This is a genomic window from Roseovarius sp. MMSF_3281 (assembly GCF_030733685.1).
GTDB lineage: Bacteria > Pseudomonadota > Alphaproteobacteria > Rhodobacterales > Rhodobacteraceae > Roseovarius.
In genome coordinates this window covers 1-56544 of the sequence record NZ_JASHIM010000007.1, presented here as the reverse complement: position 1 = coordinate 56544, position 56544 = coordinate 1, and the positions used below count along the sequence as shown (strand labels likewise).

The window sequence follows — 56544 nt, the reverse complement described above, 5'->3', positions numbered from 1 at the left end:
TTACTGATCGAAAGCATACACACCAACGTGTACGACTTGGAATTTTAAGGGTTTTTCTTGGTTTGGTGGTCATAGCAAGAGCAAAACACCCGGTCCCATCCCGAACCCGGCCGTTAAGTGCCTTAGCGCCGATGGTACTGCGTCTTAAGACGTGGGAGAGTAGGTCGCCGCCAAACCTAGTAAGACCCTTAAAGGTATCTCTCTTACGATGACGCCCTAACCACCTATCTATGCTTAGGGCGACGCAATTGGCGCGGGATGGAGCAGTCCGGTAGCTCGTCAGGCTCATAACCTGAAGGTCGCAGGTTCAAATCCTGCTCCCGCAACCAATAAAAACAACGCCTTAGCTCGAACGAGCCGAGGCATTTTTTTAATGGCACACTCAGCGGCAATGCTGCTCGGATAATGCGGTTTTCTAGCAGGCGTTTCGCGTCGGTTACTTTGACGCAGAAGTGTCCGAGTCGGAGGTAATGGGCCACTCGCTTATCCAAACACGTCTTCATCCACCGTTCGATGCGTTTTTGCTGCGTCGTAAGGGCGCGCGCCGCGCTGAGACCAAGTACTTGGCTGCCCGGGCCGGGCCTTGAAGAGACCGGAAATCTCGGTCCGGAGACACGGCTGGACTGGGACGATATCAGCCTGTTTACTAAGAATTTCGGCGCGCCCGAGCTGATACTTGAGAACTTGAAGGATCGGTTCCTGTTTCGGGAGGAAGATCCGGATACGGGCACCGATGGCCTCCGCCCGCCGCAGCTCGGTGCCTACACGCAATCGTGGCACATTTTTCAGTTGGTAGTGAATTCGAGCCCGCGACAGTCGTGCTACCGATCGATTAACCTGAAGACCATCGAAGATATTGGCGGCGCAGCTTATTTTCTCAGGCCCCGGGCGCGTGCGGCAGAATCAGGAATTCCTTAAGCGACTGACAGACCATGAGGAAGCCAGTGCGCATATCGTCATCTGCGTTGATATGCTGGGAGAGGGCTTCGACCTGACGAACCTGAAAATGGCCGTGCTTTACGAACGCCCACAAATCGTTTGCGACCACGTTGCAGTTTATCGGCTGGTTCACTCGCAAAGGCAACTGGGAACAGGTCGGCTAGGTCACGGTGGTCGCGAACATTGCCGACCCAGAAACCGCGACAAAGCTAGAGGCGCTTTATTCCGAGGGCGCCGACTGGGAAGGTCTGATCCGGCGACCCAGTGGATCGACAGGAGGAGACATACTGTGCCAAGGTTTCAACGTAAGACGAGATCGAGGCCAGTATTACGCGCGATTTCTTGCGCCCTAGGCTGAGAATCCATTAATCGGCTTACGCGGCTACTGCTGGACGGATGCTTGGCCGACATCAATTCCTTGTTCGTAGAGAAAGTCCAAAACATTACGTATTGAAAGCGAAAATCGCATGGACATCATCACCGCCAGAGAATGATCTCAGGGTTGGTTTTGAAGTACTTGAACGGGTCACGTTTTTCCATGCGGGCAGGTTAGGGCAGCGGATAATCGGTCTCAAGTCAGGTTGCTCTGACATTGCCTATGATAGTGTTTTTCCTCTGTAATGTCGTAGTGGACACAATTGTCCAATAGGTTTACCATCGCCGTATAAGTCAAGTCAGGGAGGCATTATGAAATCGCATTATCGCGTCGTGGTTATCGGCGGCGGTGTCGTCGGGGCATCCGTTCTCTATCATCTTGCAAAAATGGGGTGGACGGATGTCTGCCTTGTCGAACGGTCGGTTCTGACCGCTGGGTCAAGCTGGCACGCGGCGGGCGGGTTTCACGCCCTGAACGCGGATCCCAACATCGCATCCCTGCAATCCTATACAATCAATCTGCTGTCCGAGATCGAACAAGAAAGCGGGCAGTCGGTCGGCATGCACATGACGGGTGGCATGACGCTCGCTGGCACGCCGGACCGTTGGGAATGGCTGCAATCGGCTTACCGCACGTTCCAGTCCATCGGGATTGAAGATGTGCATCTGGTCACCCCCGAAGAGGCCGCCGACCTGTGCCCGATCATGTCGCCGCACGGCATCCTGGGCGGTATGTGGGCCGAACGCGAGGGTTACATCGACACGACGGGCACGGTCCATGCCTATGCCGGTGCGGCCAAGAAATACGGTGCCGAGGTTATCGAGCACAACCGTGTGCTGGAAATAAACGAGACCAAAGACGGCTGGGAAGTCGTCACCGAAAAGGGCACGATCCAGGCCGAGCATGTGGTCAATGCCGCGGGCCTGTGGGCCAAGCAGGTCGGTCGCATGGCCGGAATCGAGTTGCCGGTATCCCCGCTCAACCACCATTACCTGATTTCCGACACGATCCCCGAAGTCGCCGAGCTGGACAAGGAACTGCCGCTGGTCGTGGACCTTGAAGGCTTCACCTACATGCGCCAGGACCAGAAAGGTATCCTTCTGGGGATTTACGAGGTCGATCACGAACATTGGATGATGGACGGGGCACCCTGGGAATACGGGTTCGAGTTGCAACAGGAAGACCCGGATCGCATCGAGAAAGAGCTGACCCTCGGGTTCGAGCGGTATCCTGCGTTGCAGCATGTCGGTGTGAAGACCTGGGTCAACGGGGCCTTCACTTTCTCGCCGGATGGCAATCCGCTTGTCGGCCCGGTGCGCGGCAAGCCTGGGTACTGGTGCGCCTGCGCCGTCATGGCCGGGTTCCTGCAAGGCGGTGGCGTCGGCAAAAGCCTGGCGGAATGGATGATCCATGGCGAGCCGGAAGCGGATGTGTTCGGCATGGATGTCGCCCGCTATGGCGATTTTGCCGAGAACAAGCAGTATATCAAGGAAACCACGGGCCAGTTCTACACCCGGCGTTTCGTGATGACCTACCCCAACGAGCAGCTGCCTGCCGGACGCCCGATGAAGGTCTCGCCGAGTTATTCCGACATGTCCGCCGTCGGTGCCCGCTGGGGGGCGAGCTATGGCCTGGAGCTGCCGCTCTACTTCGCTCCGACACCCGAGTTCGAGGAAACGCCGACGCTGAAACGCTCGAACGCGTTCCCGATCATTGCAGAGGAATGCAAGGCCGTGCGCGAGACTGCAGGGCTTCTGGATATCTCCGGCTTCTCGCGGTTCGAAGTGACAGGCCCCGAGGCGGAACGCTGGCTGGACTGGATCATGGCTTCGAAGCTGCCCAAGCCCGGGCGCGCGCGTCTTGCGCCGATGCTGAGTGAGACCGGTAAGCTCAAGGGTGATCTGACGGTCATGAACTGGGGCGATGGCACCTATTGGATCATGGGGTCGTATTACCTGCGGGAATGGCACATGCGCTGGTTCGAGGATCACATGAAGGACGGCGTTGCCATCCGCGACATTTCGGATGCGACCGTGGGCTTTGGCATTGCGGGACCCCGGAGCCTTGAGGTGCTCGAATACCTGACCGACGGGACGATTGGCGAGTTACCCTTCATGGGATGTGGGACGTTCGATTTCGGCCTGATCCGGGCCAAGGTTGGGCGGTTGTCGGTCTCGGGCGAGAGCGGTTATGAAATCCATTGTTCGGCACTGGAGCATATCGTGCTGCGCAAGATGCTGCTTGAGGCCGGGGGCAGGCTGGGCTTGCGCGAAGTGGGCTTCAATGCGCTGCTGTCGCTCCGACTGGAAAAATCGTTCGGGATCTGGTCGGCGGAGTTTACGCAAGGCTATACCCCCGCACAGACGGGGATGGATCGCTGGATTGACTGGGAAAAGGGCGATTTCGTGGGCCGTAAAGCAGCTATGGCCGAACGTGACAGCGGTGGCCCGAACGAGGTGATCGTCACGCTTGAGGTCGATGCCGAGGATGCCGATGCCAGTGGTTTTGAGCCGGTCTGGAAAGATGGCAAACGCGTCGGGTTCATCACATCGGGGGGCTATGGCCACACTATTGGCAAATCGCTGGCGATGGCGATGCTGGGCCGCGACAGCGCCGCCGAGGGGACCGAACTGACCACGCATATCGTCGGCGCGGAACGTGCCGCGCGGGTCATCGCCCCGTCACCTTATGATCCGCAAGGTAAGGCGATGCGCGGATGACTAGCACGATGCGCGAACAAGGCCGTCGCGGCAGGAGGCGGCGCGATGGCGCCGCCAAAAGTCGCGCGGCGCGGGTAGTGAATTACAGCCGATTACGCAATCTACTCTCGCCGCAAACCGTGTTCTCGCAAGACGAGGCCGAAGCAATCCATGCCGAGGTTTTGACGGCGATCACCTTTATCTCGAATGTCGACATGAGGTCGGGCGCGCCCGCGTTTGGAACGCCCGAGCATTTCAAGGCCTCACTCGGGGCGGGGCAGTTGGCCCGGTTTCTTGACCTGCCGTGGAGTTGCGCCAGCGGGTCGGCGGCCAATATCAACGATGCACTGTCCAAGGTGCCATCGGGCGGGCATTTCTTTGGGGCGACCCACACCATGGAGCGATATCAGACCGAGTTTTATCAGTCCCTTGTCGCCGATCTGTCGAATTTTGGAACCTGGAGTGAGCGCGGTGCGTTGAGCGCGCCGGAACGGGCGGTCGGCATCTGGAAAGACATCGTCGATGGGCATCGCGCCCCGGAAACGGCCGAGCCCGGCAGGCTGGACGCGCTCAGGACCTCTGTGGCAAAGCGTAGCGCAGTGGGCGGTGCCCCGCCAGTCAGCTGAGGAAGCCACATGTCAAAACCGATCCAGAGGCTTTCCATGAACGAAGAAACGGCCAGCGCCGGTAACGTCAAGGTCACGCGTGACGACTGGCTGGATGCGGCAATGGACCTGTTGGTGCGTCATGGTGTGTCCGAGGTGAAAATCCTGGCACTTGGCAGCAAGCTGAATGTCTCGCGGTCCAGCTTTTACTGGTATTTCAAAAGCCGAAAGGATCTGCTGAACCAGTTGCTTGAGAAATGGGAGCGCAAGAATACGGATGTTGTCGTGCGCTACAGTGAGATGCCAGCCGCGACGATCACCGAGGCTGTGTGCAATTTCTTTCGCTGCATCATCTCGCGCGACGGGTTCGATTACCGTCTGGATTTCGCCGTGCGGGAATGGGCGCGGCGCGATGCCAGGGTGCGCCAGGTCATCGAGCGCAGTGACGAGACGCGCCATCAGGCGCTGACGCGGATGTTCGAGCGGTTCGGATATCCCCCTGAGGACGCTGACATTCGGGCCCGTGTGCTATATTATCAGCAGATCGGATATTACGCACTAGAGTTGTCCGAGACGCTGGAAACGCGTGTTTCGCGCGTCGAGGGCTACCTGAAATGTTTCACCGGGGTTCGGCCCTCGCAACAAGAGGTCGATTCTTTGATTGAATTTGCCCGAACCGTGGAGCGGCCATGAAACGTTACTCTGCCTTTTCACTGGCTGCCGAGGGGCTGCGCGGGCATCGTGGATGGACCCCGGCCTGGCGCAAGGCCAAGCCGCAACCGGCCTATGATGCGATCATTGTCGGCGGGGGCGGGCATGGTCTGGCCTCGGCCTATTATCTGGCCAAGAATCACGGTTTGCGCCGGGTTGCCGTGCTGGAAAAGGGTTGGGTCGGCGGCGGTAATACGGGTCGGAACACGACTGCGGTGCGCTCGAACTATTTCTACCCGGAGAGCGTGGCGCTCTATGATCTGGCGCTGAGGCTGTACGAAGGGCTTTCGAAAGACTTGAACTTCAACGTCATGCTCAGTCAGCGCGGAATGCTGATTGCGGCGCATACGCCGATGCAGATGGAAATCTGCACACGCATCGCCAACGCGATGCAGATCAACGGTGTCGATGGCGAACTGATGGGCGCCGAAGAGGCTCTGCGCCGGGCGCCGCTGCTGAATCAGACGTCGGACGCTCGTTATAATTGCATGGGCGGCGTCTGGCAGTCACGCGCCGGTGTGGCACGCCATGATGCCGTGGCCTGGGGCTATGCCCGTGGTGCCAGCGACATGGGCGTAGATATCATCGAGGGCTGCACCGTCACCGACTTGTTGATCGAGGGCGGCAGGATCACCGGCGTCGCAACCGACATGGGAACGATCCGGGCCGATCGCGTCGGCCTTGCGGCAGCGGGGGCAACGCCCGGCCTTGCGGCGATGGCCGGGGTGCGATTGCCAATACATACCTACGCCTTGCAGGCTTTCGTTTCCGAACCGGTCAAACCGATGTTGGATATTGTCCTGCTCTATCTGGGAACGGGAACCTATGTATCGCAATCGGATAAGGGCGAGCTGGTGATCGGCGGCGGGCTGGATCGTGTGCCGACCCACGGGCAGCGTGGCAACCTGCCATCTCAGGAAACCGTGCTGTCCGGGCTCTTGGAAATGTTCCCGGCCTTTGCGCAGCTCAAGCTGCTCAGGCAATGGGCCGGCGTGGTCGATGTGGTGCCCGACAGCTCTCCCGTGATCGGCCCGGCTGGCCCCGAAGGGCTGTATCTGAATTGCGGTTGGGGTACCGGCGGGTTCAAGGCCATCCCGGCCGGCGGGTGGCTGCTTGCGCATCTTCTTGCAAAGGGGCAGCATCACGAGATCAGCCGCCCCTTCGATCTTGATCGTTTTGCCCGGGGCCGCCTTATCGACGAAGCGGCGGGATCGGGCATCGCACACTGACAGGAGAGCCGAGATGCAGATTTTCACTTGTCCCTTCTGCGGTCCGCGAGAGGAAACCGAGTTTCACTTTGCCGCTGAGGCGGGCAAGCACCGGCCCGAACCGGCAGAAGAGACCTCGGATACCGACTGGGCGGATTACCTTTACATGAACGACGCGCCGCGCGGCCCCTCCTCCGAGGTCTGGGTTCACATGACATGCGGTGAGTATTTCCTGATGACCCGGGACACGGTCACGCGTGAAGTTCTGGACACCACAGCATTGCCGGGGCGAAACGAATGAGTGGATGGCGTCACGATACCGCCGGGGATGCGATTGATCGAAATTCCCCGCGATCTTTCAGCTTCGATGGCAAACAGTTGATGGGGTTCGCCGGGGATACCCTGGCCTCGGCCCTGCTTGCTTCGGGGACGCAGATATTGGGGCGGAGCTTCAAGTATCACCGTCCGCGCGGGTTGTGGGGTTTGGGCGGCGAAGAGCCGAACGCCATTTTCGATGTCGCCGAGAACGGCCAAACCACCCCGAACACCCGCGCAACCACGCAAACTCTGCGCGACGGGATGGTGTTGCGTTCGGTGAACACGGCGCCGGATGTCCTGCGCGACAGGGGGGCGGTTCTGGATCGGTTCAACCGGTTCCTGCCTGGTGGGTTCTATTACAAGACCTTCATGGCCTTCGGCTGGATGCGGTGGGAGCCGATGATTCGCAGGATGGCCGGGCTTGGGCGGCTCGATAGCGGGCACCGGCCCCCTGCCGATGGTCCTCAGGTCAATGCCCGTTGTGACCTTCTGGTTATCGGTGCGGGCGCCGCAGGGCTGGCGGCCGCGCGGGCCGCCGCGATGGCGGGACGCAAGGTCTGGCTTGTGGATGAGGCCGCCGAACCGGGCGGAAGCCTGCGTTGGCGTGGCGGTGAAATAGACGGAAAGGACTGGCGCGACTTCGTGCGTGAGGCGTGCGATGCGGTTCAAGCTGCCGGGGGGCGTATCCTGACCGATACGACCCTTTGGGGGGCGTTCGATCACAACCTTTTCGCAGCGTGGGAGCGGCGCGTTGGCGCATCGGATCGCCACTGGCGCATCCGTGCAAGCGACATCGTTCTGGCCGCTGGCGCAATCGAGCGCCCGCTGTGGTTTACCAATAACGATCTGCCGGGCGTCATGTCGGCAGAAGCGGCGCTGCATTATCTGGCGCTATACGGCGCGGTCGCGGGCCGGAATATCGTTCTGGCGACGGGCAATGACGCCAGCTACCCGGTGGCCGAGGCCCTGGCGCGTGTGGGCTGTGCGGTAACGCTTGTCGATGCGCGCGAGAAAACGCCACCCCCACCAGAGGGGGTAAAGCATCTGCCCTCGGCGCGGCTGACGCGGGCCGAGGGCAAGCGCACTGTGCGGTCTGTCATCGTGAATGGCCAACGCCACGAGGCCGACACGGTGTTGGTTGCGGGTGGATATACGCCGTCTGTGCATCTGCATTGTCAGGCCGGGGGCAAGCTGGATTGGGAGGCCGGTTCGGATTCGCTCGTGCCGCGCCCCGGAACATCGAAACTGCGCGTTGTCGGGGCCGCCAATGGCACGTTCGGTCTGGCTGAGGCTTTGACGCAAGGCCATGTCGCAGGTGGAGGCGCGGGCACCGCCCCGCAGGCCGTGACCGAAAACTGGCAACTGGCTGCAATGCGGCCCGATCCGGCATTGCCCGGACGGCAATGGATAGACCCGCAGAATGACGTGACCCTGAAGGACGTGAAACTGGCCGGGCAGGAAGGCTATCGTTCGGTTGAACACTTAAAGCGGTACACGACGCTTGGCATGGCGACGGATCAGGGCCGCAATGCCAACTTTGCCGGGCTGGCCGCAATGTCGGAACTGACCGGTCGAAGCATTCCCGAAACCGGCACCACGACATACCGTCCGCCCTTCGCGCCCATTCCCCTTGGGGTGATTGCAGGGCCACGGCGTGGCGCGCTGTTCAATGCGCCCAAGCGCCTGACGCTTGAGGTGGAACACCGGGCAAAATCCGCTGAATTCCGCGAATATGGCGGCTGGCTTCGCCCATCGGCCTACGGTCCGGGCGACGAGGCGGAGCTTGCCCAGGACGAGGCAAGGGCTGCCCGCGAAACCGTCGGGATTTATGATGCCTCACCTTTGGGCAAGATCGAGGTGATCGGCCCCGGCGCGGCGGACCTGTTGGATTACTGCGGCTATGTGCGCCTTTCGACCCTGAAAACGGGGCGGGCGCGGTATGGGTTCATCCTTGGGGAAAGTGGCATCGTGCATGACGACGGTGTGGTTTTTCGTCTAGCCGAGGATCGCTTCATCGTTTCGGCTTCATCCTCTCATGCGGCCAGTGTTCGAATGATCCTTGAAGAAGCGCGGCAGGATGTTTTCGACCCGTCGCGCAGCTATATCCATGACGTTACTGCGGGTTTCGTCACCTTGTCGGTCACCGGACCCAGGGCCCGTGACCTGCTGCGCGCGGCCGAATTGCCGAAAGACATATGTGACGATGAGGTGATGCCGCATATGTCGGTGAGGGAAACTGCATGGAACGGCCATAGCTTGCGGGCCGCGCGGGTGAGCTTTACCGGTGATCGTTCTTATGAGTTGACGGTCCCGGCACGCCACGGTGCCGCGCTACATGGCGCGCTTGATGCGGCTCGGGACACTGTGAGTGGCCGGTGGATCGGCATGGAGGCAGTGATGATCCTGCGGGCCGAAAAGGGCTTTATCCTTGTCGGGAAGGACACCGACGGTCTGACCATGCCCCATGATCTGGGATGGGGCGGCCCGCGCGACAAACGGACAGATGAATATCTCGGTCGCCGGTCGCTTTTCACTCCCGAGGCGAAGGCCAACAACCGGCGGCAGCTTGTCGGGCTTGAGGTCGATGGCGACACACCCTTGCCGACGGGCGCGCATCTGGTGCCCCTGCACGGTGCGCGGCGATCGCTTGGTTTTGTCACATCAAGCTATTTCAGCCCGATATTGAACCGCCCTGTGGCGCTGGCGCTGCTGGAAAACGGGCGCGCGAAGGTCGGGGCCGAGGTCGGCACCTTCCATATGGGCGATACGTGCCGCGCCAGGGTTTGCGAAAGCTGCGCGCTTGATCCGAAATGGGAGAGATTGAATGCGTGAACGTGACTGGAACAATCCCTGCCCGGTTCCCGGCGACAGGATCGAAGCTGACGGTCTTGTCCTGCGCTGCCTGCCTTCTGGTGGGGCGGTTCTTATCTCTGGCGATCTTGAAACGGCGATGGCTGCATTGTCAAAGGATGCACCGATGATCGGGTTGTTGGCAGAGCTTCCCGAAAAAGGGGATTTTGCCCTGCGTATTGCCCGTGACCGGGCGTTACTGTGTACGCCCGAGCCGCTGGCGATCAGAGTAGGGTGGCATGACGGTTACGCCCTGAGTCTGGCCGACGACCTGTATATAGAGATCGACATTTCGGGCGATGATGACGGCACATATCTGGACAGTTGCATGTCGGCTCAAGGGGGGTCGCCTTCGGCCATGGCAGTATTTGCCGAAAAGGCTTGTCTGGTGGCAAGGGCCAGGGATGCGGTGCGTGTCTGGGTGCCGCGCGCGGATGCAGCGGAAGTGTGGATGCGTCTTCGGCTGTTGTCCGGGGCATAACCCCGGACAACAAAGCGGTTTACAGCAGGTCCAGTAGGCGCGGAATTGTCAACGACAGGTCAGGCCAGAAGGTGGTCAGCAACATTACTGGCAGTGCAACGAAGCCCATGAGGCCTAGTGCAGGGCCAACGGCCTGCAGGATCGGAACCCGGCATATTTTGCATGACAGGAACAGCGTGGGCGCCACGGGCGGGCTGTTCGCGCCGATCACGACCGAGCAGGCCACAATCGCGGCGAAATGTACCGGGTCGATCTGATTGGCCACCATCAGTGGCAGGAAAAGCGGGGCGATCACGACAGTGACTGAAACATCGTCCATCAACGCCCCGGCAATGATCAGCACGACATTGACCATGAGGAGCGCCGCAATGGGGCTGGTGATCACCGATTGAATGGCTTCGGTCATCTCCTGCGGGATCCGTTCGAACGACAGGATGCGCGAGATCATGAAGGAAAACAACAGGATCAGAATGATCGACCCGGTGGTCTCGGCGGCCTGCACCACGCTTTTGCCCAGGCTGCGCCAGGTGAATTCGCGGTAAATCAGCCCACCCACGATCAGGGCCGCCACGGCGGCGACGGCGGCGGCCTCGGTCGGGGTGAAGATACCGCCGTATATGCCGCCCAGGATGATTATGGGCAGGGACAGGGCGGGCAGCGCCTTGAGCGTGACACGGCCGAAACTTTCGTCGCTTGTGTCCAACGCCTCGATCTCGTCAAAAGCGCGACCGACAAGAAACCGATTATAAAGGATCAGCCCGATAATAAGGATGATCGCCGGACCAATCGTGGCAGCAAAACAGGCCGCAACCGATTGACGGGTGACCACCGCGAAAAGGATCATGGTGATCGACGGCGGGATCAGAATGCCGAGCAGCGAGGAAATCCCAAGCAGTGCAGCGATCCGCCCGCGCGGGTAACCGCGTTCGGCCAGCGGGTCGGTCATGATTGACCCGATCGACGCGATGGCCGCCGTGGCGGTTCCCGAGATTGCACCGAAGATGCTGGAGGACAGGACCATCGCGGTGCCCATGCCGCCCCGCCCGGTAGCAAGCCGACTGACGAAGGCGATGATCCTTTGCGCGATGCCCCCCGACTGCATCAGGTAGCCGGTCAGGATGAATAGCGGCAGCGCCAGCAGGACGACCGAATTGAGCGAGCGAAACCCCTGCAGCATCAGCGTATTCAGATTGGCGTCATACACCCATGTCAGATAGGCAAGCACACCCGCAAAGGACCAGGCAACAGGAAGTCCCAGCCCCATCAGGATGATAAGCAAAGGAAGGGCAATCAGGGCATACATATGAATCTGTCCGTGGGTCTTAGCGCCGTTTCAGGCGGAAAAGGGCGTCAATCGCATCGCGTAGCGCATAGGAAAAGCACCCGATGGCAGCGATACCGATGGCAAGCTGCGGAAGCCAGAGCGGAATCTGGTAGGCCGGTGTGCTTTGCGGTCGTTTCATGCCCCATGTGAACATGTAGTAGGACCAGACGATGAAAAAGCAGGTAACCACGATTGTCAGGACCGCGATAAGCAGGTCGTGCACGGCCTTTTTTCGCGGGTCGGTTATGCTGCCCGCGATCCAGTCCACCGTCAGGTGTTCGCGCTTGCGCGACGCGATCACAGCGCCGGTCATGTAAAGCGCGACCGCCGCCAGTGTAATGAGTTCGTGTAAACCGACAACCGACAGGCCCAAAAGGTAGCGGGCAATGACCAGGAAGAACATCAACCCGGTCACCGCGATGGACGAAGCCATCGCAATCGCGTTCAAGACGAATGCGATGGCCTCTCCTACGCGCTTGACGGAAGCCACGCTATTATTGCCCGCCGGCATTTTTACGGATCGTATCCATGATCTCGCTGCCGATGCGTTCTTCCATCAGCGGCCAGACCTCGGCACGGACCTTCTTGGCCATTTCTGCAAGCTGTTCGTCGGTCGGCACGATATATTCCATACCCGCTTCCTTGGCCTGGTCGATATAGTACTGATCGCGCTCCTGCGCCTGATCAAAGGCTTCGCCCATGACGGTCATGGCCGCTTCGTGAACAACAGCCTGATGATCTTCCGACAAGCTATCCCAGGATTGGCTGTTCATCGCGATCACGCCAGTGACAAACTGCATCTTTGTCTGGTTGTAGTAATCCAGAACATCGCGGAAATATTCGTAATCCCAATAGATGATGTTTGCGCCGTCGCCATCGACCACGCCGGTCTGGATCGCTGTGAACACCTCGCTCCAGTCGATCGTTGCAGTCTGGTAGCCAAGCGCCTGAACCGACTCGGCCATCGGGAACATGGCGGGTACGCGGATCTTGAGATCGGCGGCGTCTTCTTCGGTCATGGCGTATTTATTGGCGGATGCGATCCCGTTGAAGCCTTCGGGCCAGGGGCCAAAGAACTTGAGCCCGAGATCCTCATAGATGCCCACCAGCATGTCGTTGACCCAACCGCCGGGTTTGTAGGCCTCAAAGGCCTCTTCCCAGCTGGTGACCATGTAGGGGGTGAACAGAACGCCGAGGCGTTCGTCATAGGCAGTGATCGGCCAGTTGATCATCAGGTCGATGTCACCGGCAACGAAAAGGTCGAACACTTCGGCCTGGCTGCCCAGTTCGTTCTGGTAGAAGACGTCGACCTGTACTTCGCCGTCGGTTCCTTCTTCGATCAGTGCCGCCCAACGATCAAGTGCATCGCCCGATGGTGACCCTTTGGCACCGGAATCGGTTGCAAGCTTCAGTTCTGTCTGGGCCCAAGCCGGGGACATGGCCAGCATTGCTGCTGTAGCGCCCAAGATCATGATTTTTTTGAAAAACATTTAATATCCTCCTGTTGGCAGGCGGGCCGACATTCAACCGGCTGCGACTGATTTGAAAACTGTGGACATAAATGTCCATTGTTGTCAATCGACTTCGCGCTGAACATGTAGGTGTTTGATCCCATGGCTTGATGGTGTGATCCATTTCGTTGAAATGGAAGGAAGCATTATGGGACAAGTTCGTCACGTGAGCGCCACGATAACGTACGCTGTCAGAGTCGCAATATAGCGATCGCAAGCTTCGTCCGCAGGGTTGAAGGACTACAGGCTTTTTCTTGAAGCAGTGTTCTGGCGCGTTCGAACTGGATCGGCATGATGCAGACCATTATGTTCGAATGTTCAGAATTCGAACTCAGGTTTTTTAATTTAATCGCGTACTGGTTCGGAAAAGGTCAAATCCTGCTTCCGCAACCAGTTTTAGCAAGTTTGGATCAATACCTTGCATCGTGACAGTTTGTGCGGCCTCCCCTGCGGTTCGATATGTGAGCAAACAACTTACTGTTAAGACGATACTCTGTCATGGCCAACCGCTGCGCTATTTGAGGGCTGTGTGCGTGGTCATACCCCTAAAGCGTTTCGCAACGTGCAGCCCCAAACCCAAGCGTTGCACATGCTGCCATCCGGTCCAAATTATCCGACGATAGACAAATCCAACCTTTTGGGTTGTGAACTTACCACGGATCAGCTCTGCGCCTCCGCCACTGTCGGAGGCGCCGGGTATAAGCATCCGCTTTATGTACAGGCTCTTGCAGCCAGCAAGGCGAGGTTGGTTTCCCCCCGCGCCTGCAAGCTTTTTGCTGCCCGCCAGGCGCGCAATCCGCTTTGGCAACACAAGACAACCCTTTGCCCCGGAACCAGGTCGCGCTTGCGCATATCGCTTTCCGACAAGCGCTTGGCTTGTGGGCAGATCTTTTCGGGGGTTTCGTGTTCGGTTCTCAATTCCACGACCAGGTCCGAGCCTTGCAACATCGTTTTCGCAAGGAAGTGAACCGCGGCTTCGGGCTCGGGGCTGTCCAGAAAGCAGAACCCGCCGAATTGCAGCGCGGAAAGGTCGGCGGTGATCATCTGCCCCAACGCAGGTTGCGCGTCCAGGGCAATTCGGAGGCTTATTTGCGCCTGAAGTGCACCGATGACGCCGACGACCGGCCCCAACACACCCGCCGTTGCACAGGTTGCACCCGTTGCAGGCAGGTCCGGGAAGACCGCACGCAGTGACGGGGCCCCGCCGCAGAAGGCCCCAACATATCCGGTCTGGCCCAGAACGCTTGCGGACACGAGCGGCGTACCTTCGGTCAGACAGGCATCCGACAGGATGTAGGACGCCGCGAAACTGTCCGCCGCATCGATCACGATATCTGCGCTGGCCGCGATCTGTGGGGCTTTACTGGGCCCAAGCACTTCGACATGTGCCAGAACATCGACCTGCGGATTGAGGTCGCGCAGGACATCGCGCGCCGCGATGGCCTTGGGTTTGCCAATATCGCGCATGCCATAAATCGGCTGGCGGTGCAGGTTGCTTTCTTCAACCTCATCCGGGTCAAAGATCGAGATTTTGCCGATGCCCGCACCCGCAAGATACTGCAGGACAGGGCAACCCAAACCACCCGCCCCCACCACCGCGACATGGGTTTGACGCAGTTTGGATTGGCCGGTCTCGCCAACTTCGGGCAATTGCATTTGGCGGGCATACCGGTTCATGCGTTGCACTCCCGTAACCATTCACGCGTGCGGGCCTCGGGGTCGGCGGCCTGTTGAATGTCCGTTACGACCGCAACGCTGTCCGCACCGGCGGCAAACACGCCGGGTGCACGGTCCGGGGTCAGCCCGCCAATCGCGACCAGGGGGGTGGCGCCGGCCAAGGCCTTCCAACGGGTCACACGCTCTAATCCCTGTGGCCCCCATTTCATCTTCTTCAGTAGCGTGGGATAGACCGGCCCAAGCGCCACATAATCTGGGTCCAGTGTCAATGCGCGGTCAAGCTCGGCCTCATCATGGGTGGACAGCCCAAAGCGTATGCCCGCCCGGCGCAGCGCAGCGAAATCGGCGGTGTCCATGTCTTCCTGCCCCAGATGGACAAAACCGCATTCGAGGTCCAGCGCCACCTGCCAGTAATCATTGACCACCAGCTGTGCGTCATGTGCTGCGCAAAAATCACGGGCGCGGGCGATTTGGCACCGGATGTCGTGCTCTGACATATCCTTGAGCCGCAACTGGACAAGCTTCACCCCCTGCGGGACCAACCGTTCCAGTCGCTCAACATGGCCGGTGACCAGATAGAACCGCTCCATCACAGCAACTCCGCAAGGCCAAGAACGGGGGTACTGGGCACCGCCATGTCCCGGCGGTCAATCGGGTCGGCAGCAAAGCCCATGCGCCCGGCTTCAATCGCCAATGCCATGGCCCGCGCCATGCCGGCGGGATCACCCGCCTTGGCCACGGCCGTGTTAAGCAGGATCGCATCCATGCCCAGTTCCATGGCCTGTGCCGCATCGGATGGCCGTCCGATCCCGGCATCGACAATCAGTGGAACACCCGGGAAATGCGCCCGCATCGCCCGCAATGCGTCAGGCGTGCGCAACCCCTGGCCCGACCCGATCGGCGCGCCCCATGGCATCAGAACCTGGCATCCGGCCTCCAGCAGCTTTTCCCCCACGATCAGGTCATCCGTGGTGTAGGGGAAAACCTTGAAGCCATCCGCGGTCAGAATGCGCGCCGCCTCGACCAGTGCAAAGACATCCGGCTGAAGGGTATCTGCGTGGCCGATCACCTCAAGCTTGATCCAGTCGGTTGCGAAAAGCTCTCGGGCCATATGTGCGGTGGTCACGGCCTCCTGCACCGAATGGCATCCGGCGGTATTGGGCAGGATGCGGGCCCCTGTTTCGCGCAGCATGTCCCAGAACCCTGCGCCGGTTCCATCCGATGTTTCCCGTCGCAGGCTGACGGTGACAACCTCGCAGCCACTGGCGCGGATCGCCTGCTGCAGGATCGCGGGCGAAGGGTATTGCGCCGTGCCCAGAAACATGGGCACCGAGATGTCGGTATCATAGATCCGCATTTTACCCTCCCTGCATCGGTGCAAGCACTTCCAGCCGGTCACCCGCTGTCAGAACCGTTGCTTCACGGGCAGAGGCCGGTACGAACTGGCCATTCAGGGCCGTGGCGATGGCGGGGCTGGTAAAGCCAAGCTCGGCAAGGGCCGCATCCAGTGTTTCGGTGGAAATTTCATGCGTTTGTGCGTTCACTGTGATTTGCATTTGTCCTCTCCGGAAAGAAATGTTTGGCCACCTGCGTCGCCATGGCCGGGGCCAGAAGGAAGCCGTGACGGTAAAGGCCGTTCAGGTGGATGGTGTCGCCGCTCTGATGAAGGCGGGGCAGGTTGTCGGGAAACGCCGGGCGTAGACCGGCGCCGGTTTCCATGACGCTGGCTTCGGCAAAACCGGGGTGGATGGTGAAGGCCGCCCCCAGCAATTCGGAAAGCGAGCGTAACGTCACGGCGCGCTCGGATGAGCTTTCGATCATCGTGCCGCCGATCATGTAAAGGCCACCGCCGCGCGGAACGAGGTAGAGCGGAATGCGCGGATGCAACAGACGTATGGTCCGGCTGATCGTGATCTCCGCGCTATGCAGCATGGCCATCTCACCACGCACCGGGCGCAGGTCGGACAGCGGCGCCTGAATGCCGGTGCAATCCAGATCGATATGGCCCGGAGCTTTGGCCCCAAGGATGATCTCGACGCCCTGCGCCTGTGCTGCCCCGGCCAGATCCCGCAGGGCACGGCGTGGGTCCAGATGTGCCTCGGCTTCGAAAAACAGCCCGCGCGAAAACCGGCCCGCCAAAGCAGGTTCCAAACTGCCGATGTCCGCGGCGTCCACCTCGCGATACCCGGATGTGCGCCGGGCAAATCGTGTCAACTCTGCCGCGTCGCGGGCTGGGGCAATCACCAATGTCCCGCGGCGCGTGACGGGCGTGATGTCCGCCCACCAGTCTGCTGCCCGCGCACCGAGGGTAATCACCTCTTCCTCGGCATTTTCACGTTCGCACCAAGGGGCAAGCATGCCCCCGGCGAACCGGGAAACGCTTCCTTCCCCGATCTCTGGGCAGGTGTCGTACACGCGCACCTCGGCGCCCGCGCGCGCAAGCTCCAAAGCTGATGTAAGGCCGGCAAGACCGGCCCCTGCAATCGTGATCATTCGCCGGGCTCCTCTACGGGCATGTAGGGGGCGCCGCCATCCCGATACGTCTTGGCCATTGCCACCGGAGCTTCCTTCGGGGCCTTGGTGTAAATGTCGTGACTGATCCGCATGGAACGGAAATGCGCCACCTTCAACGCGTGTCGGGGCAAAACCTGATCGTGGAAATCCGGTGCCGCAACAGGACCAAACGACAGCGTGCATTGGGTCTCCGGGCCGAATTCGCACCGCGCAGGGACAAGCGCAGCGGCGATCTTGGGATTGGGGACAGTCATTGTTTGGTGCTCCTCACGCCCAAGTCTCGATAAGACACCAGATGAACTTGGAGAGGAGGCTAAGGCGCAATATGCCTTTTGGTCAGATCACTGGGGCCAGTTTTGCCAACGCGACCTTAGCTTCCTACGCCAGTGTCAACTGGGTCAGGTTCAAAGGGTCGCTTCACCGGGTTTCATCCTGTCAGCCTCTCAGTCCCCTTGGCGGGACTCCCCTGCGTTAATTCCCAATAAGACGGAACAGTCGGCTTGTAAAGTTTCGCGTTCCTTGTTGGCTAAAGCGTTCCACCTTTTGCCTGAGACATCGACCAAAGGCGGAATGCGTGCAACGATTGGGCGGAGCACTGCGTTTCGCGAAAATCCGTGATTCAGGTTTTTCGCGAAACGCTTTAGGTCTGCTTCGTGATTTCGCACATTGCCGTCAGTCGGCGGATCAATCGCCCTCGGACACACCTTTGGCACGGGCCGCCGCACGCCGGGCGCGATAGCTGGGCAGCACAACCAAGAGCGCCGCAAGCACCAGAAGCGCCAGTGTCATCGGGCGATCTATGATGAAACTCATACCGTCGTAGAGCTGCATGGAACGGGCGAAATTGTCCTCCATCATCCGTCCGAGGATGAACCCGATCAGCGAGGGGGCCAGCGGGTAGTCGGCGAATTTCAGTGCCGTCGCGCAGATGCCAAAACCGACAAGGATCAGCAGCTCCGTCGCGTTGTTCTGGCCGATGTAGGCCCCCATCAAGGTGAAGAACAGGATGAACGGAATAAGGTAGTTGCGCGGAATACTCAGCACCTTGGCGATATAGGGGATCAGGGGCAGGTTCAAAACCAGCAGCACGAGGTTGCCGATGAACATCGACATGATCACCGCCCAGAACACCTGTGGTTCGTCCACCATTAGCCGCGGGCCGGGCGTGACGTTGAGCGCGATCAGCGCGCCCAGCAGGATCGCCGTGGTGCCCGACCCCGGAATGCCAAGGGTGAGCAGCGGCACAAAAGACCCGGTGCAGGCCGCGTTATTGGCCGTTTCCGGCGCGGCCAATCCTTTGACCGACCCTTTGCCAAACTCGTTCTGCTCTTGCTTGGTGGCAAGGTTACGCTCTACCGCGTAGCCCAGAAAGCTCGCTATGGTGGCACCGGCACCGGGAAGCACCCCGACGAAAAAGCCCTGCAGCGACTGCCGCCCAATGACGGGCGCGATGGCGCGCCCCTCCTTGCGGGTGATGCGCAGGTTCTCGATCTTGCCGCCGCCGTCACCGCCCATTTCTTTCTTCTTGAGTACGAGGAACAGCGCCTCGGGCAAGGCGAACATTGCCATGGCCAGCGTGATGAAGCCAAAGCCCGACTGCAAATCCATGATCCCCATGGTGAAGCGCGGCATATTGAACAGCGCACCTTCGCCCACCGTCGCCATGATCAGGCCCACCAGCGTCATCAACAATGCCTTGGACACTTGGCCCGTGCCTGCAAAGGCCGCGATGGCCGACAGGCCCACCACCATCAGCGCGAAGTACTCTGCCGAATGGAACAGGAGGGCAACAGACGAAAGGGCGGGGGCAAAGATCATCAACAGGATTGCCCCGATCGTACCGCCCGCAAAGCTTGAGATCGCGGCGATGGTCAATGCCTTGCCCGCCTTGCCCTGACGCGACATTGGATAGCCATCGAAACTACTGGCCACCGTGCCTGCAACACCCGGCGCGTTAAGAAGGATCGACGAGGTCGAGCCGCCAAAGATCGCGCCGTAATAGACGCCGGCCAGCAGGATCAGCGCCGCCGATGGGTCGCCCATGGAAATGGCGACGGGGATCATGATGGCGATGATCGACATCGGCCCGAGGCCGGGCAGCATACCGATGAATGTCCCGATCAGACATCCGGCAATGACCATCAGCAGATTCTGGATCGAAAGGGCCGTTTGAAGGCCGATAAGAAGTCCTTCAAGCATGGGTCAACCTCCTTGCATGAAATACGGCAGCGGGCTCAGGAAGATGCCGAGAACCCTGTCGACAAGGTACCAGACGATCCCGGTGGCAAAGATCGCGACGGGGATCAGGATGTGGAATTTACGTTCGCCCAGCACCATGCCGCCAATGGACAGGAAACCAACCGTCGAAAGCAGGAACCCGGCAGGCCGCAAAAGCAGCGCGTAGGCCACCATCAGGCCCAACAAGGCCAGTGCCTGATAGATGTGATAATCACCCAACCGGCGGTGATCGATCTCGGGTTCGGCGGACCTTTCGGGCGGCGCTTCAAATCCCAGCAAGATCACCAGAGAGGTGAAAATGGCCAATACCGACAGGACTTTCGGAAACGTCGACGGCCAGATTGGATTGCGCTGCATGAAGGGCGGCAGCAACTGGTCCATGGTAAAGAACGCGGCATAGGCATAAGCCGATGCGACGCATAAGATGATGAAGGCGATCCAGCGATCGAGAGCCATTTGATGTCTCCTTCGGGTATCTTTGCCGCAGCCGATTGCCTTGGGCGGCGGACGATCTCTTTCGGCAAAGGCCAGAGCCGTCCTCGGCATGCGGGCGATGGGTTGAGCGGGGTCGAGGCGTCACGGGATGTTGCGACAGGTCGTTTGACCGAAGATCGCACCAAGGGACGGTACGAACCTGCCAGCAAGAAAGAGCGCCGCACTCCGTTCTCGTTCTGAAGGGTCTTCGGGGCGTGCGGGCGGGAGGCACCCGCACGCCATTGGCGAAATCAGAGGAAGCCGAGCTTCTTCATCAGGTCACCGATCTGCCGTTCCTGGTTTTCCAGGAAGGTTTTGAAATCTTCGCCCGAATTGTGGATGTTGACCCAACCGTTCCGCGCGCGCACGGTTTCCCATTCCTCGGTGTCGTACATCTTGCTGAGCGTCTGCTGGAACTGTGCCACCTTCTCGGCGGGCAGGCCCGGGGCGCCGAAGAAGCCGCGCCAGTTGACGAACGTGGTGTCGATGCCCTGTTCCTTCATCGTCGGCGCGCTGTCGTAGGCGGGGACGCGGTCGTCCGCCGTTACGCCGATGATCTTGACCTCGCCGGCCTCTGCCAGCGCGACGGCTTCGGAAAAGCCGGTCGATAGGGCTGCGATCTCGCCGGAAAGCAGCGCGGCCATGGCCTTGCCGCCCGCGTCATAGGGAATGTACTTCATCGCAAGCGGGTCTTGGCCTGCCGCTTCCATTGCCATCGCGGCCACCAGATGGTCCATGCTGCCCGGCACCGAACCGCCGCCGATGGCGGTCGCATTGGGATCGGCTGCGAATTTCGCGACCAGGTCTTCCATGTTGTCGATGTCGCTGTCGGCGTGGACCGCCAGCGCGGCATAATCGCCGATTGTGCCTGCCACCAGTGTCAAGTCGCGGAAACTCTGGGGGAAGACGCCGGTGAGCGAACGGATGATGATCGGGGTCGAATTGACCATCAGCGTATCGTAATTGCTCTCGGCATTCTCGATCAGGTAGTTGAGCGCCTTGCCGCCGCCGCCGCCTGACAGGTTTTCGTAAGACGCGGTGCCGACCAGGCCGGATTTGGTCAGTGCTTCGCCCGTGCCGCGCGCCGTGCTGTCCCATCCGCCGCCAGCGCCGCCGGGGATAAGGAAATGGATGCTGTCCAGAACCTGATTGTCATCGGCGAGCGTCGGTCCGGTAAATGCAAAAGCCGCAGCCGCCGCCAGCGCGACGCGCCGGGTCATATTGAGTGTCAGCATTATCTCCTCCAATTCATGCTGTTTGTCTTTTGATGACCCCCTTGCTACCGTTTCAACCTGTCGTGAACCTGTCATACCGGGGGCATGGGCACGGGGTGCACGTTGGCTGCTGTCATTTCTTTCAAGATTGACGGATGCTGGCGCAGGGAGGAACAACTGAGGATATGCGGCTGCTTCTGGTCGAAGATACCGCTGATGTAGCGGATGCCATTGTTGCAAGCTTCGCGAATCGCGGCGATGCGGTCGACAACGTGGATTCGGTCAACAAGGCCGCAGACGCGCTTGCGGTGCAGGACTATGACGTCATCATCCTTGATATCGGTCTGCCCGACGGGCTGGGGACAGATATTCTTGCGAACCTGCGCAATAGCGGCAAACCGACGCCGGTGCTGATGCTGACGGCGCGTTCCGACATCGAGGATCGCGTCGCGGCCCTCGACAAGGGCGCGGATGACTACCTGATCAAGCCCTTCGATCTGCGCGAGTTGCACGCCCGCGTCCGGGCGATGTTCCGGCGGCAGTCCATGGACCGTTCCGGAACAATCGAGTTCGGTGACATCACCTTCGATCCAGCGGGCTTTACGGTCGAGGTTAAGGGCAGTCCCGTTTCGCTGGCCCGTCGCGAGTTCAACGTGCTGGAAATTCTGTTGGCAAACCGCGAACGCGTGGTGCCGAAAGAAACGCTGCTTGAGCGCCTGTATTCTTTCAACGACGAAGAGGTGAACTCGAACGCCGTCGAACTCTACGTCGGCCGGTTGCGCAGGAAACTTTGTAACAGCCAGATCAAGATCAAGACGCTGCGCGGGCTTGGCTACCAGATGGTCGATGAAGAGTAGGGCGCAGCGAGGAACAAGACTGACCGGGTCTTTGAGTTTCCGGCTCGGCGTGTCGCTTGTATTGGTCCTCGCCATCGGCGGCCTCGCAGTATCGCTGGCGGCCTATGCCTATGGCCGTAGCGCGGCGCAAAAATCCTATGACAGATTGCTTGTCGGGGCGGCCACCCAGATTGCCGGGTCACTCAGGCTGCGTGGCGACGAGGTGATCGTCGACATCCCGGTCTCGGCCTTCGACCTGCTTTCGCTGGCTCCAAGGGATCGCGTGGTTTATGCCGTGTTCGATGACCGGGGGCGACTGGTCACAGGCTACGACAGCGAGGAACCGCCCGAAGGCGACGATCAATTTTTCAGCGGCAGCTTCGCGGGGGAACCTGCACGGTATGCGCATGTCAGGCGGCAGATCGCAGAACGCTCGTTTCTGGGTGCCGTGGACGTTGTCGTCGGCCAGACCATCGAAGCGCGCCGCGAACTGGCACAGCAGATCACAAGAAACGCACTGGTGGCCGTGGCCGCCGTCGGCTTGGTGATTTCCGGGCTCGCCTTTCTGGCGGTCAATTCCGCCCTGCGCCCGCTGCGCCAACTCGAACGCGATTTCGCCTTGCGATCAAGCCGCGACCTGACACCGGTCGATGTCGAGGTGCCGCAGGAAATTGCCAGCCTGGTGGCGGCCCTGAACCGGTTTATCGGCCGGATCGACCGCCAGTTGCGGGTCATGCGCACGTTGATCGCCGACGCCTCGCATCAGCTTCGCACCCCGATCGCGGCGCTCCGGGCGCAGGCCGAACTGGCTTACGAGACGCCCGATGCCCAAGAACAGCTGCGTATCGTCGAAAAGATTCATGAACGGTCACGCAACCTAAGCCAATTGACCGACCAGCTTTTGAATCACGCCATGATCATACACCGCGCCGACAGCGTGGACCTTGAACCGGTGGATCTGCGGGTGGTGGCCAGCGAGGCCGTGGGCCAGTTCGATCAAACACTGTCCGGTGCCGAACTCGAACTGCGGATTGATTTGCCCGAAGAGCCGATGGTTTGCGACGGTGACGCATTATCGCTGGTCGAGGCCTGCAAGAATCTGATCAACAACGCTGTCGCCTATGGCAAGCCGCCGATCACCGTCTTCGTACAAGACGGCGGCGCGACCCTCTGCCTTGGTGTGCGCGACCGGGGCGACGGGATGGCCAAGGATATGTGGGCCGATGCGGGCTCACGGTTTGCGAAACGCTCTGGCGTGTCCGCGGCCAGTGCCGGTCTGGGGTTGTCCATTGTCAATGCCGTGGCTCAGGCGCATCGCGGCCAGATGACGATCCGGCGCCCCACCGACGATTGCTTCGAGGTCTTTCTGGAGCTTCCGAAAAACAGGGGGGCAGAGCCATGAAACCGATCTGCTTGGCGCTTGTCATGATGCTGGCCGGCGCGGCAATGGCCCAGCCGCTGCCGGAAGCCGTGGAATCCTATGGCCCTGCCGATGCCGAGCGCCGCCTTCTGGTACGCGGCACGACCGACATCGCCCGGTTCGAGGCTGTCATGCAAATTTTCACGTCACGCCCGGATGCCGCCCGTATCGATTACGAGCAATGGGCCTCGAATGACCTGTTTCAGGTGACCCTCTCGGATTGTCAAAAGGGTATGCAGGCGGCCGATATGGTCATCAGTTCCGCCGTCGACCTACAGTTCAAGCTGGCCAATGACGGCTGCGCCCGCGCGCATCGGTCGGCCGCAACGGAAGGCTTGCCGCAGGTCGCCAACTGGCGTGAAGAGGTATTCGGCATCACCCGCGAACTCGCGGTGATCGTCTATAACAAGCGCCTGATCGACAGCGCAGAGGTGCCGCTTTCGCGGTTTGACCTGATTGATCTGTTGCGGCCCGATGACAGCCGGTTTCGCGGGCGTGTCGCCACCTATGATATCGAAGCCTCGGGGCTGGGATATCTTTTTGCCTTTGCCGATGCACAACAGGCCACGACCTTCGGCAGCCTGATCGAAGCCTTCGGGCGTAGCGGGGCGGTGGCCACCTGCTGCTCGGACGAGATTATCGACGGCGTGGCCGACGGCACCTACTTGATCGCTTATAACGTCCTTGGCTCATATGCTTTGGCCCGGGCCGCGCAGAACCCCGACATTGTCGCGGTTGCCCCCGAAGACTACACGCTGGTTTTGGCCCGAGCTGCCTTGATTCCCCGGCACGCCGCTGAACCAGAGCTGGCCGGGGCGTTTCTGGATTTCCTGCTGTCCGAGGCGGGCCAATCGGCGCTGACATCGTCGCACTTGATCGTAAGTACGGACGATGGGGGGCCTGCATCCCTGCGCCTGCCGGAATCTGCGGAAACAAGTCTTCGGCCCATCGCGCTCACGCCGTCATTGCTGGTGGGCCTCGATCAGCACAAGCGGCGGGATTTCATCGCGCTCTGGCGGTCGACCTTCCCAAATGAAAGCGACGACGCCAAGGCCGCCCCGGAATGATCATGCCTGCCGCCGGTTCAAAAAAACAGCACTGAATCGACATGGGCCCAATCCTGCCCCCGCACCAAATTTTCTGAATGAAATGAATATTGCACTGTTCTGCCATGCGCGCGCCGTCTTTTGGGGGGATACGAGCGTGCTGCGGCAGAAAGCGAAATAGATCAGTCATCAACGACAAGGCAGATCAGGCGGTTTTCGGAACGAAGCCGGCCGGTTTGGCAAATGTGCAGAGCGGTGAAATTACACCTTCAAGATACAGGGCAACCCGCGGGTTGATGCAATTATGCAACGTGTGAAAACTAGACACCGGACCTCCTTTTCTCCCGCCCTCAATCCTGACAAAAGAAGTCGGACAAGATGCAAAAGCAAAGATAAAGCCTGAGCAAACATTGGGTAGCCAAGGCGAACCTGGAGACCCACATGCATGTTTCTCGAATTGCCCTGCTCGCGGGGCTTGCGGTCGTTGTTGGCCCGTGCAACGCGTTCGCGCAAGATGAAGGTGCCGTTGACCTCGGCACATTGATCCTTGAATCAGAGAGCGACGATACCCTCCTGCAAAATGGCTACGTCGCGGAAAGCGGCCGCCAGGCCACGCGAGTCGATACGGCGATCCGCGATATCCCGCAATCCATCAGCACCGTTGGCCAGGACCAGATCGAAGATCAGGAGCCGCGCACGCTTTTGGATTCGCTGGGTTATACCTCGGGCACCAACGTCACCAATTTCGGCTTCGATACCCGGTATGATGCCCTGTACCTGCGTGGGTTCGCGGCCTACTACAACGGGCTGTTTCGTGACGGCCTGCGGCAGGTGAACGGCCCGTCGGCATGGTACCAGAACCACCCCTACAGCTTTGAGGCGGTTTCCGTCCTCAAGGGGCCGTCATCCTCGATGTACGGGGTCTCCGGCTCGGGCGGGATCGTCAACGTCGTTTCCAAGCGGCCCAAGCAAGACCCCTTCAACGAGGTCCGGCTAACCTTCGGTACCGAGGAACACAAAGAGTTGGCCTTCGATTTCACGGGACCATTGGCCGAGGATGGCAGGCTCAGCTATCGCTTGACCGGTGTGTTGCGCGATGCGGACACACCGCTTGAAGGATACAGTGACGATCTGAGCATGATCGCCCCTGCTCTGACCTACCAACTGACCGACCGTACCACGGTCACGTTCCTGGGCGAGTACTCGGAATCCACGCGTGGCGGCACGGCATCCTATTACAACCCGTCCTATGGTGTCGCGTCGAACATTTACGTCGGCGATCCCAACTACAACGATTTCGTCACCGAACAGTGGCGCGTCGGCTACGAGGTCGAACACGAGCTGACGGACAACATGACCCTGCGTCAGAACTTGCGATACTCCGAGGTCGATGCCGATCTTGAGTTCAGCGGCATCTATGCCCTGACTCCGGCCCCCGGTTTTGGCCGCTACTGGGGCCACTACCTTGAGAATACCGAGAATCTTGCAATCGACACCACGCTGGAGACAGAGTTTGCCACCGGTGCCATCGATCATACGCTGGTTGCGGGCTTTGATTTCAGCCGGTCATCCTATGACACCTATTATGCCGGAGTGGGCTACGTTTCGGCCGCCGCAACCGACGCGATGGTTCAACCCTATTCCGGCGGGCAAGACATGGACCAGTATGGCCTCTACCTCCACAACCAGATGGTCAGCGGCCCTTGGACCGTGTTTCTTAGCGGGCGCTACGACTGGGTCGATACCACGACCCTCGACGCCTCGCGCACCGGGGCCGACACCTCGCACGACGGTTTCTCGGGCCGGGTTGGGGTGAGCTATGCGGTGAACACCGACCTGTCGGTCTTTGCAAACCTCGCCAGCAGCTTCGTGCCGACCACAGGGCTTGTCTATGATGACAGTACCGACCCCAACAGCAGTCGCCCCGCCGATCCGACCCGGGGCATCCAAAAGGAAATCGGCCTGAAATACCAATTGCCGGGCACCGAAAGCCTGATCACGGCCTCGCTTTTCGACATTCAACAAGAGGACGGCGTGGTATTCCAGACCGTTGACCCCACGGTCTTTGGCGGCTTGCAGCAAGTCCAAGTCCCTTACGATCTGCGCTCACGCGGGCTCGAGATCGAAGGTCAGTTCAATTTTGCCAACGATCTGCGCCTGACCACGTCCTATACCTATCTCGACATGGAGATCGAGCGCGGTGCAACAGGAACCATTGGCAAACAGCTGTCTGCAACCCCCAAGCACACCGCGTCGGTCTGGGGGTTCTACGAGCCCCGAAACGGTGCGCTGAAGGGCTGGGGCTTCGGGGCCGGTTTGCGTTACGTCGGTGAAAGCTACGGCGATGATCAGAATTCGTTCAAGAACGACGATCAGTTCTATGCGGACCTGTCGGTGTCCTACGACCTGGACCGATTGGGCGTAGAGGGCGCGGGCCTGCAACTGAACGTCAAGAACGTCTTTGACAATACCGGCCAGACTTGCAGCGCAGGCTTCTGCTATCGCACCGAAGGCCGCACCGCGACCGCCAGCATCGCCTATCGCTTCTGATGGCCGTTACCCGGAAATCATGGGGCGTCGTCGGGGCCATCGGCGGCGTCTATGTTGCGCAAAGCGTCCTTGCGGGGGTGACATGGACGGGCCTGCCCGGGGTGCTGCGCGCGCAAGGCTTGCCGCTGGACCAGATCGGGTTGATCTCGCTTTTGGTGCTGCCCTGGGCGCTGAAGTTTCTCTGGGCACCTTGGATCGAAGGGGTCCGCTTGCCGGATGGCGGGCGGGATCGGTCGGTGGTCATCGTCATGACCGGTGTCGCGGTGGTGACCGTCACGCTTGTGGCTCTCGGGGTGATCGGGCCGTTCCCGGTGCTGCCGGTCCTGAGTATCCTGATGGTGGCGGCCTTTGCCACGGCCACCGTGGATATCGCCTGTGACGGGTACGCGGTCGAGGCTTTGAAAAACACGCGCTATGGCTGGGGCAATGCCGCGCAGGTTGGCGGGGCCTACCTTGGATCGGCCATCGGCGGGGGGGTCTTCCTGATCCTCGTGGACCGTATGGGTTGGACAACCGGAGCCTGGAGCATGGCGCTGATCATCGTGATCTTGTGCCTTCCTTTCGCGTTTGTGGCGCGTGCCAAGGGGGTGCAGGCGCGCCCGCATCAACCCAGCTTGCGCGCGGCCCTGTCGCGCCCCGAGGTACGTCAGGGCCTGCTGATCGCGGCGCTTTATGTCATGGCGCAAAAGACCGCGATGGGCATGTTCGGCCCATATTTCATAGACGCAGGCTATGACCTTGCCCAGCTGGGCATCCTAAGCGGCGTTGGCAGCTTGATGCTTGGCTTTCTAGGCGCGATGCTGGGCGGTGGGTTCGTGCGCCGTTTCGGGGCTCGCAACGTACTGATCGGGGCTGTGGCGGTGCAATCGGCCATCCTTGCGCTGGTGGCGCTGTCGGCCGGCGATACGATCCTGCCTGCTGCACAGGTCGCCCCGGTCGCCATGGTGGCCAGCGCCGCCGTCATGGCCTTTGGTTTCGTGGCGCTTTACGGCCAGTTCATGAACTGGTCCGACCCACAGCAGGGCGGCGTCGATTTCACCTTGTTTCAATGCATGGATGCCGCCGTCAGCATGGCGGCGGGCACCGCGGCGGGATTCATCGCCGAGCATTTGGGCTATGGCTTCTTTTTCGCGCTTGCCTGCGCGATATCCCTAGCGGTGCTTCCCTTCATCTGTCGGGTTGCCACCCTGAAAGCCAGAGGTGAACATGGCTGACGTTACCGCGCATACGAATTTACCCGGAGTTGCCTTCGCCCCGTTGCGGCAGGTGGCCCTTGCCGAGGCTTTGGAGCAGGATCTTGAAATTTTGAGGGATTCAGAGGCGGGCCTGTCCGTGCAGACATACTATGGCCGCATCTGCTTTGCCCCCTCCGAGAATGGCACATGCGCCGAGATCCACGCGCCGCAGACGGATTTTCTTCAGACATTGAAGGATTCGCTTGTCAGCCAGATCAGCGCGCTTTCCCCCGATGTGGCACAAGGCATCCGTTGGAGTGATGCGTCGTCTGCTGGGCAACTGCCGGCCAATGCCCGGCTGATGTCAGTCGTGCAGGTCGAGCGCCTTGATGGTGATTTCCTGCGCGTGACGCTTCAGGGCGATGTTTCCCGGTTCACGCTTGACGCCATCCACTTCCGGCTGGGGATTCCTCCGCAAGGGCGGCCCGCGATCTGGCCTGCCATCGGGCCGAACGGTGCAACCCAATGGCCCAAGGGGGCGGACGCGTTGCACCTGCCGGTCTACACCGCGCGCTTTGTTCGCCCTGACAAGGGGGAACTTGTCTTTGATCTGTTTCGCCATGATGGCGGTCGCGCCACGCATTGGGCGGAAACCACCGCCCCCGGCGACGAGGTACTGGTGACCGGCCCGGGCGGCGGCGGATGCCGCGTCGAAACGGAAATCCTTGGGTTTGCCGATGAGACAGGGTTTCCGGCGGTCGCGCGCATTCTCGAAGCCAATCCCGGCCTTGTCGGTCGCGTCACGCTGTTTCCCGGTGGGCCGCTGGGGGCTGCATACCCGTTGCCGGCGCACCCCGGCGTTCAGGTCGACTATGCAGAGCCTGGAACACAAGCGCTCATGGCAAAGGCGGCATTGGCAGAGGTCACTGAGGGCAACCCGCCATTTCTCTGGTTCGCCGCAGAGCGAAGCCAGGCCACAGAGGTCCGGTCCGCGTGGCGCAAAAGCGGGCGCGCGGCTAAGGATGCCTATATCTCGGCATACTGGCAAAGGCGTGAATGACACAGCCGATGGCACCCTTTTCGGGTGCTGCACCTGTCTTGCGCCGTCCAACGGCACAACGTCGAGAAAATGCCAACCGCGATCGCGCGGGACCTTGGTAATGGACCAAGGTTCACCGGCCTCAGAACCCGCTCACGGTTGGCAGCCACGTGGACAGGAACGGCACGAAGGTGATCAGCAATAGCGCGGCAGCCAAGGCCACAAAGAACGGCGGCATCTCGCGGATCAGGGTTGAAGGTTTCAACCCCATGGTCGAGGAAACAACAAAGATCAGGCTTCCGACCGGAGGCGTCGTTAGGCCCAGCGTCAGGTTGATGATCACGACGATGGCAAAGTGATTGGGGTCGATCCCCAGGGCGAAACTGATTGGCGCAAGAATTGGCACCAGGATCATCACGCCCGGAAGCGGATCCATGAAAAGACCGAAGACAAGCAAAAGAAGGTTAACCGCCAAAAGGAAAACGATTGGCGACAGGTCCAGCGCGATGATCGTTTCAGCAAGAAACTGCGGGATGCTTTCGATGATCAGGACCCATGCGAATGCCCGTGCCGCGCCAAGGATCAAAAGCACCGCCCCCGAGGTCAGCGCCGCACGCAACACGATGCCGGGCAGGTCCCGCAGGCGAAGAGAGCGGTAGACGAACATGCCGACGATCAATGCGTAAAAGACCGCGATGACCGAGGCCTCGGTGGGGGTGAACACGCCGAACCGAATGCCGCCGACGATAAGGATGATCAGGATCAGGGCCGGCAGCGCGAAAAGTGCGATCCGGGCGATCTCGGCCAAGGACGGCATCGGCTCTCCCGAGGCATAGTTCCGCTGTTTGCTGACCCGGGCATTGGCCAGCAGGACCATCAGGGTGATCATCAGCCCCGGCAGGACCCCGGCCATGAAAAGCGACCCGACCGAAACGTTCTGATCCTGCATCGCGTATATGATCATCGTGATCGAAGGCGGGATGATCGGCCCGACGACCGCGCTGGCGATGGTCAGGGCGCTGGCATAGGGGCGGTCATAACCGCCCTTTTCCATCATCCGGATCATCATCGTCCCCGGCCCGGCCGCATCGGCCAGCGCGCTGCCGGATATCCCGGCGAACATTGCCGAACTGATGACATTCGCATGCCCAAGCCCGCCCCGCATATGGCCGACAAGGGACTGCGCCAGCCGCAGGATGGCCAGGGTCACGGCGCCCCCGGTCATGATCTCGGAGGCAAGAATGAAGAACGGCACGGCCAGCAACGGAAAACTGTCAAGGCCGGCGAACATCTCTTTCACCACGACCAATGGCATGTAGTTCGAGGCCAGCGTGATCGCGGCGAAGACCGCGATTGCCATCGCGAAGGCGACCGGAAGGCCAAGGGCCAGAAGAAGGAACAGCGCGGGAAAGAGGATCTCAGCCATTGGCGCCGCCGGTAACCGTGTCGCCATCCCCGCTACCGGGGGCGAGTTTCTTGTAATCACCGGCCTCGATGAATGGGCGCGCGATCAGCAGCAGGTGAACGATAAGCAGCGCGAACCCCACGGGCATCGCCGCATAGACATAAAGAAACGGCAAACGCAGGGCCGGCGTGACCTGAAACTGCATCCGCTGCGCATATTGCCAGCCCACGTGAACCATGAAGGCGAAAAAGGCCAGCAGGATCAGGACGATGGCCGCACGCAGAACCTTCTGGCCGGTTTCTGGAAGGCTGTCTTGCAAATTGGTGATCGCGACATGCCCGCCGATACGCAGGATCAGGCCCGCGCCGGTGAACGTCAGCCAGATCATGAGGTAGCGCGCCGCCTCGTCCGCCCAGGGAAGCGAATGCGCGGTCAGGTAGCGCAGGGAGATATTTGCCCCCACGATGATCGCCATGGCAGACAACATCAGGATGAGCGCCCAACCGTTCAACGTGACGAAGGTTTGTTCGAGCCGCTTCAAGGGTTTCTCCCGGGGAATGCGCCGGCACCGTTATGGCGCCGGCGCGATATCGTCACTCGAAGTTCACGATCGAGTCGACCAGTTCCTGACCATAGGTCTCGTAGTAGCCTTCATAGGCCGAGGCGATGGATTCCTGGAACGCTGCCTTTTGCTCGGCCGACAGTTCGTTCACTTCCATGCCGCGCTCTTTCAAGGTCTCGACGCCCGTGGTCTCGACATTGTCGACATAGCCGCGCATTGCGGTCGCGGCTTCGGCCGCGGCCTTTTCAAAGGCGGCCTTCTGGTCGTCGTTCAGACCTTCCCAGAAGGGCTTGGAAACAAGCAGCATCGCGGGCGAATATACATGGCCCGACAGGGTCAGGTATTTCTGCACTTCGTCCAGTTTGACCGAGACGATCACCGACAGCGGGTTTTCCTGCCCGTCGATCACGCCCTGTTGCAGCGATGAGATCACTTCCGGCCAGGCCATTGGCGTCGGCGCGGCACCCATGGCATTGAAAGCCGCCAGGTGCACCGGGTTCTCCATGGTGCGGATCTTCAGGCTTTCCACATCCGCCGGGGTTTTGATCGGGTTGCGGTTGTTGGTGATATGCCGGAAGCCCTGTTCGCCCCAAGCCAGCCCATGCAGGCCGACATCGTCGAACTTGGCCAGAATTTCCTGCCCGATCGGACCATCCAGCACGGCGCGTGCATGCTCCAGATCACGGAACAGGAACGGAATATCGAACACGCCAGTGTCCGAAACGAAGTTCGCAAGGGTGCCCGAAGAAACGATGGTCGCCTCTACGGTGCCAAGCTGAAGCCCTTCGATCACCTCGCGCTCACCGCCAAGCCCGGAAGAGGGGAAGTGGTTGAACTCGAATTCGTCGCCGGTTTCGGCCGTCACGACTTCTTCGAATTTTTCTGCCGCGACGCCGTAATGGCTATCGGGGGCAAGGGCGTAGCCGATCTTTACTTCGGTTTGCGCGAGCGCCGGAAGGCCCATCGCAAGGAAAAGGCCGGTTGATACCAGCCCACGGTTAATGAACGTCATGGATTTCCTCCCGTTTAAGGTATGGATTTGCTACACAAGGAACTTTTGGCTGGCAACCCCGCGTCACGGAACTTTACCTCTGGCTGTTCACCTGTCCGCACCTTTGCCGAACAGGCGGACCAGTTCCGGAACGTAGGCGTCACCGAAACCGGCCTCGACCGTCTTTGCAAGGGCTGACGACACCCCGTCGGCGACAAGTTTCTGTGCGCCAGAGGTATCTGACATGGCGCGGTAGTAATCAATGTCTTTCTGCGCGTTGGCGACGAAAAAGGGCAGGGCGTTACGGTCTTGCGAAATGATGTAGGGGGCCAAACGATCCAGCGCCGCGCTTGCGCCGCCCCCTGCGGCCAGAACGTCCACGAAAACCTGCGGGTCCACCCCGGTATCTGCCGCTTGGGAGGCCGCCTCGGCCAGAAGGGTCATGAACCCGACAGAAACGTAATTGTGCAGCAGCTTGAGCCGATGACCATGGCCAAGTGGCCCGACATGATCGACCTGTTCGGTGAAGGAGGCAAGAACCGGGCGGACCCGTTCAAGCACCTCTGCCTCGCCGCCAACCAACAGGTTCAGTGTCCCTTCGTGGGCATGTTTCGCGGTTCGGGTCATCGGCGCATCAAGATACATGCCGCCCGCCTTCTGAACGATCTCTCCCATGCGCAGGGTCGAGTCCGGCAGTGCCGTCGAGCAGTCCACCACCACCGTCCCGGGCCGAAGGCCGGTGGCGATGCCGGTCTCTCCGGTCACGATCATTTCGACTTGGGGTGAACCGGTCACGCAGATGATCACCACGTCGGATGCTTTCGCGACATCCGACGAAGTCGCGCAGGGGCGCGCGCCAAGTGCCACAAGGTCATCCGTCGGCTGGTTGCCGGGATGGTCGAGAAAGCTCAGGTCAAAGCCGCCCCGCCCAAGAATGTTGCGGGCGATGCCGTGGCCCATGAGGCCTACGCCGATGATTCCGACATGCATTTCGATGATCTCTTCTGTTCGTGTTTGCCCGGTTCTGGTCAGGCGTTAGTCCGCGTTGATCCAGATCGCCTTGGTATCGAGGTATTCTTCCATGTGCTCGGTTCCGCCTTCACGACCGTAGCCCGACATCTTGACCCCACCGAAGGGAACCGCGGGGTCGATGGCGTGGTACATGTTGACCCAGACAGACCCGGCCTTGAGCCTGTTCGCCAGTTTATGCGCCGTGCCAAGATGGGTCGAGAATACCCCCGCCGCAAGGCCATAGGGCGTATTGTTGGCCCGCGTGACAACCTCGTCGATACTGTCGAAAGGCAGCGCCGAGATGACCGGCCCGAAAATTTCTTCCCGGGCGACGCTCATCTGGTCGGTCACGCCTCCAAGTACAGTCGGCTGGAAGAAATGGCCGCCCTCAAGATCGGGGCCCTCGGCCCGTCCGCCACCTGTGAGAACCTGCGCACCTTCCTTCGGTCCCGCAGCCATGTAGCCCGCAACGCGTTCGGCCTGTCGGGCCGAAATGATCGGCCCGATATCGGTGGAGTCGTTGATTCCATGACCGATCCGCAGCGCGGCGGCATATTCGGCCACGCGGCGGACGAACTCGTCGTGGATCTCGCGTGCAACGAACAGGCGCGAGCCCGCTATGCAGATTTGCCCGGAATTGGCCAAGACGGCCATGGCCGCCACGGGCACGGCCTTTTCAATATCGGCATCGCGGCAAACGATCACCGGCGATTTCCCCCCCAGTTCCAGCGAAACTTTCTTGAGGTTTCCGGTGGCGGCGCGGGCAATTGCCTGCCCGGTAGCAGTGGACCCGGTAAAGACGATCTTGTCCACGCCGGGATGTTCGGCCAGTGCCGCCCCGGCCTCGGCGCCAAGGCCGGTAACGATGTTTAGAACACCGTCGGGCAGGCCGGCCTCCTGCATGATCCGCGCGATCATCAGGACGGTAAGCGATGCCTCTTCCGAAGGTTTCAACACGACGGTACAGCCTGTCGCGATGGCCGGTGCGATTTTCCAGATGGACCCGGCGATAGGTGCGTTCCATGGGATGATCGCGCCGACGACGCCGACGGGTTCGCGCACGGTTTGCGAATATATTTCGCCGGGAAAGGAATTGGGAATCGTCGCACCATGGATCGCCACGGCCTGCCCGGCATAGAACCGCAGCATCCCGATAACACGGCGGCGATTGGCCAGCGTCCGCTGGATAGGCATCCCCATGTCAAGCGTATCCGACAGGCAAAGATCTTCCCATTCCGCTTCGAACCGATCAGCGATGCGTAACAGAAGCGCCTGGCGTTCGAAGGGCGTCCATTTTGCCCACGATCCCTCAAACGCGGTGCGGGCGGCGGTGACGGCAGCGTCGATGTCTGCGGCGCCCCCCTTGGGCACGGTCGCCAGCAGGGTGCCGTCCGCGGGGTTGCGCGCCTCGATGACCTCGCCCGTGGACGCCTCGCACCATTTCCCGTCGATGAACATGCGCCGGGCTCCTCCGTCGTAGAGAGCCGCCGCAGTCGCCTTCCAATCCTTCATTGCGCCTTCACCTTTATGATCGTGTATTGCTCGGTGCCCTGACGGATCACGCCGCGCGCGCCGTCCAAGGTAAATGCCACCGTCCTTTACACCAGCAGCTTTCCAAAAGAACAGCCGAATTTTGGCCCCGGCACTCGCGTGGGCTCATGCCCCGCAACCCGGCCCTTCGCGTACCCGTCAAGGTGGCCGCGAGCGCCCGTGCCAGCCCGCCTTTCGCAGGCGTCGCCCCCGCGACTTCAGCCAAAACACTGGCCGGGCCTCGCCACCGGCCTGCCAACCCTTTAAACAAGGGGATACTCTTGGGGCCGGTGCCTTGAGGATCACCGATTGGCGGCGGGGGATGTTCATTGTTCAAGATCGACACAAACCAATCCGCGTCCTTTCTCGTGGCCTGCGAGGAAGGCTCGATCAGGTCTGCCTCGGAACGGTTGGGCATCGAGCCCTCGACAATCAGTCGCCAGATCAAGGCGCTTGAAACGGCGCTGGGCATGGACCTGATCGAGAGGGGGCGCAAAGGCGTGCGCCCGACCGAGGCAGGGCGGATTCTTCGCACCTACCTCAAACACCAACACAGCGAACAGGAAGCGCTGCTATCGGAATTCGATGCCCTCAAGGGGATGCGACGCGGCGAACTGGTGATCGCGGTGGGCGATGGTTTCATCAGTGATTTCGTGGGCAATGCCGTGAAGTCCTACAACGTGGCGTTTCCCGGGTTTACCTATGATATCCTCAGCGGCTCGACCGAACAGGTGTTGCATGCCGTCAGGACCGACCGGGCGCATTTCGGCCTTGCCTACAACGCCCGCCCCGAGCGGGCCATCCGCACCGCTGCGCAGGTCAAGCAACCGCTGGACCTGCTGGTTAGCCCGGCATCCGAATGGGCGGATTTGCCAGAACCCGTCACGATGGCTCAACTCGAAACCCTGCCCGCCGCTCTTTTGAAAACCGGCTTTGGCGTGGGCGACATGATCGCGGTCGCCGAAAGCACGCACGGGGCCAGATTGCGGGCACTGGTGCGCTCCAACTCGCTTGCCGTGCTGCGCAATTTCGTACGCGACGGATTGGGTGTCACGGTGCTTCCGTCGTTTGTCGTGACCCGCGAAATCGCGGATGGGACGATTATCACCAAGCGCCTCGGTATCCCCGAGCTTCGCAAGGGCGAGGCGTCGGTTTTCACGCGGCAGGGGCGCCGCTTGCCCGAAGGCGCGATGCGCCTTGTCAACCATATCTCCAGATCAATGGTCGCGTTTCAGCACAGCCAATAATGTTGCATGGTGCGCAACGATAATCTTCCTTTGCTGCAATTCCCGCAGGTCGAATGCCCACATACGCTGTAGAGAATCAAAACACTCAACAGGGTAAGAAAATGTCTAAAACTCGCTTTGCATCTCTGGCAGCGGTCTTGGCTGTCTCAACAGCCTTGATCGTGCCGGCTCAGGCGGAAACGCTTCGGGTGGCGTCCCAGGGCGACGCCACCAGCCTCGATCCCCACAGCCACAATGAAAGCTTTACCAACTACTTTCTGGCCAACGTCTACGAAGGGCTGGTCGCCCGCGACAAGGATTTCAAGATTTCCGGTCAATTGGCCGAAAGCTGGGAACAGGTCGATCCAAAGACATGGCGCTTCAAGCTGCGCGAAGGCGTGACGTTTCACGACGGGTCGGCCTTTGCCGCGGATGACGTGATTTTCAGCATGGACCGCGCCCTGTCTGAATCGTCGAACTTCAAGCATGTGTTGGCCTCGGTCGACAGCTACAGCGCAGTCGATGACATGACGGTCGAGATCGTCACGAAAGCGCCCAACCCCATCCTGCTGAACGATCTGCTCGACCTGATGATCCTCGACAAACAGTGGGCCGAGGCGAACGGCGCGGTTGAGCCGATCAACCTGCAAGCCGAGGAAAAGGCCTTCAGCGCGACAAATGCCAATGGCACCGGCCCCTACAGCGTGGTTTCCCGGGCGCAGGGCGAAAAAACGACCCTTGCAGCCTTCGATGACTATTGGGGCGACATGGGCAACGTGACCGAGGTTGTCTTTACCCCGATCAACAACGCCTCGACGCTGGTGTCGGCGCTGTTGTCGGGTGAAGTTGACCTTGTGATGCCGCTGCCGTTGCAGGATATTCCGCGGGTCGAAAACGGCGATGGCGTCAAGGTGGTCTCAAGCCCCGAGGCGCGCACCATGTACATCGGCATGGATCAATGGCGCGATCAGATCATCGAAAGCCCGGTCGAGGGCAACCCGTTTCTCGATCTTCGGGTGCGCAAGGCCATTGCCCACGCCGTGGACGCTCAGGCGATCATCGACCGCGTGATGCAGGGGCAGGCCACGCTGGCCACGCAATACGTGATGGACAAGGTGAATGGCTTCAATCCCGATCTGACCCGGCTGGAATACGACGTCGAGACCGCCAAGGAACTGCTGGCCGCGGCCGGGTATCCCGATGGCTTCGAGGTGACGATGGATTGTTCGACAGACCGCTATGTCAATGACGGTCAAATCTGTCAGGCGACGGTCAGCCTTCTGGCCCGCGTCGGCATCAAGGTGAACCTGGTCGCGCAACCCAAGGCACAGTTCTTTCCCAAGGTCGTCGCGCCCGATTTCGGCACCTCCTTCTTTCTGCTCAGCTGGACCCCTTCGACCATGGACAGCCTGAACGTCTTCCAGAACGTGCTGGGCACACGTGATCTGGATAACGGAAGGGGCGCATGGAACATTTCCGGCTGCTCGGTGCCCGAGGCCGATGCCCTGGCCGCCGAAGCCGCCGTGACAATGGACGCCGCCGAACGCGAAAAGATGCTGCAGGATGCAATGGCCCTGATGGTCGAAGATGTCTGCCTCGTGCCGCTTCATGTGCAACAGTTGGTCTGGGGCGCGGCCGAGAATATCGACGTGGTACAGCACCCGACGTTCGAGTTCCCATTGGAATATTTCAACGTCAACTGATCCGAAAAAGTGTGGCCCGGTCTTCTTCGGGCCACACACCTGCAATTTTCTGAAAACGGACACCCGATATGTATTTTCTGCTGGCCCGAGTGCTTCAGGCCACGATTGTCATGCTGTGCGTCGCGCTTGTCGGCTTCCTGGTGTTTCAATTCGTGGGCGATCCCGTGCTTGCCCTTGTCGGACAGGAGACAACGGTCGAGGACCGCGAGGCACTGCGCGAAAGCCTTGGCCTGAATGATCCCATTCTCTTGCAATATGCCCGCTACGTGATGAACGCCCTGCGCGGCGATTTCGGCATCTCCTACAGCTTCAACCGCGACGTCAGCGAGATGATCGCAGAGCGGCTTCCGGCAACAATCGAGCTGGTGATGCTATCCGGTGTGCTGTCGCTGATCCTTGCCATTCCCGCGGGCATTTATACCGGCATCCGCCGCAAAGGCGGCCTTGCGCAGACGATAATGGCCCTCTCGGTCATCGGTGTGTCGATCCCGTCTTTCCTGCTTGGTATCCTGCTGATCCTCGTGTTCTCGGTCTGGCTGAACTGGTTGCCCTCGTTCGGGCGCGGCGATGTCGCGGCAGAGCTTGGATTGCGCTCAAGCCTGTTCACATGGGACGGGCTGAGCCACGCCCTGATGCCCGCTGCCGTGCTGTGCCTGTTTCAACTGGGCGTTATCCTGCGCCTGATCCGCGCTGAGATGCTCGAGGTGCTGCGCACCGATTACATCCGCTTTGCCTGGGCGCGCGGGTTGCCGGGGCAGCGGGTCTATTTCCGCCACGCACTGAAAAACACGCTGGTCCCGGTGGTCACGGCAATCGGGCTGCAACTCAGTTCCCTGTTCGCCTTTTCGATCATCACCGAACGGGTTTTCCAATGGCCAGGCATGGGGTCGCTCTTGCTGCACGCCATCGGCCAAAGCGACATCCCGCTGTTGGCGGCCTACCTGATCTTCGTGGGGCTGGTCTTTACCATTTCCAATCTCGTGGTCGATGCAATCTACGTGCTGATCGACCCACGCATTCGGCATGGGGCGCATTGAGATGCTGGAACGAATTCGCTCTGACTTCTGGTATGAATTGCTGAACTCTCCGGTGACACTGGCATCGGCCATCGTGATCGCCCTGATGGTCATCGGCTGTAGCTTTGCCCCCGTCTTCGCGCCCCATACCCCTTTCGACCCGGCAACGATTTCCATCCTGGATAACAATTTGCCCCCCGCTTGGGCCGCCGGGGGCGATCCGCGCTTCCTGTTCGGCACCGATCTTCAGGGCCGCGACGTTCTGTCGGCGATGCTCTATGGCGGGCGGATTTCGCTTCTGGTCGGCATTGGCGCGGTCGCGCTTTCGGTGGTCATCGGCATGACCGTCGGCCTGCTGGCGGGCTATTTCGGGAGGATGACCGACACGGTGCTGATGCGCGTTGCCGAGATCCAGTTCGCCTTTCCACCGATCCTGATCGCGCTTTTGTTCAACGGCATCCTGAAGGCGTCGCTGCCTGCCGATGTTTTTGCCCAGGCCGCCGTTCCGATCATGATCCTGGCCATCGGGCTGGCCGGCTGGGTGCAGTTCGCCCGCATCGTGCGGGCCTCTGCGATGGTGCAGCGCAATCAGGATTACGTCACCGCCTGCCATGCCATCGGCTTGCCGACGCCAACGATCATCCTGCGCCACATCACGCCGAACATCCTTGGGCCGGTGCTGGTGCTGGCGATGCTGCAAATCGCCGTCGCCATCGTGACCGAGGCCACCTTGTCCTTCCTTGGTCTCGGTACCCCCCTGACCGAGCCATCGCTGGGCGCATTGATACAGATCGGCAGCCAATACCTGTTTTCCGGCATTTGGTGGGTTGTGATCTTCCCCGGCGTGATGCTGCTTGTGATGGTCGTTGCCTTCAATCTCGTCGCCGATTGGGTGCGCGACTACCTGAATCCGAGGCTGAGATGACCGATATCCTGTGCAAAACCAAAGATCTGAAAATCACCTTCCCGCACCGGCTGGGCGATTTCACGGCCGTGCATGGCTTCGACATGGAGGTCCGGCGCGGCGAGATCGTCGGCCTGATCGGTGAAAGCGGCGCGGGCAAATCGACCATCGGCAATGCAATCATGGGCCTCTTGTCACATCCGGGCAAGGTGTCCGGCGGCCGGATCGACCTTGAGGGGCAGAACCTGATCGACCTGACGGGCGCGGCCATGGCGCGGCTGCGCGGGCGGCGGATCGGGATGATCTTCCAGGATCCGATGACCTCGCTCAATCCCTTGATGACGGTGGGCGACCAATTGGCGGAATCCATTGCCTTGCTTCAGGACCTGCCGATGGCGCAGGCACGCCAGATGGCGGCCGACCGGCTGGACGCGGTGGGCATCCCCGACGCGGTAGAACGCATGGGCCAGTACCCGCATGAATTTTCCGGCGGGATGCGGCAGCGGGTTGTCATCGCCCTTGCGATGGCCGGGAATCCCGACCTGCTTATCGCGGACGAGCCGACAACGGCGCTTGATGTCTCGGTGCAAAAACAGGTTCTCGACCTGATCCGCAGCATCTGCGTGGAACGGTCGCTCGGGGTTATCCTCGTGACACATGACATGGGCGTCATCGCCGAAACCGCGGATCGGGTTTACGTGATGCGGCACGGCAGGCTGGTGGAAACCGGCCCGACCGGGCAAGTCATCCATGCGCCATCGCAGCAATACACCCGGGATCTGATTGCATCCATCCCAAGCATCGAAAGCCGCGAAGAAAGGTTTCGCAATCCGGTGAAACGCACCGGCGAGATCGACCAGTGGCTGTTGGAAGGTCACAGGCACGAAGGCACCGACGACTACGTTACCGCCAGCGCCCTGACCAAGGATTTCGCCACGCGGAAAAAGACCTTTTGGGGTACGTCCGGTAGCTTCCGGGCGGTCGATATTCCCGGCCTCAGCATTGCACGCGGCGAAGTTCTGGGGCTTGTCGGTGAAAGCGGGTCGGGCAAATCCACGCTGGGCCGGATGATGATCGGGCTGGTGCAACCCAGTTCCGGCAACGTCCACTACAGCGACCATGGCCCACTGGCCGAGGTGCGGTCGCGCGCGGCCCGCAAGGCATTGCGGCGCGACGTTCAGGTGGTGTTCCAGGATCCCTATTCCTCGCTCAACAGCCGGATGCGCGTCGATCATATCTTGGCCGAACCGATCCGGTTTCACGGCCTTGCCGAGCGCGCGGACATTCCCCGGCTGGTCGGTGCCTTGCTTGAGCGTGTCGGCCTTCCCCCGGATACGGGGCGCAAGTTCCCGCACCAGTTTTCCGGCGGCCAACGCCAGCGTATCTGCATCGCCCGCGCGCTTTCGGTGCGACCACGGTTCCTGCTGTGCGATGAGCCGACCTCGGCGCTCGATGTCTCCATACAGGCCGAGATGCTGGCGTTGCTGATGGAACTGCGGCGCTCGCTTGGCCTGACCATGCTGTTTGTCAGCCATGACTTGGCGGTGGTGCGGCAGGTCTCGGACCGGGTGGCGGTGATGAAACAGGGCAAGATCGTCGAATGCCAAGACGCCGAACCCTTATTCGACGCGCCCCGGAACGACTATACCCGTATGCTGCTGGACACAGCGCCGCGCGCATCCGGACACAAGGAAGCGAATAACTTGAGGAGTGGAATATGATTGGCGTGGTAGGATGTGGCGCGATGGGCGGCGCAATGATTGCGCGGCTTGTCGAAAAGGGCCACGATGTTCATTGTTTTGATGCGATGCCAGAGGCGCGTGCGCGCGCCGCCGCCAAGGGCGGCAAGGCCTGCGCAACCCTGGCCGAGCTGGCGCAAAAATGCGATCAGATCATCCTGTCGTTGCCAAAAGCCGAGGTCGTGACCAGCGTCATGGCCGATCTTGCGCCACATGTTCAGGATGGCGCAATCATCCTGGATACATCCACATCGGAACCTGACACAACAAAGACACTTGCCGCCGCGGCGCAGGGCTACACCTTCATTGACGGGCCGGTCAGCGGCGGGCCGGGTGGCGCACGCGCAGGCACCATGACGATGGTCATGGGTGGGCCTGCCGATGCCATCGCGGCGCTGCGCCCGGTGCTGGACGATTTGACGGCCAAAACCGTGCATATCGGCCCCGCAGGGGCAGGCCATGCCGCCAAGATCGCCAACAACCTGCTCTGTGCCGCCAATCTCGTTCTGGTCAGTGAAATGGCGCGACTGGCCGACAGCAACGGCATTCCCCTTGCGAACCTGCTGCAGGGGGTCAACGCCGGGTCGGGCCGCAGTGCCGTCAGCGAAGTGAACTTCCCCAAGTGGATCCTGAACGGCGCTTTCGACTCAGGCTTTACGATGGGGTTGATGCGCAAGGACGTGGGGCTGGCAATCAAACTGGCCACGCAGGGCGGGCTTGATCTTCCCGCAACCCGCTCCGTCGCCGCGATCTGGGAGGCCAGTCGCGATGAATTGCCCGACAGCGCCGATTTCAACGAGATTTTCAACTTTGGAACGACCGAACATGCCTGAACGTAAAACCCTTCTGCTTTCCCTGATGCAAGACCTCGGTCTTGGCCAAACGGTCCAAAGCCTTGTTGGCGGCCAATTGCGCGACGGTGCCGGCGATGCCGTGGTGCTTGAAGATCCCTATGCCTTGATCGAACTGACCCGCTATGCCGATTGTGGCGCAGCGCTGGCCGCCGAGGCCTGCGAGGCGGCGGCAGCCGCGCAAAAGGAATGGGCCGCCGGGTATTCCGCGGCCCATCGCGGCGACATCATGCAGGATGTCGCCCGCGCGGTTCTGGACCATCACGAACCATTGGCCAGGCTCGAGGCGCTGGTGGCCGGCAAACCGATCCGCGATTGCCGGGTCGAGGTGTCCAAGGTGGCCGAAATGTTCCGCTATTACGCGGGCTGGGCCGACAAGCTGCACGGCGAGGTGATCCCGGTGCCCAGCGGGCACCTGAACTACACCCTGCGCGAACCATTGGGCGTGGTGTTCCAGATCACCCCGTGGAACGCGCCGGTCTTCACGGCCGGCTGGCAAATCGCCCCGGCCCTCGCAACCGGCAACGGCGTGGTCATCAAGCCCAGCGAACTGACCCCGCTGACCACGGTGGCGCTGGTTCGGATCGCCGAAAGCGCCGGGCTACCCGAGGGTCTGGTCAATGTGCTGTGCGGGCTCGGGCCGACAACCGGGCAAGCCGCGATCGAACATGACGCGGTGCGCAAGGTGATCTTTGTCGGCTCGCCGGAAACCGGCAGCCGCGTCGCCGTATCGGCGGCGCAGGCGTTGAAACCGGCAGTGCTGGAACTTGGCGGGAAATCGGCCAATATCGTGTTCGGCGATGCCAACTTGAAACATGCGGCCCTTGGGGCGCAGGCGGCGATTTTTTCGGGCGCCGGGCAAAGCTGCGTGGCAGGTTCGCGCCTTCTGGTGCATCACTCCGTCCATGCCGAACTGACCGACATGATCGCGACCGGGATGAACGCGATAAACCTTGGGGATCCGCTGGACGAGGCCACCGAGATCGGCCCGATCAGCAATGGCCGCCAGTTTGCCCATGTCAGCGGCATGATCAATGCCGCGCGCGATGCGGGCGCCCAGGTGCGCAGCCGCGAAACCACGCCGGATTCGGGCTACTTCGTGCCGCCGACGGTGCTTTCGGGGCTTGGCAACCGGTCAGCCGCCGCGCAGCACGAGATTTTCGGCCCGGTGGTCACGGCAATCCCTTTCGCGGACGAAGACGAGGCCATCGCCATCGCCAATGACACCGCCTTTGGGCTGGCCGGGGCGGTCTGGACCTCTGATGTCGGCTGTGCGCACCGGGTTGCGGCGGCCGTCCGGGCGGGCACATTCTGGATCAACAGCTACAAGGCCATCCATGTATCCTCGCCCTTTGGCGGTTCGCTCAACTCCGGATTTGGCCGCTCCAGTGGCAGCGATGCCCTGATGGAATACACCAGCCCGAAATCGGTCTGGCTCGACAGTGGAAAAACCCCCAAAATCGCCTTTGGATATGTCTCTTGAGTCGGTCCTGAAGGGGCCCGTACCGAAAAGGAAAGATGGATGATGCTCGACAATAGCTTTTTCGCAGACTCTCACCCGAAATGGACCGAGTGGCGCCGCGATCTGCACATGCACCCGGAACTGGCCTATCAGGAACACAGGACATCCGAACGTGTCGCCGAAAGGCTGGCACAGATGGGGATCACGGTGCATCGTGGTTATGGCGGCACCGGTGTTGTCGGTGTGCTGAAAAACGGCGATGGCCCCAACATCGGCTTGCGGGCCGATATGGATGCCCTGCCCATCACCGAAGAGACCCAAGCCCCCTACAGGTCCGCCACCGAGGGCGTCATGCACGCTTGCGGGCATGACGGACACACGACCATGTTGCTGGCAGCGGCGGAATACCTAGCCCTGACCAAACGGTTCTCCGGCACCGTCACCTTCATCTTCCAACCCGCCGAGGAATGCGAAGCCGGCGCGCGCCGCATGATCGAAGACGGGCTATTCACCGATCACCCTGTCGATGAGGTCTATGCGCTGCACAACTGGCCCGGGTTGGCGCCGGGCGAATTTTCCGTGCGGCCCGGCGCACAGATGGCGGGGTTCGATACCTTCGACATCGTCGTCACGGGCCGGGGTGGCCACGCCGCGATGCCCCATGAATGCAGCGATAGCATCCTCGCCGCCGGGCAATTGGTCGGGGCGCTGCAATCCATCGTCTCCCGAACCGTCGATCCACAGTCCCCGGCGGTGCTGAGCGTGACACAGTTTCACGCGGGCGATGCCTATAACGTCCTGCCCGAAACCGTTCGTCTGGCGGGCTGCACACGGTTCTTCGACAAGGCCGTCAAGCAGACCTTGGAACGCCGCATCGGCGAGATTTGCGCAGGCGTCGCAGCCCAGCACGGCATGGAGATCACCCTCGACTACAAAGCGGTCTATCCGCCAACCATCAATCACGCGGCAAGTCAGGAGAAGGCCATGAAGGCGGCCAGCCTGATTGCCGGGGATGGCGCGGTGCATGGCGATCATAACCCCTCGATGGCATCCGAGGATTTCGCCTTCATGCTCGAACAGGTTCCGGGCGCTTACCTTTGGCTCGGCAATGGCGCGGTGTCCGATTTCGGTGCGCTGCATTCGCCGCATTTCGATTTCAACGATGCGATCTTGCCGGTTGGAGCGCGTTTTTTCGCGGCCCTGGTCGAAGCGGCAAACCGTTGATGCCTTGCGGCGGGGCCAAACGATGACTCTTGTCACCGAGACCGAAGCGCTCTTGCACGACAACCCCGAAACAGCCGCGATGCTGGGGGTCGGGGTCCGGCGCTTTGCCGATTTTGCCGATCTCGCGGCGGCCCTTCTGGGGGCTTTTGCGGGGGTGCGGGCGGATGTGGTCCGGCGCGTCTATACCGAGAATCCCGGTCTCGTGGCGCTCAGCCTTCAGGATATCGCGGAAACCGCCCGCCGGAATTTTGAACCGGGTGGCGCTGCGGCCTCGCTTCTGTTCGCGCGTGGCGTTCATGCCGTGATCGCACACCGTGTCGCCCATCATCTCTGGCAGGATGGCGATCCGATGCTGGCGCTGGCCGTCAGTTCGACCTTTGGCCGCGCGTTTTCCACCGATATCCACCCGGCTGCCCAAATCGGGCCGGGGTTCTGGCTTGATCACGGCGTGGGGTTCGTCGCCGGTGAAACCTGCGTGATCGGTCAGGATGTCTCGATCTGGCACGATGTCACCTTGGGCAGCACCCTGTCGGAAAGCGGCCCGAAGCGGCACCCGACGGTGCAGGACGGCGCCGTGATCGGGGCCGGTGCCGTCGTGCTCGGCGATATCACCGTCGGGGCAGGGGCCAATGTGGCGGCAGGTGCCATCGTGGTGACCGATGTCGCGCCGCGAACCGTGGTTGTCGGCGCAAAGGCCCGGCCCGTCGGTGCCGCGCAGGTCTCGTTTCGACAGCCAGGGGAATGATCTGATGACCGCTGCCTTCGGGATAGACCATCCATTGATCGCCGTGCGCGATATAACGGCTTTGCGCGACCGGTTGATCTCGATCGGGTTCAAGATGACGCCTGTCGGCCAACATCCATGGGGCACAAGCACAAGCCTTGCGATGTTCCGGGGGTGTTTGCTGGAAATCATGGGCATCTACGACGATTGCCTGATCGACGAAAAGCCAGCCGGCGATTTCCGCTTCGGGCGGCACGTCTATGCGCATCTGGAAAAGCGCGAAGGGATCGCGCTGACCGCGCTGCACAGCACCGATTCCCTTCGCGATGCCGCCCAAGCGGAACGCGCCGGGTTGCAGGTCAGTGGCCATTTGGAGTTTGGCCGCGATGTGGCGCTCCCTGACGGCAGCAAGGGCCGTACCAGGACAACACTTGCCCTGTTGCCCGATGCCGCCTTCCCGCGGCTGTCGTTCTTCTTGTGCCAACAGCACCGGCCCGAACTTATCTACGTGCCCGAATGGCTTGATCATCCCAATACCGTCCATGGCTACGCCGGGGCGTCCATACTGGCACAGGACAAGGATTTGCAGGCGCTGACCCAAAAGTTCTCCGGCCTCTACGGTGCCCCGCAGCCATGCGATGGCGGCCTTGCCTTCCAGACAGCCAACGGCCAGTTAAGGCTTCTGACACGCGCCGCGATCGAAGCATGCAACGGGCCCGTACCCGCGCCGGTCTTGGCCGAGGGCGAATCCTGTATCGTGGCGCTGGATCTGGTCTACTCGGATGGCGAGAAGCTGGAAAAATGCTTGCGAGAGTCGCAGGTCGAATTCGCCCGGCACGGACGCGAGTTTCGGCTTCTCGACCCGACGCAATTCGGAAACACCTTCCTGAATTTCGTGCCGGGCTGACCCTCTGCCGTGCAGGCACTTTGGCGAACTGCATCGCGCAAGGTCAAAGCGCGGGCACGCCGATGACATGTGGGTGGGCCAGCAGCAAAGCCGCGAAGGCGGCCAACCCGATGACCAGCCGGATGAACAGTTCAGGCCAAAAGCGCGGCGCATGAAACCACGGCGCGGCCCGCCGCGCGCGATCAAGCGCGCGCCACTGCGCACCCCCCAACACCCGCCGCTTGCGCCGGTCGATCAAGGCCCGACCGGCAAGGGCAAAACCGCCCAACACGCCGAACAGGATGACATGCGCAAGGTCACCATTGGGCAACAGGTGTACGCCCGCCCAGATCGCCAGCGCCAGCAGGATAGGGTGCCGTGTCCAGCGCAGGATGCCGGGCCGGGCGGGATCGAAACCGTTGTTCCGCGCCCCGCCAAAGGAAAACGGGTTTGGCCGCGCGACGCTCAGCGCCAGCAACAGGCAAACCGCCAACATGCCCAGATGCGCCGCGTGGCGATGCCAGTCCATCTGCGGCCAAAGTTGCACATAGGGCGCCGCGCCCGCCGACCGGATCAGCAGCGCCAGCATCGCCACCGAAAGGGCCGAATAGGCCAGTCCAAAACCGCCTGCGCCGATCCGCTTCACAATGCGGGATTTCACCGCCGGGCGAACCGGGATCGAATGCGTCAGGAAGAAGGCCGCGAACACGGTGGCAAAGCCGAACCATCCCATGTTATCTCTCCGGTTTCGGTCGCAGAAGTAACGGCGCATAGGCAATCACGAACCCCGCGAAAGCCGCAAACCACAGCGCCCCGGACAGATGCATAAGCCCCGGGTAACCCGATGCCCAGACCCGCGCCACGACCGAGCCGAAAAGACACAGGTAAAGACCCACGGTCGCCCGGTTCGCGGTCAGTGCCTGCCCGGTATGCCCAAGGCTGGCGCGGGTCATCACGGCAAGGGTCATGGCGCCGATGGCCCCGGCCATCCAAAGATGTTGCGCCCCGGCGGTGCCCGGATGGCCCATGATCCGGCCGATCCCAAGGCCAAGGGCGCCCACCGGCACGAAAAGATAGGCGGCATGCAGAACCCACAACAGCGGTTCGCGCGTCGTAAGATGCGGGGTCCAGCGGGCCTGCCGGATCAGGTGCAGCCCCCCGAATGCGATCAGCGCCGTACCGGTCTGGGCCGCGTCAGGCCACAGAACCCACGAAAGCAAGATGCCGATGCTGGCCAATAGCACCAGCTTGTCCAAACGCTGCATCGGCGGTGCGGGCCGCGCGGTGTAATTCTCCTTGGCCAGCCAGTTGCGCGTGAACGAGGGGATGATCCGCCCGCCGATCACGGCGATCATCATGATGCCGGTGGCAAGGCCAAGGCGCAGCCCGAACCCCTGCGCGGCATAGGTGCCGCTCAGGGCCTCGGCGTGGAAAATGCCATTGGCCAGCGTGAAGACAGCCAACAGGCCCAGCACGATCAGGTTGCGCCAATTCCGGCCCGCCACGATCTCGCGCAGGATCAATCCCCCCAGGATCAGCGGAAACGCAAGGTCGATCACCGGGGCCGCCGCCACGGGCATAAGGCCCGAGGTCAGGACCGCGACACGCCCGGCCGCCCATAGCGCGAAAAGCCCCGCCAACGGCCACCCCACCATCGGCAGGCGGCCCGTCCAATTGGGCACCGCCGTCAGCAAGAAGCCCGCCAGAACCGCGCCCAGGTACCCGAACAGGAATTCATGCGCATGCCACGACACCGGGTCGAACCGCGTCGGTAGGGTGATCGCGCCCGAGAGGGCGGGCAACCACAAGAGCATCGCCAGCGCCACCCAAAGCGTCCCGAACAAGAAGAACGGCCTGAAGCCGAAACTGAAAAGCGCCGGCCCCTGCCAGGCCCGCATCTGTTCTGCCGTTGTCCGTGCCATCATCTTGCTCCGGTCTTGGTTCGCAGGGTCTTGAGGACCGTTCCGTCACTGGAACAGGTCAACCGCAGGCGCATGTCATCATGAAAGAAGTGAAGCCGCATTTTCCCGGCGTCCTCGCCCTCGCCGATCTCCAGCTTGCTGGTGATCTGCCCGCTACGCATCCTTTCGCGCACCTCGTCGGGTGTCAGGTTCAAAAGCGCCGCAAGGTCTGCCGCGTCTATGGTCGGCTGGCCGTTTTGCATGTCGATTTTCATGGGGTCTCCTTGCCGTCGGCCTCATCCATCAGCTGGCGAATATGCCGTGCGAAATACCACGTCGCCGGCCCCCCGATAAGACAGCCCAGCCCGATCGACCAAGCGGTCGACGCGACCGGCCCGCCGATCCAGCTAAAGATAAGCGAGGCGAAAAAGACATTCACCGCCGCCGCCCCGGCCCCGAAAGGGTAAAGCGCCAGCGCGATGCGCCGGGTGGACCATCCTTGCCGGGTCATCGGCGCGATACCAGTCTCTGCACCGCCACCATGGATAGGACAAGGGCGATGCAGGCCACGGCGTACCAGAATTCGGCGGTGGCCGATTGCGCCTGCGGAATCGGCCGGTCAAAACCCTCGGCAAGGGCGGGTGACGCGAAAAGCGTGGCAAGGGAAAGGAACAGTCCGCGCATGTCAGGTCTCCTGTGTCAGGGTGCGGTAGATATCGGGCAGGGCCCGGGTCAGGCGTTCGGGATCGGGCAACAGGGTGAAACCGCCGCGCCCGAAGATGCGCGCGAACCAATCCTGCCCGTCCTCGTCGATGATGATGCCATGCAGGCTCTGCCCGGCATTGCGGGCCTCGCGCACGGCCATATGGCTGTCCTCGATACCGTGTTGGCCCTCATAGTGGTCAAGGTCGTTGGGCTTGCCGTCGGTCAACACGATCAACAGTTTGCGTGCGCTGGGCTGCTCGGCCAGTTGCGCGCCGACATGGCGGATCGCGGCCCCAAGTCGGGTGTAATGGCCGGGGCTCAACGCCCCGATATTGGCGGTGATCTCGGGCGACATCGGCGCGTCGAACCCCTTGCAACGGGTCAGGAACACGCGGTCCCGGCGCAACGATGAAAACCCCCAGATGCCAAGGCGGTCCCCGGCTGCGTCGATGCCACCGGCCAGCGCGGCGATGGCCTCGCGCGCAACCTCGATCACCGATGTGTCGCCAATCGCCGCCTCTGTCGAACGCGACGTGTCGATAAGAAAACCCACCGAAAGATCACGCTCGGTCTGCCGGGCCGATTGCCATATCCGGTCCGAGCCGCGCCCCGTCGCCGCAAGGTCGGCGCGGGCGGTCAACAGGGCATCAAGGTCAAGCTCGCTGCCATCCACTTGCCGCGGTTGCAATATCCGGCGGGGGCGCAGCGCCTCGAACTGTCGCCGCACCTCGCGCATACGCCGCGCATTGGGCACGAAGGGCGTGCCGCCGGGCCGCGCGGGCGCATCCAGAACACGGCAATGGCCGGGCATGTAGCTGCGGCTGCGGTGGTTCCACTCGGCATAGGTATATTCACCAGAAAGCGCCTCGTGATCGGCATCGGCGGGGGACAGGTCAAGGTGCAGGCGCAGACGGGTCGCCGCCTTGCGGTCGTGCTTGGACAGGGTGATCCGGTCTTGGTCGTCGGCCGCCTTCTGGGCGTTCTCGTCGTCGTCATCATCGACACTGCGGTTGATGTTCATCGACTCGACCCAGGACAGGATCGATTCGAACCGGTGGATGATGAAACTGTCCTTGCGGTTCTGCTGGTCCTGATCCTTGCGTTCGCCCGGCTTGCGGCTTGTCTGCGCGGCATTGGGAGGCGGGGCCGCCGGGTCGGCCTCCTCGCCACTGGCCGCAGCACCCGCGCCGGGATTGCCAAATCGCAGCCAGATCGGCACCGGGGCCGCCGGCATGTACCCGCGCGCCGCAGCGCGTGGGCTGATCGCGGGCCGCGTCCCGCAAAGCTGGTCAAGAATGGCGGCTTCCATCGCCGCCTCCTGCGCCGGGCGGATGACGTTGGGCCGCGCCTCGGCGCAAAGCCTTGCCATTTTTTCATACCTCTGCCGCAAGCCGGGGCAGGCGGCATAGGCGGCATCGGCTGCCGCCATGTTGGCCCGGATCTGGGCACAGTCCTGGGCGGGGCCTTCCACCGTGAAATCGAACGCCGTGATGTCGGCGCAGGCCGCCAGCGCCGTCAGCCAGAAATAGGCGGCGCGGTTCAGCGCCTCTTCGGGAAAGGCCGCGATGAACGGCGGCAGGGCCAGGCGCTCGCCGTCGAAACGGGCCAGCCATTCATGATCGCGCTCGGCCCCCAGTTTGCGCCGCAGGGGCCGCCGATGCGCCGCCAGCGTGGCCGCCACCTCCGACAGTTCAACCCCCGGTGCCCCGCCAAGCGACCGGAACAGCACCGCAAGGCTGGGCCGGACCGAGGCAAGCGTGACACTTGCCTCTGGATAGCTCACCTCGGCACCGATCCGGCTGGCCATGTCATGCCACAGGTTGCCGACGGTCTCTTCCGGTTCCATGAGGTCAAGAAGATGCATCGCGCTTACCCGTAGATCGTTTCGACCAGATCGCGCAGCGCCTGCTGCACGTCCGGCTCATCGCTCAGCGGTTCGATGATGGCCGCCTCCAGCGCCTGGATGATCCCCATGCCGCCCGCCATCAGCGTCGCGGCATAGATCAACAAGCGGGTCGAAACGCCTTCTTCCAAGTCCATGCCCGACAGCCGCCGGATATGCCCGGCCAACCGCACCAGCGGCGCCACGCGCCCCGGCTCCAACCGGCTTTCGGCGGCGACCACGGCGATCTCGGTCTCGGTATCGGGAAAATCGAAGGAAATCGACAGGAACCGCTGCCGGGTGGAGGGCTTCAAGCGCTTCAGCACATTCTGGTAGCCCGGGTTGTAAGACGCCACCAGCATGAAACCCTCGGGCGCCACCAGTTCCTCGCCCGTCCGGTCGATCATCAGGCTGCGCCGCGTATCGGTCAGCGGGTGCAAAACCACGGTGACGTCCTTGCGCGCCTCGACCACCTCGTCAAGGTAACAGATACCGCCCTCGCGCACCGCGCGGGTCAAAGGCCCATCGACCCAGACCGTTTCGCCACCCTTGAGCAGGTAACGCCCGATCAGGTCCGCCGCGCTAAGGTCGTCATGGCAGGCCACGGTATAAAGCGGCTTGCCCAGCCGGGCCGCCATATGCTCGACAAAGCGGGTTTTGCCGCATCCGGTCGGCCCCTTCAGAAGAAGGGGCAAACCGTTGTCATGGGCCGTTTCGAACAACTCGCACTCGCGGCCCGTGGGCTGATAGAACGGCAGGGTAGGTTTGTTTACCATGTTCATGGCTCATTCTCCCGGAACAGGGTTGGCAGGGCCGGGGGTGATCACCTCGGACTTCCGAACAACCAGCATCGAATAGATGAACAACAGCGCCCCGATCACCACCGCAAGGCCCGAGCCCCAGCGCATCAGGTAAAAGACCGAAAGGCTGTCCTGCACATCCATGTAGTAGTCACCGATCACGCGCTGCATATGCGTCTGGATGGTCCCGGCAAAGGTCAGCACGAAGGTCATGAAGGCCATCCCCCCGGTCATCAGCCAGAAACTCGCCATGTTCAGCACTTGGTTGTAAGGCGCGCGCTGCCGCAGCATCGGCATGGCATAGCTGAAGACAGCAAGGTTCAACGCCACGTAAGCGCCATAGAAGGCAAGGTGGCCGTGGGCGGCGGTGATCTGCGTGCCGTGGCTGTAGAAGTTCACCCCGTGCAGCGTGTGCAAGAACCCCCAGACACCCGCGCCGAAGAAGGCCACGGTGGACGATCCCAGCGACCACAGCAATGCGGCCTTGTTGGGGTGGTTCTTGCGGCCCTTCCAGACCATGACGAAGGCGAAGGACATCATCAGGAAGAAGGGGACCACCTCGAAGGTCGAAAAGATCGAGCCGACCCACTGCCAGTATCCCGGCAGACCGATCCAGTAAAAGTGGTGCCCGGTCCCAAGGATGCCCGAGAAAAGCGCCGTGGCCACGATGACATAAAGCCATTTTTCCACCACCTCGCGGTCAACGCCGGTCAGTTTCAGCAACAGGAAGGCAAGGATCGCTGCCATCACCAATTCCCATGTCGCCTCGACCCACAGGTGCACCACGAACCACCAGTACATCTTATCAAGCGACAGGTTGTCGGGGTTGATAAAGGCAAAAACCCAAAGCAGCGACAAAAGCCAAAGCCCCATCAGCAAGACGTTGGTGATCGCCGTGCGCTTGCCTGCCAGAACGGTCATCGAGATGTTGAGCAGGAAAATCAGCGCGGCCACAAGAATGCCGAACTTCACCCAAAGGGGCTGTTCCAGAAATTCACGCCCGCCATGGATGCCCACAAGGTAGGACCCCACCGCGCCCAGCGTGCCCACCAGCAGGATGATCAATTGAAGATAGGCCAGTTTCGGCGACCATATCTCGCGCTCGGATTCCTCGGGCACAAGGAAATAGGCCGCCCCGAAAAAGCCCAGCAACAGCCAGACGATCAATGCGTTGGTGTGGATCATCCGGATCACGTTGAACGGCAACACCTCCGACAGGAAATTGGGCGAGACATAGATCCACCCCGCCAAAAGTCCGCCCGCCACCTGAACGCCGAAAAGCGCCAGCGAGGCAAGGATGTACCAATACGCCACTTTCTGAGATTCGTATTTCATTGCTTCGCCTCCTTATCCGGCGTCATTGGGCGGCCAGCCCTGGGTGTCTGTCTGATCGGCCCAGCGCAGGAACTCGGCAAGGCCGCGAAGGTCTTCGTCGGTCATGTCATAGGCGGGCATCTGGCGGCGTCCCTCGATGCCGCTGGGCTGGCTTTCGATCCAGCCCTTGAGCATCCAGAACGCGTCCTCGGGGCTGTCCTGCACACCCCAACGGGTCATGACGTTGCCAAGCTCGGGCGCGAAATAGGCGCCTTCGCCATGCAGGCTATGGCAATTGATGCAGGAATGTTTTTCCCAAACGTGCTTGCCGTGAACCACCTCATCGCTCAGTTCCATACCGGCGGTCGAGGTCTGCACCACGTAACGGTGCGAATGGACGGTCATCCCCACGAAGACCACGACAAAGAAAATCGAGCCCCCGTAGAAGATATTGCGCGCCCGCGATTTCGTTAGAATTTCAGCCATGTTGCGGCCTCCTTTAGGTCGGGACACCCCTTCCTAGCGATCCGCCCGGCACCGAAGTTTGCGCCAGCACAATGTTTGCCGCGATTTGCCGCCTAGGGTGGTTGCCGAAAGGAGGTGCGCCATGGCCCGTGCCCGCTTGGACGATCCCGACCTGCCCCTGGAAGACCTGATGCGCGAGTGGCCGCAAACGATAAGCGTCTTCATGCGGCACAGGATGCTTTGCGTCGGATGCCTGGTCAGCCCGTTTCACACCGTGACGGATGCCTGCGCCGAATATCAACTGGACGAGGAATTGTTCCTGGCCGAACTGATGCGCGCCGCCGGTCTGGCCTGACCGGGCCTATTTCTGGGCAAGCACGACCAGCGCGTGAGGGTCGCGCACCACGATCCGCTTGCGCCTGCTTTCGACCAGCCCCTGTTTTTCCCAACTGCTCAAAAGGCGGCTGACCGTGTGCAGGGTCGTGGCCGTCAGTTCCGAAAGGTCTTGGCGGGTGATCGGAAAATCAATCTCGATCCCGTTTTCCACGTTGCGGCCCGTCTGGTTGATCAGGCGCAAAAGCGCATTGGCGACCCGTTGCTCGACCTGTTGGGTGGCCATTTCCACAACCCGGTTGTGCACCTCTCCCAATCGGTGGCCCAAGGTCTTGTAGCTTTCAGTCGCGAAACCGTCGTAATCGGCGGTAAACCTGTCCCAAAGCCGCATGGGCCAGCTCAGCGCCAGCGCCTCCGAGGCGGTCATCGCCGTGGCCGGGTAGGTGTCGCGCCCGATCGCGCGGGCAATGCCCAGAAGCTGCCCGGCAGGGATGTGCAGCGCGGTGACCTGCTCGCCGGTCGGGGTCACCCGCACGACGCGCACATACCCGTCCAGCAGCATATAGAAACGTTCGGCCGGATGCCCTTCCTGAAAGATCGCCGTGCCCTCGTCATAGCGCCGCGACGACGCAAGATCGAGGATCGCACGGATCTGGCGTTTGTCGAGGCGCGAAAACGGCGGCAGATGCGTCAGCAAGCTCTCGTCGAGCCGCGGCAGGGTCTTGCGCGAAGAGGATGCGGTCATATCGCCCTCATTGCCACATTTCGCGCCGTGAAACCAACAAATGATCCCCCGCCAATCGCACAGAAGTTTGTGCCAGAGCAAATTGCCTCGCGCCTGATCCGTTAGTCTTGGTTTCAATCGCAACAACGATCTGAAAGGAAGATTGAAATGATCCGCACTGTGGCAACCGGCCTGGCTCTCGCGGTCCTGATGGGCGGCGCCGCCTTCGCCGAAACATTCGAAGTCAAGATGCTCAACAAGGGCACCGATGGCGACCGCATGGTGTTCGAACCGGCCTTCGTACAGGCCGCGCCCGGCGACACGATCAATTTCGTCGCCGCCGACAAGGGCCATAACGCCGAAACCCTGGGTGGCATGCTCCCCGAGGGGGCGGAAGGCTTCAAAGGCAAGATCAACGAAGAGATCTCCGTCACGCTCGATACCGAAGGGGTCTACGGCGTGATCTGCAAACCGCACTACGCCATGGGCATGGTGATGACCATCGCCGTCGGTGACGTGGAGGTGCCCGACAACTTCCTCGAAGGCCGTGTGCCGAAACGCGCCAAGGCCCGTTTCGAGGACCAGCTCAGCAACATGTGACGCCCGGGCGCGTGCAAATCCTGCCTCCGCGCCCCCACACCCAGGAGAAAGAGAATGACCAAGTTCATCAACCCAGGTCTCATGCCAACAAGCCGCCGCAACGTCCTGCGCGGGTCGCTGCTGGCCGGGGCCGCCGCCATGAGCGGCGCAGGCGCCTTCGCCGCGCGCCGCGCGCCTCAGCCGCTGAAGGCCGACGCGGTGTCGCGCAGCCTGCACAAGGCGGCGGCCGATCAACCCGCCGAAAGCACCGCGAAACCCGCCGACCTGTCGGGCTATACCCGCGTCAAACAGGACCTCGTGGCACCCCCCTTCGCCCCCGAACACGAACAGGTCGCCACCGGCGGGCCGAAAATCATCGAGATCACCATGGTCACCGAGGAACGCCTGATGGTGGTCGACGAAGACACCGGCGCAAGCGTCTGGGCACTGACCTACAACGGCTCGGTCCCCGGCCCGCTGATCATCTGCCACGAGGGCGACATGATCGAACTCACCATGCGCAACCCCGAAAGCTCGATGATGGAACACAACATCGACTTCCACGCCTCCACCGGTGCGCTGGGCGGCGGTGGCCTGACCCATGTTTACCCCGGCGAGGAATGCGTGCTGCGCTGGAAGGCCACGAAACCGGGCTGCTTCACCTATCACTGCGCCCCCGGCGGCGCGATGATCCCCTACCACGTCGCCCACGGCATGAACGGGGCCATCATGGTGCTGCCGCGCGACGGCCTGAAGGATGCCCAAGGCAATCCGCTGCGCTATGACAGTATCGCCTACATCGGCGAACAGGACTACTACCTGCCGATGGACGAAAACGGCGACTACAAGACCTATGCCGCCGCCGGGGACGACTATGCCGACAGCCTCGAGGCGATGCGCACCCTCACCCCGACCCACCAGGTCTTTAACGGCGCGGTCGGTGCCCTGACAGGCGAAAATGCCCTCAAGGCCAAGGTCGGTGAAACCGTCCTGATGGTGCATAACTCGTGCAACGTCGACAGCCGCCCGCACCTGATCGGCGGTCACGGCAACTATGTCTGGGAAAGCTCCTTCACCGATCAACCCCTGACCGGCATGGAAACATGGTTCGTGCGCGGCGGCAGTGCTGCGGCGGCGATGTACACCTTCGAACAGCCGGGCGTCTATGCCTACGTGAACCACAACCTGATCATCGGCGCGATGCTGGGCGGAACCGCGCACTTCGTCGTCGAGGGCGAGTGGGACAACACCCTGATGGAACAGGTCGTGGCACCACGGCCCTTCACAACCTGACCCAACGGATCTGACGAATGACCGCCGTGGAAACATGCAAGCAAAGGCCAAAGGCGTCCCTTCTTCTGGTTGCGCTGCTGATGGCCACGGCGGTTACCCTCGGCGCCGC

At 61.4% G+C, this 56544-nt stretch carries 54 protein-coding genes, 1 tRNA gene, 1 rRNA gene and 1 riboswitch; of the genes, 29 read left to right on the top strand and 27 right to left on the bottom strand.

The genetic code is table 11. From position 1 onward, the window contains the following. The first annotated feature begins 61 nt into the window (after positions 1-61). The 10 genes from rrf (at position 62) to RBB32_RS09365 (ending at position 10187) form a co-directional block, all read left to right on the top strand. A 5S ribosomal RNA gene (rrf, locus tag RBB32_RS09415) occupies positions 62-176 on the top strand. 76 nt (positions 177-252) lie between these two features. After that, a tRNA-Met gene (locus RBB32_RS09410) sits at positions 253-329 on the top strand. Positions 330-513: 184 nt separating this feature from the next. Next, positions 514-918 (top strand): hypothetical protein, encoded by a 405-nt coding sequence (locus RBB32_RS09405; RefSeq protein WP_306152452.1) that lies wholly within the window; start codon positions 514-516, stop codon positions 916-918. Positions 919-1626: 708 nt separating this feature from the next. Beyond that, positions 1627-4035, top strand: coding sequence for an FAD-dependent oxidoreductase (locus RBB32_RS09395; protein WP_306152451.1), 2409 nt, complete (start codon positions 1627-1629; stop codon positions 4033-4035). After that, positions 4032-4640 carry a trimethylamine methyltransferase family protein gene (locus RBB32_RS09390; protein WP_306152450.1) on the top strand — a complete coding sequence of 203 codons (609 nt, stop codon included), beginning with the start codon at positions 4032-4034 and terminating at the stop codon, positions 4638-4640. The genes RBB32_RS09395 and RBB32_RS09390 overlap by 4 nt, the downstream gene beginning before the upstream one ends. Positions 4641-4649: 9 nt before the next feature. After that, positions 4650-5312: a TetR/AcrR family transcriptional regulator gene (locus RBB32_RS09385; RefSeq protein WP_306152449.1), complete on the top strand. Its 663-nt coding sequence runs from the start codon at positions 4650-4652 to the stop codon at positions 5310-5312. Continuing rightward, on the top strand, positions 5309-6559 hold the full coding sequence (locus tag RBB32_RS09380; protein WP_306152448.1) for a sarcosine oxidase subunit beta family protein: 1251 nt from the start codon (positions 5309-5311) through the stop codon (positions 6557-6559). The genes RBB32_RS09385 and RBB32_RS09380 overlap by 4 nt, the downstream gene beginning before the upstream one ends. A 13-nt stretch (positions 6560-6572) precedes the next feature. Then, positions 6573-6839: a sarcosine oxidase subunit delta gene (locus RBB32_RS09375; protein WP_306152447.1), complete on the top strand. Its 267-nt coding sequence runs from the start codon at positions 6573-6575 to the stop codon at positions 6837-6839. Then, positions 6836-9688: a 2Fe-2S iron-sulfur cluster-binding protein gene (locus tag RBB32_RS09370; RefSeq protein WP_306152446.1), complete on the top strand. Its 2853-nt coding sequence runs from the start codon at positions 6836-6838 to the stop codon at positions 9686-9688. Before RBB32_RS09375 ends, RBB32_RS09370 begins: the two co-directional genes overlap by 4 nt. Next, entirely contained in the window at positions 9681-10187 is a 507-nt protein-coding gene (locus RBB32_RS09365) for a hypothetical protein (protein ID WP_306152445.1), read from the top strand. Before RBB32_RS09370 ends, RBB32_RS09365 begins: the two co-directional genes overlap by 8 nt. A 19-nt stretch (positions 10188-10206) precedes the next feature. Here RBB32_RS09365 and RBB32_RS09360 read toward each other — a convergent pair whose 3' ends face one another. The 12 genes from RBB32_RS09360 to RBB32_RS09305 form a co-directional block, all read right to left on the bottom strand. Beyond that, entirely contained in the window at positions 10207-11490 is a 1284-nt protein-coding gene (locus RBB32_RS09360; protein ID WP_306152444.1) for a TRAP transporter large permease, read from the bottom strand. 19 nt (positions 11491-11509) lie between these two features. Continuing rightward, entirely contained in the window at positions 11510-11944 is a 435-nt protein-coding gene (locus RBB32_RS09355) for a TRAP transporter small permease (RefSeq protein ID WP_306152443.1), read from the bottom strand. A gap of 61 nt (positions 11945-12005) precedes the next feature. After that, a complete protein-coding gene (gene dctP, locus RBB32_RS09350; protein WP_306152442.1) occupies positions 12006-13001 on the bottom strand; it encodes a TRAP transporter substrate-binding protein DctP in 996 nt (331 codons plus the stop codon). A 732-nt stretch (positions 13002-13733) separates the two neighbouring features. Further along, complete coding sequence (locus tag RBB32_RS09345; protein WP_306152441.1) at positions 13734-14699, bottom strand: HesA/MoeB/ThiF family protein; 966 nt, start codon at positions 14697-14699, stop codon at positions 13734-13736. Next, positions 14696-15289 (bottom strand): thiamine phosphate synthase, encoded by a 594-nt coding sequence (locus RBB32_RS09340; protein WP_306152440.1) that lies wholly within the window; start codon positions 15287-15289, stop codon positions 14696-14698. The genes RBB32_RS09345 and RBB32_RS09340 overlap by 4 nt, the downstream gene beginning before the upstream one ends. Next, complete coding sequence (locus RBB32_RS09335) at positions 15289-16056, bottom strand: thiazole synthase (RefSeq protein WP_306152439.1); 768 nt, start codon at positions 16054-16056, stop codon at positions 15289-15291. The genes RBB32_RS09340 and RBB32_RS09335 overlap by 1 nt, the downstream gene beginning before the upstream one ends. A 1-nt stretch (position 16057) precedes the next feature. Continuing rightward, complete coding sequence (thiS, locus tag RBB32_RS09330) at positions 16058-16255, bottom strand: sulfur carrier protein ThiS (protein WP_306152438.1); 198 nt, start codon at positions 16253-16255, stop codon at positions 16058-16060. Next, a complete protein-coding gene (locus tag RBB32_RS09325) occupies positions 16224-17192 on the bottom strand; it encodes an FAD-dependent oxidoreductase (protein WP_306152437.1) in 969 nt (322 codons plus the stop codon). Before RBB32_RS09325 ends, thiS begins: the two co-directional genes overlap by 32 nt. Then, entirely contained in the window at positions 17189-17467 is a 279-nt protein-coding gene (locus tag RBB32_RS09320) for a hypothetical protein (protein WP_306152436.1), read from the bottom strand. The genes RBB32_RS09325 and RBB32_RS09320 overlap by 4 nt, the downstream gene beginning before the upstream one ends. A 104-nt stretch (positions 17468-17571) precedes the next feature. Next, positions 17572-17691, bottom strand: a riboswitch (TPP riboswitch). Between the two features lie 206 nt (positions 17692-17897). Continuing rightward, the gene (locus RBB32_RS09315) at positions 17898-19412 is read right to left on the bottom strand and encodes a tripartite tricarboxylate transporter permease (RefSeq protein WP_306152435.1); all 1515 of its coding nucleotides are present in this window, start codon (positions 19410-19412) and stop codon (positions 17898-17900) included. 3 nt (positions 19413-19415) lie between these two features. After that, complete coding sequence (locus tag RBB32_RS09310) at positions 19416-19907, bottom strand: tripartite tricarboxylate transporter TctB family protein (protein WP_306152434.1); 492 nt, start codon at positions 19905-19907, stop codon at positions 19416-19418. 269 nt (positions 19908-20176) lie between these two features. Next, entirely contained in the window at positions 20177-21160 is a 984-nt protein-coding gene (locus RBB32_RS09305; RefSeq protein WP_306152433.1) for a tripartite tricarboxylate transporter substrate binding protein, read from the bottom strand. Between the two features lie 164 nt (positions 21161-21324). Between RBB32_RS09305 and RBB32_RS09300 the strand changes: the two genes are divergently transcribed. The 6 genes from RBB32_RS09300 to RBB32_RS09275 all read left to right on the top strand — a co-directional run bounded on the left by RBB32_RS09300 (position 21325) and on the right by RBB32_RS09275 (position 29226). Further along, complete coding sequence (locus tag RBB32_RS09300) at positions 21325-21996, top strand: response regulator transcription factor (RefSeq protein WP_306152432.1); 672 nt, start codon at positions 21325-21327, stop codon at positions 21994-21996. 49 nt (positions 21997-22045) lie between these two features. Beyond that, positions 22046-23377 carry a sensor histidine kinase gene (locus RBB32_RS09295; protein WP_306152431.1) on the top strand — a complete coding sequence of 444 codons (1332 nt, stop codon included), beginning with the start codon at positions 22046-22048 and terminating at the stop codon, positions 23375-23377. Beyond that, positions 23374-24462, top strand: a complete 1089-nt coding sequence (locus RBB32_RS09290) for an ABC transporter substrate-binding protein (protein WP_306152430.1) — start codon at positions 23374-23376, stop codon at positions 24460-24462. Before RBB32_RS09295 ends, RBB32_RS09290 begins: the two co-directional genes overlap by 4 nt. Positions 24463-24882: 420 nt before the next feature. After that, positions 24883-26991 carry a TonB-dependent siderophore receptor gene (locus RBB32_RS09285; RefSeq protein ID WP_306152429.1) on the top strand — a complete coding sequence of 703 codons (2109 nt, stop codon included), beginning with the start codon at positions 24883-24885 and terminating at the stop codon, positions 26989-26991. Further along, a complete protein-coding gene (locus tag RBB32_RS09280; protein ID WP_306152428.1) occupies positions 26991-28205 on the top strand; it encodes an MFS transporter in 1215 nt (404 codons plus the stop codon). Before RBB32_RS09285 ends, RBB32_RS09280 begins: the two co-directional genes overlap by 1 nt. Next, positions 28198-29226: a siderophore-interacting protein gene (locus RBB32_RS09275; RefSeq protein WP_306152427.1), complete on the top strand. Its 1029-nt coding sequence runs from the start codon at positions 28198-28200 to the stop codon at positions 29224-29226. The genes RBB32_RS09280 and RBB32_RS09275 overlap by 8 nt, the downstream gene beginning before the upstream one ends. 121 nt (positions 29227-29347) lie before the next feature. On the opposite strand, the gene RBB32_RS09270 is transcribed toward RBB32_RS09275, so the two are convergent. From RBB32_RS09270 to RBB32_RS09250, 5 genes are all read right to left on the bottom strand, one after another. Continuing rightward, entirely contained in the window at positions 29348-30631 is a 1284-nt protein-coding gene (locus RBB32_RS09270; RefSeq protein WP_306152426.1) for a TRAP transporter large permease, read from the bottom strand. Then, a complete protein-coding gene (locus RBB32_RS09265; protein ID WP_306152425.1) occupies positions 30624-31151 on the bottom strand; it encodes a TRAP transporter small permease in 528 nt (175 codons plus the stop codon). Before RBB32_RS09265 ends, RBB32_RS09270 begins: the two co-directional genes overlap by 8 nt. 52 nt (positions 31152-31203) lie before the next feature. Continuing rightward, complete coding sequence (locus RBB32_RS09260) at positions 31204-32184, bottom strand: TRAP transporter substrate-binding protein (protein ID WP_306152424.1); 981 nt, start codon at positions 32182-32184, stop codon at positions 31204-31206. A gap of 87 nt (positions 32185-32271) precedes the next feature. Then, complete coding sequence (locus RBB32_RS09255; protein ID WP_306152423.1) at positions 32272-33153, bottom strand: NAD(P)-dependent oxidoreductase; 882 nt, start codon at positions 33151-33153, stop codon at positions 32272-32274. Positions 33154-33198: 45 nt separating this feature from the next. Beyond that, the gene (locus RBB32_RS09250; protein WP_306152422.1) at positions 33199-34686 is read right to left on the bottom strand and encodes an aldehyde dehydrogenase; all 1488 of its coding nucleotides are present in this window, start codon (positions 34684-34686) and stop codon (positions 33199-33201) included. Positions 34687-35033: 347 nt separating this feature from the next. Here RBB32_RS09250 and RBB32_RS09245 point away from each other — a divergent pair, with 347 nt between their 5' ends. The 10 genes from RBB32_RS09245 to RBB32_RS09200 all read left to right on the top strand — a co-directional run bounded on the left by RBB32_RS09245 (position 35034) and on the right by RBB32_RS09200 (position 46460). After that, positions 35034-35951 (top strand): LysR family transcriptional regulator, encoded by a 918-nt coding sequence (locus tag RBB32_RS09245; RefSeq protein ID WP_306152421.1) that lies wholly within the window; start codon positions 35034-35036, stop codon positions 35949-35951. 101 nt (positions 35952-36052) lie between these two features. Continuing rightward, positions 36053-37633, top strand: a complete 1581-nt coding sequence (locus RBB32_RS09240; protein WP_306152420.1) for an ABC transporter substrate-binding protein — start codon at positions 36053-36055, stop codon at positions 37631-37633. 68 nt (positions 37634-37701) lie between these two features. Beyond that, the gene (locus RBB32_RS09235; RefSeq protein WP_306152419.1) at positions 37702-38670 is read left to right on the top strand and encodes an ABC transporter permease; all 969 of its coding nucleotides are present in this window, start codon (positions 37702-37704) and stop codon (positions 38668-38670) included. Position 38671: 1 nt separating this feature from the next. Then, positions 38672-39574 (top strand): ABC transporter permease, encoded by a 903-nt coding sequence (locus RBB32_RS09230; protein WP_306152418.1) that lies wholly within the window; start codon positions 38672-38674, stop codon positions 39572-39574. Then, positions 39571-41274, top strand: a complete 1704-nt coding sequence (locus RBB32_RS09225) for an ABC transporter ATP-binding protein (RefSeq protein ID WP_306152417.1) — start codon at positions 39571-39573, stop codon at positions 41272-41274. The genes RBB32_RS09230 and RBB32_RS09225 overlap by 4 nt, the downstream gene beginning before the upstream one ends. After that, positions 41271-42125: an NAD(P)-dependent oxidoreductase gene (locus RBB32_RS09220; protein WP_306152416.1), complete on the top strand. Its 855-nt coding sequence runs from the start codon at positions 41271-41273 to the stop codon at positions 42123-42125. The genes RBB32_RS09225 and RBB32_RS09220 overlap by 4 nt, the downstream gene beginning before the upstream one ends. After that, positions 42118-43626, top strand: a complete 1509-nt coding sequence (locus RBB32_RS09215) for an aldehyde dehydrogenase family protein (RefSeq protein WP_306152415.1) — start codon at positions 42118-42120, stop codon at positions 43624-43626. The genes RBB32_RS09220 and RBB32_RS09215 overlap by 8 nt, the downstream gene beginning before the upstream one ends. A 39-nt stretch (positions 43627-43665) precedes the next feature. Beyond that, positions 43666-44829 (top strand): M20 aminoacylase family protein, encoded by a 1164-nt coding sequence (locus RBB32_RS09210; RefSeq protein ID WP_306152414.1) that lies wholly within the window; start codon positions 43666-43668, stop codon positions 44827-44829. A gap of 22 nt (positions 44830-44851) precedes the next feature. Then, complete coding sequence (locus RBB32_RS09205) at positions 44852-45574, top strand: serine O-acetyltransferase (RefSeq protein ID WP_306152413.1); 723 nt, start codon at positions 44852-44854, stop codon at positions 45572-45574. Between the two features lie 4 nt (positions 45575-45578). Next, entirely contained in the window at positions 45579-46460 is an 882-nt protein-coding gene (locus RBB32_RS09200; protein WP_306152412.1) for a VOC family protein, read from the top strand. Between the two features lie 43 nt (positions 46461-46503). Here RBB32_RS09200 and RBB32_RS09195 read toward each other — a convergent pair whose 3' ends face one another. The 9 genes from RBB32_RS09195 to RBB32_RS09155 are packed head-to-tail and all read right to left on the bottom strand — an operon-like array spanning position 46504 to position 53527. After that, positions 46504-47172 (bottom strand): NnrU family protein, encoded by a 669-nt coding sequence (locus tag RBB32_RS09195; protein WP_306152411.1) that lies wholly within the window; start codon positions 47170-47172, stop codon positions 46504-46506. A 1-nt stretch (position 47173) separates the two neighbouring features. Then, complete coding sequence (locus tag RBB32_RS09190) at positions 47174-48361, bottom strand: NnrS family protein (protein WP_306152410.1); 1188 nt, start codon at positions 48359-48361, stop codon at positions 47174-47176. Further along, positions 48361-48615, bottom strand: a complete 255-nt coding sequence (locus RBB32_RS09185; protein ID WP_306152409.1) for a DUF6522 family protein — start codon at positions 48613-48615, stop codon at positions 48361-48363. The genes RBB32_RS09190 and RBB32_RS09185 overlap by 1 nt, the downstream gene beginning before the upstream one ends. Further along, entirely contained in the window at positions 48612-48851 is a 240-nt protein-coding gene (locus RBB32_RS09180) for an NnrT protein (protein ID WP_306152408.1), read from the bottom strand. Before RBB32_RS09180 ends, RBB32_RS09185 begins: the two co-directional genes overlap by 4 nt. Continuing rightward, positions 48848-49024 (bottom strand): protein NnrT, encoded by a 177-nt coding sequence (locus tag RBB32_RS09175; protein ID WP_306152407.1) that lies wholly within the window; start codon positions 49022-49024, stop codon positions 48848-48850. Before RBB32_RS09175 ends, RBB32_RS09180 begins: the two co-directional genes overlap by 4 nt. Before the next feature lies 1 nt (position 49025). Beyond that, positions 49026-50909: a nitric oxide reductase activation protein NorD gene (locus RBB32_RS09170; protein WP_306152406.1), complete on the bottom strand. Its 1884-nt coding sequence runs from the start codon at positions 50907-50909 to the stop codon at positions 49026-49028. 5 nt (positions 50910-50914) lie between these two features. Continuing rightward, positions 50915-51709: a CbbQ/NirQ/NorQ/GpvN family protein gene (locus RBB32_RS09165; RefSeq protein ID WP_306152405.1), complete on the bottom strand. Its 795-nt coding sequence runs from the start codon at positions 51707-51709 to the stop codon at positions 50915-50917. 3 nt (positions 51710-51712) lie between these two features. After that, positions 51713-53062 (bottom strand): cbb3-type cytochrome c oxidase subunit I, encoded by a 1350-nt coding sequence (locus RBB32_RS09160; protein WP_306152404.1) that lies wholly within the window; start codon positions 53060-53062, stop codon positions 51713-51715. Between the two features lie 12 nt (positions 53063-53074). Beyond that, complete coding sequence (locus RBB32_RS09155) at positions 53075-53527, bottom strand: cytochrome c (protein WP_306152403.1); 453 nt, start codon at positions 53525-53527, stop codon at positions 53075-53077. Positions 53528-53648: 121 nt separating this feature from the next. Here RBB32_RS09155 and RBB32_RS09150 point away from each other — a divergent pair, with 121 nt between their 5' ends. Beyond that, a complete protein-coding gene (locus RBB32_RS09150; RefSeq protein WP_306152402.1) occupies positions 53649-53861 on the top strand; it encodes a DUF1858 domain-containing protein in 213 nt (70 codons plus the stop codon). Between the two features lie 6 nt (positions 53862-53867). Here the strand turns inward: RBB32_RS09150 and RBB32_RS09145 are convergent, their stop codons facing one another. Continuing rightward, positions 53868-54584 (bottom strand): Crp/Fnr family transcriptional regulator, encoded by a 717-nt coding sequence (locus tag RBB32_RS09145; RefSeq protein WP_371931041.1) that lies wholly within the window; start codon positions 54582-54584, stop codon positions 53868-53870. Positions 54585-54731: 147 nt separating this feature from the next. On the opposite strand from RBB32_RS09145, the gene RBB32_RS09140 reads away from it, so the two are divergent. Together RBB32_RS09140 and nirK are read left to right on the top strand one after the other, a co-directional pair. After that, a complete protein-coding gene (locus RBB32_RS09140; RefSeq protein WP_306152401.1) occupies positions 54732-55163 on the top strand; it encodes a pseudoazurin in 432 nt (143 codons plus the stop codon). Between the two features lie 54 nt (positions 55164-55217). Next, a complete protein-coding gene (nirK, locus tag RBB32_RS09135; RefSeq protein WP_306152400.1) occupies positions 55218-56435 on the top strand; it encodes a copper-containing nitrite reductase in 1218 nt (405 codons plus the stop codon). Positions 56436-56544: the final 109 nt, after the last annotated feature.

What these genes read in the sequence shown, in the direction of transcription:
- RBB32_RS09150 (WP_306152402.1), top strand. Translation starts at nt 53,649, where the DNA reads ATGGCCCGTGCCCGCTTGGACGATCCCGACCTGCCCCTGGAAGACCTG.
- RBB32_RS09270 (WP_306152426.1), bottom strand. Translation starts at nt 30,631, where the DNA reads ATGGCTGAGATCCTCTTTCCCGCGCTGTTCCTTCTTCTGGCCCTTGGC.
- RBB32_RS09405 (WP_306152452.1), top strand. Translation starts at nt 514, where the DNA reads ATGCGTTTTTGCTGCGTCGTAAGGGCGCGCGCCGCGCTGAGACCAAGT.
- RBB32_RS09275 (WP_306152427.1), top strand. Translation starts at nt 28,198, where the DNA reads ATGGCTGACGTTACCGCGCATACGAATTTACCCGGAGTTGCCTTCGCC.
- RBB32_RS09210 (WP_306152414.1), top strand. Translation starts at nt 43,666, where the DNA reads ATGATGCTCGACAATAGCTTTTTCGCAGACTCTCACCCGAAATGGACC.
- RBB32_RS09325 (WP_306152437.1), bottom strand. Translation starts at nt 17,192, where the DNA reads ATGATCACGATTGCAGGGGCCGGTCTTGCCGGCCTTACATCAGCTTTG.
- RBB32_RS09395 (WP_306152451.1), top strand. Translation starts at nt 1,627, where the DNA reads ATGAAATCGCATTATCGCGTCGTGGTTATCGGCGGCGGTGTCGTCGGG.
- RBB32_RS09250 (WP_306152422.1), bottom strand. Translation starts at nt 34,686, where the DNA reads ATGAAGGATTGGAAGGCGACTGCGGCGGCTCTCTACGACGGAGGAGCC.
- RBB32_RS09165 (WP_306152405.1), bottom strand. Translation starts at nt 51,709, where the DNA reads ATGAACATGGTAAACAAACCTACCCTGCCGTTCTATCAGCCCACGGGC.
- RBB32_RS09200 (WP_306152412.1), top strand. Translation starts at nt 45,579, where the DNA reads ATGACCGCTGCCTTCGGGATAGACCATCCATTGATCGCCGTGCGCGAT.
- RBB32_RS09140 (WP_306152401.1), top strand. Translation starts at nt 54,732, where the DNA reads ATGATCCGCACTGTGGCAACCGGCCTGGCTCTCGCGGTCCTGATGGGC.
- RBB32_RS09360 (WP_306152444.1), bottom strand. Translation starts at nt 11,490, where the DNA reads ATGTATGCCCTGATTGCCCTTCCTTTGCTTATCATCCTGATGGGGCTG.
- RBB32_RS09240 (WP_306152420.1), top strand. Translation starts at nt 36,053, where the DNA reads ATGTCTAAAACTCGCTTTGCATCTCTGGCAGCGGTCTTGGCTGTCTCA.
- RBB32_RS09320 (WP_306152436.1), bottom strand. Translation starts at nt 17,467, where the DNA reads ATGACTGTCCCCAATCCCAAGATCGCCGCTGCGCTTGTCCCTGCGCGG.
- RBB32_RS09220 (WP_306152416.1), top strand. Translation starts at nt 41,271, where the DNA reads ATGATTGGCGTGGTAGGATGTGGCGCGATGGGCGGCGCAATGATTGCG.
- RBB32_RS09230 (WP_306152418.1), top strand. Translation starts at nt 38,672, where the DNA reads ATGCTGGAACGAATTCGCTCTGACTTCTGGTATGAATTGCTGAACTCT.
- thiS (WP_306152438.1), bottom strand. Translation starts at nt 16,255, where the DNA reads ATGCAAATCACAGTGAACGCACAAACGCATGAAATTTCCACCGAAACA.
- RBB32_RS09170 (WP_306152406.1), bottom strand. Translation starts at nt 50,909, where the DNA reads ATGCATCTTCTTGACCTCATGGAACCGGAAGAGACCGTCGGCAACCTG.
- RBB32_RS09255 (WP_306152423.1), bottom strand. Translation starts at nt 33,153, where the DNA reads ATGCATGTCGGAATCATCGGCGTAGGCCTCATGGGCCACGGCATCGCC.
- RBB32_RS09300 (WP_306152432.1), top strand. Translation starts at nt 21,325, where the DNA reads ATGCGGCTGCTTCTGGTCGAAGATACCGCTGATGTAGCGGATGCCATT.
- RBB32_RS09280 (WP_306152428.1), top strand. Translation starts at nt 26,991, where the DNA reads ATGGCCGTTACCCGGAAATCATGGGGCGTCGTCGGGGCCATCGGCGGC.
- nirK (WP_306152400.1), top strand. Translation starts at nt 55,218, where the DNA reads ATGACCAAGTTCATCAACCCAGGTCTCATGCCAACAAGCCGCCGCAAC.
- RBB32_RS09390 (WP_306152450.1), top strand. Translation starts at nt 4,032, where the DNA reads ATGACTAGCACGATGCGCGAACAAGGCCGTCGCGGCAGGAGGCGGCGC.
- RBB32_RS09340 (WP_306152440.1), bottom strand. Translation starts at nt 15,289, where the DNA reads ATGGAGCGGTTCTATCTGGTCACCGGCCATGTTGAGCGACTGGAACGG.
- RBB32_RS09205 (WP_306152413.1), top strand. Translation starts at nt 44,852, where the DNA reads ATGACTCTTGTCACCGAGACCGAAGCGCTCTTGCACGACAACCCCGAA.
- RBB32_RS09285 (WP_306152429.1), top strand. Translation starts at nt 24,883, where the DNA reads ATGCATGTTTCTCGAATTGCCCTGCTCGCGGGGCTTGCGGTCGTTGTT.
- RBB32_RS09315 (WP_306152435.1), bottom strand. Translation starts at nt 19,412, where the DNA reads ATGCTTGAAGGACTTCTTATCGGCCTTCAAACGGCCCTTTCGATCCAG.
- RBB32_RS09380 (WP_306152448.1), top strand. Translation starts at nt 5,309, where the DNA reads ATGAAACGTTACTCTGCCTTTTCACTGGCTGCCGAGGGGCTGCGCGGG.
- RBB32_RS09310 (WP_306152434.1), bottom strand. Translation starts at nt 19,907, where the DNA reads ATGGCTCTCGATCGCTGGATCGCCTTCATCATCTTATGCGTCGCATCG.
- RBB32_RS09375 (WP_306152447.1), top strand. Translation starts at nt 6,573, where the DNA reads ATGCAGATTTTCACTTGTCCCTTCTGCGGTCCGCGAGAGGAAACCGAG.
- RBB32_RS09145 (WP_371931041.1), bottom strand. Translation starts at nt 54,584, where the DNA reads ATGACCGCATCCTCTTCGCGCAAGACCCTGCCGCGGCTCGACGAGAGC.
- dctP (WP_306152442.1), bottom strand. Translation starts at nt 13,001, where the DNA reads ATGTTTTTCAAAAAAATCATGATCTTGGGCGCTACAGCAGCAATGCTG.
- RBB32_RS09335 (WP_306152439.1), bottom strand. Translation starts at nt 16,056, where the DNA reads ATGCGGATCTATGATACCGACATCTCGGTGCCCATGTTTCTGGGCACG.
- RBB32_RS09160 (WP_306152404.1), bottom strand. Translation starts at nt 53,062, where the DNA reads ATGAAATACGAATCTCAGAAAGTGGCGTATTGGTACATCCTTGCCTCG.
- RBB32_RS09175 (WP_306152407.1), bottom strand. Translation starts at nt 49,024, where the DNA reads ATGCGCGGACTGTTCCTTTCCCTTGCCACGCTTTTCGCGTCACCCGCC.
- RBB32_RS09195 (WP_306152411.1), bottom strand. Translation starts at nt 47,172, where the DNA reads ATGGGATGGTTCGGCTTTGCCACCGTGTTCGCGGCCTTCTTCCTGACG.
- RBB32_RS09305 (WP_306152433.1), bottom strand. Translation starts at nt 21,160, where the DNA reads ATGCTGACACTCAATATGACCCGGCGCGTCGCGCTGGCGGCGGCTGCG.
- RBB32_RS09225 (WP_306152417.1), top strand. Translation starts at nt 39,571, where the DNA reads ATGACCGATATCCTGTGCAAAACCAAAGATCTGAAAATCACCTTCCCG.
- RBB32_RS09235 (WP_306152419.1), top strand. Translation starts at nt 37,702, where the DNA reads ATGTATTTTCTGCTGGCCCGAGTGCTTCAGGCCACGATTGTCATGCTG.
- RBB32_RS09155 (WP_306152403.1), bottom strand. Translation starts at nt 53,527, where the DNA reads ATGGCTGAAATTCTAACGAAATCGCGGGCGCGCAATATCTTCTACGGG.
- RBB32_RS09215 (WP_306152415.1), top strand. Translation starts at nt 42,118, where the DNA reads ATGCCTGAACGTAAAACCCTTCTGCTTTCCCTGATGCAAGACCTCGGT.
- RBB32_RS09385 (WP_306152449.1), top strand. Translation starts at nt 4,650, where the DNA reads ATGTCAAAACCGATCCAGAGGCTTTCCATGAACGAAGAAACGGCCAGC.
- RBB32_RS09180 (WP_306152408.1), bottom strand. Translation starts at nt 48,851, where the DNA reads ATGACCCGGCAAGGATGGTCCACCCGGCGCATCGCGCTGGCGCTTTAC.
- RBB32_RS09355 (WP_306152443.1), bottom strand. Translation starts at nt 11,944, where the DNA reads ATGGCTTCGTCCATCGCGGTGACCGGGTTGATGTTCTTCCTGGTCATT.
- RBB32_RS09370 (WP_306152446.1), top strand. Translation starts at nt 6,836, where the DNA reads ATGAGTGGATGGCGTCACGATACCGCCGGGGATGCGATTGATCGAAAT.
- RBB32_RS09345 (WP_306152441.1), bottom strand. Translation starts at nt 14,699, where the DNA reads ATGAACCGGTATGCCCGCCAAATGCAATTGCCCGAAGTTGGCGAGACC.
- RBB32_RS09190 (WP_306152410.1), bottom strand. Translation starts at nt 48,361, where the DNA reads ATGGCACGGACAACGGCAGAACAGATGCGGGCCTGGCAGGGGCCGGCG.
- RBB32_RS09365 (WP_306152445.1), top strand. Translation starts at nt 9,681, where the DNA reads ATGCGTGAACGTGACTGGAACAATCCCTGCCCGGTTCCCGGCGACAGG.
- RBB32_RS09290 (WP_306152430.1), top strand. Translation starts at nt 23,374, where the DNA reads ATGAAACCGATCTGCTTGGCGCTTGTCATGATGCTGGCCGGCGCGGCA.
- RBB32_RS09185 (WP_306152409.1), bottom strand. Translation starts at nt 48,615, where the DNA reads ATGAAAATCGACATGCAAAACGGCCAGCCGACCATAGACGCGGCAGAC.
- RBB32_RS09260 (WP_306152424.1), bottom strand. Translation starts at nt 32,184, where the DNA reads ATGACGTTCATTAACCGTGGGCTGGTATCAACCGGCCTTTTCCTTGCG.